This window comes from Pseudomonas sp. Irchel 3A5, from assembly GCF_900187575.1.
Taxonomy (GTDB): Bacteria; Pseudomonadota; Gammaproteobacteria; order Pseudomonadales; family Pseudomonadaceae; genus Aquipseudomonas; species Aquipseudomonas folii.
In genome coordinates, this window is the sequence record NZ_FYDU01000004.1 from 339,922 (window position 1) to 397,011 (window position 57,090).

The window sequence follows — 57,090 nt, forward strand, 5'->3', positions numbered from 1 at the left end:
GGCGAAACCCTTGAAGGCATCGTCAGCGGCGAGACCGACGGCATGCAGGCGTTCATGGGCGGCAAGCTGCGCGCTGAAGGCGACATGATGCTGGCGATGAAGCTAAGCGAATTGTTCCCGGCCTGATTGCAACGCCGTGGACATGAAAACCGAGGCCTGGGTGCTTCGGTTTTTTTTGGCTGTTTTTTTTCTGGTTTCCTATAAAAAATACGCCTGACTGATTTTAATGATTTTCTGTAGGGGCACACGAGCAACCGCGAGGCAGCGATAGCGTCCGTTCGATACACCGCTATCGCGGCCTCGCGGTGCTCGTGCGCTCCTACAGGTCACCCGTTTGCTATGCCACAGCGTGCGGTCATGGCTACAGTAACCGGGCCATCAAAACCGATGATCAACCGGCAACACGGCGGCCAATAAGACAGTTTGAACATTGTTAGCTACATTCAATTAGTCAATGATCTATGCGCACCATAATAAGCAGAAGGGATAAGCATGGCGCTAACTGACCAGTCCACAGATATCCGTGCAGGCGAAGAGCTGGATGCCGCGCTCATAGACCCGTACCTCAAAGCGCAGATTCCCGGCCTTGAAGGGACACCGCACATCAGCCAGTTCCCCGGTGGTGCATCGAACCTGACGTATCTGGTGCAGTACCCTGATCAGGAGTTTGTACTGCGACGCCCGCCCTTCGGCCAGAAAGCCCGGTCGGCCCATGACATGGGCCGCGAATTCCGCATCATCAATCAGCTCAAGGATGCGTTTCCATACTGCCCGAAAGCTTATCTGCACTGCGTGGATGGGTCAGTGATCGGTTCCGAGTTTTATGTCATGGAACGGATCAAGGGCATCATCCTGCGTTCAGACTTGCCAGCCGATCTCAGCCTCGATACCGACCAGACCAAAACCCTGTGCAAGAGCTTTGTCGACCGCCTGGTTGAATTGCACCGCGTGGATTATCAAGCCTGCGGCCTGGGCGATCTGGGCAAACCCGAGGGTTACGTGGAGCGCCAGATTCGCGGCTGGACAGATCGCTATGACAACGCCCGTACCCCGGATGCGCCCGACTGGACGCCGGTCAAGGCATGGCTCACGGACAAAATGCCTGCGGACCACCCTGTCCCCGCCATCGTCCACAACGACTATCGCTTTGATAACGTCCTGCTGGACCCCGCCAACCCGATGCAGATCATTGGCGTGCTGGACTGGGAGATGACCACCCTTGGCGATCCACTGATGGACTTGGGAAACACCCTGGCTTACTGGATACAGGCAGATGACCCTGCTCCGGTGCAACTGATGCGCCGACAGCCCAGCCATGCGCCGGGGATGCTCACCCGTCAGCAATTCGTTGACTATTACGCCGAACGTTCCGGCATCCGCATCGATAACTTCGATTTCTATTACACCTACGGCCTGTTTCGCCTGGCCGGAATCGTGCAGCAGATCTATTACCGCTTTTTCCACGGCCAGACACAGGACAAGCGCTTTGCGCAGTTCATTCAGATGAACAAGCTGCTTGAGCACATGAGCCTGCAGGTGATTGGCAAATCTACCCTCTGACTGCAACCCGACACTGCGACCCGACAAGGAAAAGAATATGTCCAGAACCGAGCTGTTCGACCTCGATGGCAAGATCGCCTTCGTCTCAGGAGCCAGCCGCGGCATTGGCGAGGCCATCGCCAGACTGCTCGCTCAGCAAGGCGCTCACGTGATTGTCAGCAGTCGCAAAATCGACGGCTGTCAGCATGTGGCGGACGCCATCATCGCCGATGGCGGTCAAGCGACTGCAATGGCGTGCCATATTGGTGAGATGGAACAGATCACCGCAGTGTTCGCGCAGATTCGCGAGCAATTCGGGCGGCTGGATATTCTGGTCAACAACGCGGCCACCAATCCGCAATTCTGCAACGTGCTGGACACGGACCTGGGCGCATTTCAGAAGACCGTGGATGTGAATATCCGCGGCTACTTCTTCATGTCGGTTGAAGCTGGCAAGTTGATGCGCGACAACGGGGGTGGCAGCATCATCAACGTGGCGTCAATCAACGGCGTTTCTCCGGGGGTTTTCCAGGGTATCTACTCAGTGACCAAAGCAGCGGTGATCAACATGACCAAGGTGTTCGCCAAGGAATGCGCGCCTTTTGGCATTCGCTGCAACGCCCTGCTGCCCGGTCTGACCGACACCAAATTCGCGTCTGCACTGGTCAAGAACGACGCGATACTCAAGACCGCCCTGCAGCAGATCCCGCTCAAGCGAGTGGCAGACCCGTCCGAAATGGCCGGTGCCGTGCTGTATCTGGCAAGCGCAGCGTCCAGCTATACGACGGGTGTGGCATTGAATGTGGATGGCGGGTTTCTGTCCTGACGGCGTATCGCGGTAGACAGACGTGGGACCGGCTTCAGCCGGGAAGGCATAATTTTCAACGCAGCAAATGTAGCGGATGTACGGCCCCCTTCCCGGCTAAAGCCGCTCCCACGTCATCGCACGACATTTCCAAAAAGTCAGCTTTCCAACTGTATACCCACCTGCAGTAACATACGCCGCTTCCGGGGCAGCCTTTTCTGCCCGATTGCCAAGTAAGCCCTTCCCATGCCTTTTGAACTGAGTGTCGAACCAGCCACCCTCGCGGTGCTGGTTGTGGTTGCCTTCGTTGCCGGTTTTATCGATGCCATTGCCGGAGGCGGTGGTTTGCTGACCACCCCGGCGCTGATGACTGCGGGACTGCCGCCTCATCTGGTACTGGGCACCAACAAACTCAGTTCGACGTTCGGCTCGGCGACTGCGGGTTTCACCTTCTACCGACGCAAGCTGTTTCATCCACGGCAATGGACTCGCGCTCTGATCGGGACCGCTGTCGGAGCGTTGATCGGTGCAGTGATCGCGCAATATCTGCCCGGTGAATGGATCAATCAGATGCTGCCGGTGATCGTCTTCGGTTGCGGCCTTTACCTGCTGTTTGGTGGCACGCCCAAGGCACCGCTGAACAGCGATGCACCGATCAAGAAAAAGTGGCAGGTGCCACAAGGCCTGGGGCTGGGCTTTTACGACGGCGTCGCGGGTCCGGGAACGGGGGCGTTCTGGACGGTCAGTTCGCTGCTGATCTACCCGCTTGATCTGGTCAAGGCCAGTGGCGTTGCACGCAGCATGAATTTCGTCAGTAACGCGGCCGCGCTTTCGGTGTTCATCTTTTCCGGTCAGGTGGACTGGATGATCGGTCTGAGCATGGGCATGGCTGTGATGCTGGGAGCTGCCCTTGGCGCCCGTAGCGCCATCAAGGGTGGGGCGAAATTCATTCGCCCGGTGTTCATTACTGTCGTGCTTTGCCTGACCGCCCGCCTAGCCTGGCAGCACTGGTTCGGGGGCGCCTGAGCGCTGCGCCAGATACAGCTCGATCAGATGCCGGGCGATGGAGCGGCTGGCCGGCAACGGCGGTAGATCATTGATATTGAACCAGCGGGCATCTTCGATTTCGTCCGGCTGGGGCACGATCTCGCCACTGTCGTATTCAGCATGGAAGCCCAGCATCATCGAATGCGGGAACGGCCAGCACTGGCTGCCCACGTACCGAATATTTTTGACCTTGACCTGTACCTCCTCCATGACTTCCCGGCGCACGCAGTCTTCGGCGGATTCACCCGGCTCAACAAACCCGGCCAGGGTGCTATACACCCCGGTCACAAAGCGTGGCGACCGCGCTAACAGCACTTCGTCGCCCCGGGTAATCAGCACGATCATGCTGGGCGAGATGCGCGGATAGAAGCGCAGGTTGTCATGCTCGCAGTACATGGCCCGCTCCCCCGCAACCTGCACGGTAGGACGTCCGCAACTGCCACAGAATCGATGCTCCCGCGCCCAGGTGCTGATCTGCGCGGCATAGCCAAGCTGCTGGAAGACGTCGTAATCACCCGACAACATGAACTGACGCAATCCTTGCCAGGTGCAGCCTTCGACTTCGACGGGGTCTTTCAGAACATATAAATACACCGGCTCGCCATCAAAATGGCCAATACCGTGCTCACTGATGAGGGGGAGCGCCTGGTGCTTGAGCCACTCACGAGGAAACATTGCCCCGTTACCATCCAGCAGGAAACCTTGCTCGCTGTGCACAACAGCCCAACCGCCCGGAGTCTGAACATCCAGTACAGCGGTGGTCCAGCGACTGGGGAATGACATAAGAACTCCCTGATGAGTTGATTGGATTCTCGCGCTGTTTTCGCTCTAGTTGTCGAAGACGGGCTTCTGCTTGCTCATCTGCGCAACCATGGCCGTTTTCAGATCCGCAGATTGCAGCATGGCTGCGTTCCAGATGGCAACGTGTTCAAGCCCGTCATCGACACGGTGATCACGCATGTAGCTGATCATTTCCTTGGTCCCGGCAATAGCAATTGGCGACTTGGCAGCAATCTGCGCGGCGATGCCCAGCACGCCCTCGAGCAGACTGGCGCTATCGGCAAATACACGATTGACCAGACCAATTTCGCGGGCTTCCGCGGCCTCCACAGTGCGTCCAGTGTAAGCCAACTCGCGCATGATACCGTCACCGATGATGCGTGGCAGGCGTTGCAAGGTGCCCACATCTGCCGCCATGCCCATATCGATTTCACGAATAGCGAACTTCGCATCCTCGGCGCAGTAACGCATGTCGCACGCCGACACGAGGTCAATGGCGCCACCGAGGCAGTAACCCTGAACGGCCGCGAGTACTGGCTTGCGACACTGATCGACCGCAGTGAACGAAGCTTGCAACTGCTGAATCTTGCGCCGCAATGTCCTGGCATTACGCCCGGCATCCTTGCCCAGCTCATTGGCAACCGAAGCGAGTAACGTCAGATCGATGCCAGAAGAAAAGTGCTTGCCCGCCCCGCTGAGCACAACGACACGCACCTCATCGGTTTCATCAATCCACTGGAAAATTTCAATGATTTCAGACCAGAATGCAGCGTCCATGGCGTTGACCTTTTCCGGTCGATTGATCTGCACGTGGGCGATGTGATCACTAAGCTCTACAACAAAGGATTGATAGTCAGACACGGAGGTTCCTCCCTTGATTTTTATTGTTCCAGCCACGATCCGATTCAGCCAGAGACTATATCAAGGCTCGGGTTTACGCGATAAGCCAGCGGTCGTGCCATACGCCGGACACATGCCCCAAAACCCTGCCCGAAGCGGGCTGCACCGTGCGAAAGTCTGAACGCTCACGGCACTGAGCGGTCCGTTAATGAGTAAGTGATAGTGAGCTGCGTCATAGGCATTGACAGCGCAGCGGCCGATTTCAAGGCTATGCCACACCCCTAAGGTCGCAAGAGGGCGATTCTTGACTACATCAAAAGCAGCAACCGGTATTGTGGGCCTCGATGACATTCTGGCGGGTGGTCTTTCCCGGCGGCATGTGTTTCTCCTCGAAGGCGAACCCGGCACAGGCAAGACGACTGTAGCTCTTCAATTTCTCCGCGCAGGCGCCCAGGAAGGCGAGCGTTGCCTGTATATCACTCTGTCGGAAACCGACATCGAGCTGCGCGATGGTGCAGCTTCCCATGGCTGGACGCTGGACGAGAACATCGTCATCTATGAGCTGACGCCACCTGAAAGTCTGCTCGACGCCGACAACCATCAAAGTTTGTTGTACTCCTCGGACCTGGAACTGGGCGAAGCAACGCGTCAGATTTTCGAAGTGGTCGAACGCGTAAGGCCTACGCGGGTCGTCATCGACAGCCTTTCGGAGATCCGCTTGCTGGCGCAAAGCTCCCTGCGCTACCGACGACAGATTCTGTCCATCAAGCATTACTTCACGCGCTATGACGCAACGGTGCTGCTTCTGGATGATCTCACCACCGAAGCCCTGGACAAGACCGTACACAGCGTCGCCCATGGCGTGATTCGTCTCGAAGAGCTGAACCCGAACTACGGCGCGGAGCGCCGTCGGCTGAGGGTCGTGAAATATCGCGGGCAGAAATACCGCGGAGGTTTTCACGATTTCACCATCAAGTCCGACGGCATCCATGTGTTTCCTCGGCTTGTGGCTGCGGAACACCGCAACCGATTCGAACGCGGAATACTGTCCAGCGGCGTGGCCGAGCTCGATGCTTTGTTGGGCGGTGGCATCGACGGTGGTTCCAGCACCTTGATTCTGGGGCCAGCAGGCACGGGTAAATCGCTGATCTCGCTGGTCTTCGCGGCGGCGGCTGTAGCACGCGGCGAACGTGTTGCACTGTTCATTTTCGATGAAGAGCTCGGCCTGCTGTTCAATCGCATGCGAAAAGTCGGCATTGATCTGGAAGCGCTGGAAAAAAGCGGCAACCTGCTGATCGAGCAGGTCGACGCTGCTGAACTGTCGCCGGGCGAGTTCGCTCACCGGGTACGGGCCAGCGTCGACGAAAAGCAGATCAAAACTGTGGTCATCGACAGTATCAACGGCTATCAGGCTGCCATGCCGGAAGAGAACGCACTGATTCTGCACATGCATGAATTGCTGCTGTACCTCAATCGTCAAGGCGCCTCGACATTTATGACCGTTGCGCAACATGGCCTTGTGGGCGACATGCGCGCTCCGGTTGACATCACGTATCTGGCCGATACCGTCATGCTGTTGCGCTACTTCGAAGCCAAAGGTGAAGTGCGCCGTGCGATTTCAATCATCAAGAAGCGTACCGGCACTCACGAATCCACCATCAGGGAGTACCGCATCAGTCATCACGGCCTGAAGATAGGCGAACCGCTCTCAGCGTTTCAGGGTGTGCTGACCGGCATACCTCAATACGCCGGCTCAAACAGCCCTTTGATGCAGGATGAAAAGGTGTGAGCACGCCCGGACTGTTATCGGAACGGGTAATCATCCTGGCCCCACGGGGCCGGGACAGCCAGATCGCATTGTTGATTCTGCAGGAGGCGGGCTTTCCCGCACTGGTCGCCCACACCCTCGCTGACCTGAGCGCCGAGCTGAACCTCGGCGCGGGCATGGCGATCATTGCCGATGAAGCGTTGCGCGGCAAAGACATCGGGGTTCTTGTGCAAACGCTGGAACGCCAGCCGCCTTGGTCGGACCTCCCTGTAGTGCTCCTTACCCATCACGGCGGTCCGGAAAAGAGCCCATCGGCCTATCTGGGCCCCATGCTGGGCAACGTGACCTTTCTTGAGCGCCCTTTCCACCCCTCGACACTGGTCAGTCTCGTCACCACCGCCATCCGCGGACGTCGGCGCCAGTACGAAGCCAGAGCGCGCATGGAAGACCTGGCGGAAGGCGAGCAACGCTTACAGAACGCACTCAAGGCCGGACGTCTGGGGTCATGGCAACTCGAAGCAGAGTTCCTGACCCTCGACTGTTCGGATATCTCCCGTTCTCATTACGGGCGCAGCGAGAGCGAGCGCTTTGACTATGAGGATTGGCTGGACGCGGTCTATGCCGAAGACCAGCCTCGCATGCAATCAGCACTGCAGCGCAGCCTGGACAGCGGCGACGATTTCATCATCGAGTACCGCAATGTGTGGCCTGACGGATCGCTGAATTGGGTAGATGTCCGGGCACGCGCCATTCTTGCCCAGAATGGCCGGGTCAGTTCGCTTGCGGGGGTGACGTCTGACATCACCGAGCGCAAGCAGGCTGAGGCGCAACTTCGACAACTCAACGAAACCCTTGAGCAGCAGGTCGAAGAACGCACCTCCCAGCTCAAGCACAACGAAGAAGTGTTGCGCCAATCGCAGAAAATGGAAGCTGTCGGTCAGTTGACCGGGGGTATTGCCCACGACTTCAACAACATGCTGACCGGGATTATCGGCAGTCTGGAGTTGCTGCGAAGGCGTCTGGCTCGCGGAAATACCGAAGACCTGAACAGCCTGATCGACCTTGGCGTAACGTCCGCCAACCGTGCCGCCGCCCTGACCCATCGCCTGCTTGCCTTCTCCCGCCGCCAGTCACTGGACTCCAAACCGGTCGAGATGAATCAGTTGATCAGCTCCATGGGAGAGCTGCTCAACCGAAGCCTCAATGAAAGCATTCGTCTGGAACTGCACCTGCACGAGCAACTCTGGACCGCGGAAGCCGACCCCAACCAACTGGAAAGCGCCCTGCTCAACCTGGTGCTCAACGCCCGGGACGCCATGCCTGATGGCGGCCTGCTGATCGTTGAGTCATCCAATCAGAGTCTGGACAGGTCCTTCACCAACGCCCACGAAAACCTGCTACCTGGGGATTACGTTGTGTTGAGCGTCAGTGACACCGGTTACGGCATGCCGGAAAGTGTGATGAGTCGAGCCTTTGACCCGTTCTTTACGACCAAACCCATTGGTCAGGGCACCGGGCTTGGCCTTTCGATGATCTATGGTTTCAGCAAACAGTCCCACGGTCACGTTGCGATCAAAAGCGAAGTAGGCAAAGGCACCACAGTGCAGCTTTACCTGCCGCGCTTCAAAGGCCAGCAGACTCAGGACGAGCTGATCATCCACAATCCGGAAAGCTTTGCCAAAGAAGGCGAGACCGTACTGATCGTTGAGGATGACGCCGCAGTCAGGGTGTTGGTCAGCGAAGTGTTGGGCGAGTTGGGTTATGCCTATGTCGAAGCGAGTTCCGGACCTGAAGCCGTGCCCATCCTCGAATCCGGTCAGCGCATTGACCTGCTGATCAGTGACGTAGGCCTGCCGGGCATGAACGGTCGGCAACTGGCCGAAATAGGCCGTCAGCTGCGGCCGGACCTCAAAGTGCTATTCATCACCGGTTACGCCGAGCATGCCGCCGTCAGGGCGGGCTTTCTCGATGATGGCATGCAGATGATCACCAAGCCGTTCGCGTTCGACAACCTGACGTCCAAGGTTCGGGAAATGATCGAGGAATGACTGTTTCGGCGCCATCAACAGATTCACTGATGGCGCGGAGAGAGGAAACGATTCAGGCCAGAAGCTTTTCGATCTGGGAATGCAGGGTTTCCATATTGAATGGCTTGGCCAGAATCGGCGCCTTTTTGGCAATGGGGCTGCCGGACTCGACGATTTCTGCGGGATATCCGCTGATGAAGATAACCTTCAGTTCCGGCCGCAATTTCACGGCAGGCTCCGCGATCATCACCCCTGATATCCCGCCAGGCAGACGGTAATCAGTGATCATTAAATCCAGATGCGGTTTGGTCGCGAGAATTTCGAACGCCTGCTCGCCGTTCTCCGCCTGCAACACTCGATAGCCCTCGCCCGACAGATAGTCGGCAAGCAACATCAGAATCAGCGGCTCGTCTTCGACGATGAGGACGACATTTTCTGCATCAGAGCTCATGGAACTGCCTTCGGTTAAATAGCTGCCATTACGACCATGACGATGGCCGTAGGTTGCGTAAATATCGGATAAATCTGACGTTGAATTCTTACGCTGCTAAACCGGCAGGCAGACCCGGAACATCGAGCCCTCTCCCTCGGCGCTTTCCACGACAATGCGCCCGCCATGAGCAGAGACAATCTGGTCAGAAATAAACAAACCGAGGCCCAGGCCATGCACCGCATGGTTGGCAGCCACCCGCTCGAATTGCTGAAAAATCCGCTGCTGGTTTTCCGCGCTGATACCAATGCCCTGATCACGCACCTCAACCCGCGCTTCACCTTCCTCGGCATATACGCGGACGTGAATGGGCTTACGGGCACCATAGCGCAGGGCGTTAGTCAGCAGATTGGCAATCACTTGCTCGATGCGGAACTCGTCCCACACACCGATGACCGGCTCAGCGGCCTTGAACGTCACGCTGGATTCAGCCGCCGCAATCTGCGCGGAGAAGCTTTCGAGCAGGTTACTGACCAATTCGGCAAGATCGAAGGCGCTGGTGCGAATCGACAGCTTGCCGGTGCGGATGCGGGAGACATCAAGCATGTCTTCGATAAGACGGATGAGACTCTGAATCTGGCGCTCATCACGGTCTACCATGGCCCGCAGCTTTTCCATGGTGAACGCTGCAGCGTTGTCTTTGGCCAGGTGCAGCTTGCGCAGCTGGGTTTCCAGAATCAGCCCGTTCAGCGGCGTGCGCACTTCATGGGAGACGATTGACATGAAATCGTCGCGCATCCGCACGGCGTGCTCCAGCTCGTTCTGAGTCACCTGCAGCTTTGCCAGCAACTGCTCCTGCTCTCGACGGCTCTGCTCCAGTGCCTCGACTTGCAGCTTCATCGCCTTGCGTTGGCGATACAGGTCGACGAATACGTTGACCTTGCTCTTGACCGCATGGATGTCCAGCGGCTTATGCAGAAAATCCACAGCGCCGCTTTCGTACCCCTTGAAGGCGTAATTGAGCTCGCGCCCTGCGGCGCTGACAAACACAATCGGAATATTTTTGGTGCGATCCGTGCCGCGCATCATTTCCGCGAGTTCGAAGCCGTTCATGCCCGGCATCTGGACATCGAGGATTGCCATAGCAAATTCGTGTTCCAGCAGCAACGACAAGGCCTCGTCGGCCGACAATGCTTTGTGCACCTCACGGTCTTCACGCTTGATCAGCGCTTCGAGCGCCAACAGGTTTTCCGGCAGATCGTCGACGATCAGCAACTTGGCTTGAATGTGACTCAGCATGCAATTCGTTCCAGCTCGACCAACAGTTGGCCTATATCGTTTAAAGGCAGGAGGTAATCAGGCTTATGCAGCGCCAGTGCGGCATCGGGCATGGTGCGCGCCTGAGCCTCCTCTGGATCCTGAACAACCGTCATGCCGCCGGAAAGCTTGATACACGACAGACCAAAGGCGCCGTCGTTATTGGCACCGGTCAACAAGAACCCCGCCAGACGCGGCCCGTAGGCATCCGCGGCTGACTGAAAAAGAATGTCGATACTGGGCCGGGAATGAAATACCCGATCCTCCTGACTCAGCGACAGGCTCAAATCATTTTCCACCGACAAGTGATAACCCGGCGGCGCGAAGTACAACGTGCCGGGAGCAACATCTTCTTTATCGTCCGCCTCTTTGACCTTGAGTGGCATCCGCGCCTGGAACACCTGGGCCAACTGGCTACGGCGATTTTCAGGTACATGCAGCACGGTCAGGATGGGCAACCGATAACCCATCCTGAGCGAGGCGAATATTTTCAGCAGCGCATCGACTCCGCCGGCTGAAGCACCTACCACGATGGCGTCGACGACCGGCAGTGGTGGGTCAATGGGGTCATTTCCAGAGAATGATCTTTTCATGTCTTGCGGTAGATCCGTTCCGGTTTCACCAAAGGCTCGAAGCGGCTGCTGTAGCCGGAAAAATCCAGGGTTTCCTTGCTGCCCAGCACCAGAAATCCGCGGTGACAGAGCGATTCATGGAAAAGCCCGAATGCGCGATCCTGCAATTTCTTGTTGAAGTAAATCAGCACATTTCGACATGACACCAACTGTGTTTCGGAGAACACACTGTCGGTTGCCAGACTATGGTCAGCGAACGTCACGTTTTCGCGCAGCGTTTTGTCGAATATCGCGTAATCGTAGGCACTGGTGTAGTAATCGGAAAACGCGCGCTGGCCACCAGCCTTCTGGTAGTTGTCCGTGTACGCGCGGACATTCTCCATCGAGAAAATCCCTTGCCGGGCCTTGTCCAGCGAGCTCGGGTTGATGTCGGTAGCGTAAATGATCGTGCGGTCCAGCAGGCCTTCTTCGCGCAGCAGAATGGCCATCGAATACACTTCTTCGCCCGTGCTGCACCCGGCAATCCAGATCTTGATTGACGGGTAGGTGCGCAGCAGTGGCACCACTTCCTCACGAATCGCCAGAAAATGCGACGGGTCGCGAAACATCTCACTGACCGGAATCGTCAGAAATTGCAGCAGTTGCATGAAGGCCTGAGGGTCGTGAATCACCCGCTCCTGCAATGCGGAAATCGTCGTGCAGTCAAACTGGCGCAGTGCGTGACTGACACGGCGCTTCACCGAAGCGCCGGAGTAATCACGAAAATCGTAGCTGTATTTGAGATAAATAGCCTCAATCAACAGACGTATTTCGATGTCCGTATTTCTGTCTTGAGACATGGCGGAACCTTTAGGTGCGGGCTGGATGCTCAGCTTGGGCTCATCCAACTCAAATACGTTCCATTTTCGGCAGCCAGACACGTATCAGCGAGAACAGTCGGTCCAGGTCGATAGGCTTGGCCAGATAATCATTTGAGCCCGCCTGCAAGCAACGCTCCTGATCGTCCTTCATGGCTTTGGCCGTCACGGCAATGATCGGCAGTTTGCGCCAGCGTGGATCCTTGCGGATCTCGATGGTCGCTTCATAGCCGTCCATTTCCGGCATCATCACGTCCATCAGCACCAGATCGATATCTTCGACTTCGTTCAGTTTGCTGATGGCCTCGAAGCCATTACGCGCCACTTCAACCAACGCGCCCTTGTGTTCCAGCGCGCTGGTCAAGGCAAAGATGTTACGCACGTCATCGTCGACAACCAGAATTCTGCGCCCTTCAAAGACCTTGTCACGACTGCGTGCAGTCTTGAGCATCTTCTGGCGCTCGTTGGACAGTTGCGATTCGACCTTGTGCAGGAACAGCGTGACTTCATCCAGCAGGCGCTCGGGTGATCGCGCGCCCTTGATGATGATCGAGCGGGAATACTTCATCAGCTCGGTTTCTTCATCACGTGTCAGGTTGCGACCGGTGTAGACGATGACCGGCGGGAACGAGCAGATTTCATCCGTGGACATACGCTTTAGCAACTCATTGCCCAGCATGTCCGGCAACTTCAGGTCGATGATCATGCAGTCGTAGACGTTGTCGCGCAGCAGGTCCAGCGCATCCTGGGCGAAACCTACCGCGGTGATTTCAATGTCGTCATCACCGATCAGCCGCGCAATGCTGTCGCGTTGCAGAGCGTCGTCTTCCACCAGCAGGATGCGTTTGACCTTTTGGGTCAGTTTCGATTCGAGCTTGGCGAAGACATCCTTGAGCTCTTCACGGGTGGTCGGCTTCACTGCATAGCCCACAGCGCCCATGTGCATGGCCGCTTCCTGGCGATCCTCAACGGAAATCACGTGAACCGGGATATGTCGCGTAGGTGCCAGCTCTTTAAGGCGCTGCAGAACCGTCAGCCCGGAATGATCCGGCAGGCGCATGTCCAGCAGAATCGCGTCCGGCGTGAATTGAGCGGCCAGGTTGAAACCGTCATCCGCGGCGTGGGCAACAAGGCAGTGGTAACCCAGCTCGTGAGCCAGGTCGAAGAGGATTTTCGCGAAAGCCACTTCGTCTTCAATCACCAGGATGCAGCGTTTGTTCGACGGCAGCTTCTCGCGATCATCAGCGAAGCTCGGCACGGGCGCTTTGGCGGGTTTCTCGGGAACGGCTACCGCAGCTTGCGGCAAAGCTGCCAAAGCATGCACCGGCACAACCGGCGCGGGGATTGGCGCAGGGACTTCGCCATATTCCAGCTGCACCGACTCGACATACTGTTCAGGCAGAACCAGGGTGAAGATACTGCCCTGCCCCGGCTCGCTGGTGACGCTGATGGAGCCACCGAGCAAACGCGCCAGATCCCGGGAAATGGACAACCCCAGGCCGGTGCCGCCATAACGGCGATTGGTGGTGCCATCAGCCTGACGGAATGCCTCGAAGATGCTCTCCTGCTGCTCAGCGGCAATGCCGATCCCGGAATCACGCACCGTGAAGACAATCCCTGCGCCCGGCTGACGCGAGACGATCATGCTGACAGTTCCGGTTTCGGTGAACTTGATTGCGTTCGACAGCAGGTTTTTCAGGATCTGTTCCAGACGCTGGCGATCGGTGTACAGCATGGTCGGCGCACCGGCCTGCAGCTCCACGTGGAAATCCAGCCTCTTGTCGAGAGCCAATGGCTGGAACATGTTGCGCAGCCCTTCGACCAGGCGAGACACGCTGCTGTTTTCAGGACGCATGTCCAGCTTGCCGGCTTCGACCTTGGAAATATCCAGAATGTCGTTGATCAGGTTGAGCAGGTCATTACCGGCTGAATAGATCGATTCGGCAAACTTCACCTGTTCGGCGGTGAGGTTTTCCGTCGGGTTTTCGGCCAGCAATTTGGCCAGAATCAGCGAGCTGTTGAGCGGCGTGCGCAGCTCGTGGGACATATTGGCAAGGAATTCGGATTTGTACTTGCTTGAGCGCTGGAGCTCGTCAGCACGATTTTCAAGCTCGACCTGAGCGATGTTCAGCTCTTCATTCTTGCGGTCAAACGCATCACGCTGCTCGGACAGCACCTGAGCCTGCTCAGCCAATTGCTCGTTGGTTTGCTCGAGTTCGGCTTGCTGGGTTTCGAGATGCGCCTGGGACTCCTTGAGAATCCTGGACTGCTCTTCCAGCTCTTCGTTGGCGGTGCGCAGCTCTTCCTGCTGGACCTGCAACTCTTCGTTGAGCTGTTGGGTTTCAGCCAATACTTCCTGCAAACGCTGACGGTAGCGCGCAGCTTCAATGGAGGTGCCCACATTGTTGGCAATCAGGTCCATGAACTCGACGTCGCTCTCGGTAACAGGACGCAGGAAGCCAAGCTCGATGACACCGTTGACCTGATCGTCGTTGCTGGTTGGCACCACAAGAATACTGCGTGGGTCGCCCTCACCCAGTCCGGAAGACACCTTGAAGTAATTACTGGGGACATCATCAAGACGGATGATCTTGTGTTGCTGGGCAGCCTGGCCTATCACGCCTTCGCCGCTATAGATCGACTGCTCGTGCTGTTCCTGTTCACGGGAGAAACCATAGGAGGCCACACGCTTGAGGCCGCCATGCTCCTGACGCACGTACACCGCGGCAACCACACTTCCCAGATACTGGGCGAAGAATTGCAGGACGTTGGTCCCCAGGTTATTCAGCGTCAATTGACCCAACACCTGTTCAGCCAGCTCACTCTGGCCATTACGCAACCAGGCGACTTTTTTCAGGCGCTCGGCGTTTTCCTCCTGGAGCTTCAGGTTGTCACCATAGGTAGTGGACAAGGCCAGCAAGTCCCGACGACCGATGTAGGCAAGAAAGCCGCTGACACTCAGGACAAAAACAAGGTAAAGGCTGACCGACAGAATGGTAGTGCGTGTAACGTCGGCGTTGCGCGCAAGACGCAGCTGTTGCTCTACTGCAATAACTTCTTCGTACTGGCTGCGAACCTCATCCGTCAGGCGCTTGCCCCGCCCAGTCCGTTGCGGGGCTATGAACTCGCCCTTTATCCGCCGCTGATTGATCATCTCCTCGGCGTACTGACCCCAATCTTCCTGCAATGCCTGAATGCGCTTGAGCCGGTCCACTTGAGGCGGGTTATCACTGACCAGTGCCTCAAGCCCCTTCAACTCAGCGACGAGCGCCGGTTTTGCCAATTCATAGGGGTCGAGATAACGCTCGTCGCCCACGAGCAAATAACCACGCATGCCGGTTTCCATATCGATGGAAAGCTTCAACGCGCGGTTGGTATTGTTGATGACTCGGTCGGTGTGCTCGACCCATTGGATGACTGACAGCAAATAACTGATCAGACCGATAAAAAAGACTGCGCTGATCACACCCACACTAAGGGGTAAAGTGACGTTGCGGCCAAGCAATTTACGAAAACGTTGCTCATCGAGAGTAGACGGACGGATCATGAGTCATCCTTGGTGATCATCAAACCATGAAGTTTGCCGTAAACTTTAGAAAAAGACTCCCATTTCTCACACAGATATCTGAATTTTCTGACATTTAGTTGCCTAAGAACGCATTATTCGCTTCATAAGTGATACAGCTTGCTCTAACACCCACTCAAACGAGTGCAAATTGTTGCCCGCTGGCACCTCCAGCGTTATTTTGCTTACTCGTACCGGTCGCATGACGTCGACCCTGCAGATTTTAAGGAAATCACCTATGTCCGTTACCGCCAGCACCATTCTAGTGGTCGAAGACGACGCCATTGTCCGCATGCTGATCGTCGACGTGCTTGAAGAGCTGGAATACACAGTGCTCGAAGCCGAAGACGGTGAAGTGGCTGTAAAGGTGCTCGAAGATGAATCGAAGGTCATTGATCTGATGATGACCGACCTGGGTCTGCCGGGCATGGATGGCAAAGAACTGGCTGCGATTGCGTGCAAACTGCGCCCGACCCTGCCCGTTCTTTTCGCCAGTGGCTATGCCGAAAGCATTGATGTCCCGGCAGGCATGCACAACATTGGCAAACCATTCTCCATTGACCAGTTGCGTGACAAGGTAAAAAGCATTCTTGGATAAGCACGATTTGCAGCACTTGCCTGACGGCCCCGTTTCGAGCGCGCCAACCCGTGTATTGATTATTGGATATGTGTGGCCCGAGCCGCGCTCTTCAGCGGCCAGCGGTCATGTGATGCAGTTGATCCAGTGCTTTCTGGAACAAGGCTGGCAAATCACGTTTGCCAGCCCGGCCACTGAGGGCGAGCATAAGGCCGACCTGGCTGAGCTGGGTATCCGAGAGGTCAGCATTGAACTTAACAACAGCAGCTTCGATGGTTTCATCAGTGAGTTGCAACCCGATATCGTGCTGTTCGACCAATTCATGATCGAGGAGCAATTTGGCTGGAGGGTTGAGAAGCACTGCCCGAATGCCCTGCGACTGCTGGAAACGTCAGACCTGCAAAGCCTGCGTCACGGGCGACATCAGCAGTTAAAAAACCACCTGAGTAGTTCTGCTCAACCTGATGATTTAAATCATTTTTTTGAAATATTAAAACGCGATACTTTTTCTGTGATGGCGACCGGTGACCTGGCGCAGCGTGAGATCGCCGCCCTGTATCGCTCCGATCTCAGCCTGATGACGTCCGACGTGGAAATGCAGTTGCTTACCCGTGATTTCCAGGTGCCTGAAGCCATTTTGCACTGGTGCCCGCTGATGGTCAGCAACGTCCCTGTGACGGCGCGTCCGTTTAGCGAGCGAGCGAATTTTCTGAGTATCGGCAACTTCCGACACGCTCCTAACTGGGATGCGGTGCTCTGGATGAAGAACGCCATCTGGCCGCTGATACGGCAGCAACTGCCCAAGGCTCAGCTGCATATCTACGGCTCCTACACGCCACCCAAAGCCACCGCCCTGCATAACGCGGCGCAGGGCTTCCATGTGATGAACTGGGCGGAGGACGCTTTGCAGGTGATGTCCGAGGCGCGTATCTGTCTGGCGCCGTTACGCTTTGGCGCGGGGGTCAAAGGCAAGATTGTCGACGCCATGCTGTGCGGCACGCCGACCATCACCACGCCCATCGGTGCCGAGGCCATGAGCGGCGACCTGCCCTGGCCCGGCAACATTGCGAGCAGCGCTGCAGATATCGCTGATGCAGCGGTACGCCTTTATGAGGATGAAGAGCGGTGGCATGAAGCGCAAACCGCTGGCTGGAAGCTGCTAGAAGCGCGCTACAGGCAGCAACAACATTGCGCCAGCCTGATTGCCCGCATCGACGAATTGCGGAAGAACCTAGAGGCCCATCGGACCGCCAACTTTACCGGCGCAATGCTGCGGCACCACCACCATAAGAGCACTCAATACATGGCGCAGTGGATCGAAGCGAAGAATCGCAACCCGGCTTCAAGCCTTTAGGCGCACCTCTATCTCGGGGCCATGCAATGTGACCAAGTGGGACCGGCTTTAGCCGGGAAGAGGCCGGTACAGCTGCTGAATATGCGGCGTCCGCCAGGCAGTTTTCCCGGCTAAAGCCGGTCCCACGTCATCATCAAGGCTAGCCCGCAATTCAGGCGCCGCAGGGCATCAGGCATATCGATTACATCTACTACATTAAACAATAAAAACAATAGCTTGAGATTTGAATCTAGAATCTACATATCATTCCGCAGCAGATACGTATCCATGATCCAGCCCTTCTCCCGCCGCGCATTCGCCCTCGCGTGCTTGATCTGCTCACAGACCTCATCCAGTGGTCCCGCAATGAGGATTTCATCCGGGGTGCCCAGGTAGGCACCCCAGTAAATATGCAGGCCCTGGTTAAGAAACCGCTCGAACGTACAGTGCGCATCGAGCATCACGACGGTGTTTTCAGGTGCTGCATTCTGCTCGAGGGCCAGTCTGCGCCCGGTGGTGATATGGATGGACTCGCCTATGCGGTTCAGGGGAATACGATGTTGTGCCGCCAGTGCCTGCACACTGCTTATTCCAGGAATTACTTGATAATCAAACAGTTGGGGTGAGTTATTCAGAATCAACTCGAAGACTCTTAAGGTACTGTCATAGAGCGTCGGCTCGCCCCATATCAGAAAGGCCGCCGTTTGCCCCGCCTCGACTTCATCAATGATTAGCCGCTGGAAAAGCGCTGCCCGCTGCTCATGCCAGCGTGCAACTCCTTGTTGGTAAGAATGGGGATCATCCTCCCGGGACGGGTCGCTGACCTGCAGCAAGCGATAGTCATCACCGGTGATGTAGCGCTCACAGATATCTTTTCTCAGGCGCAGGAGATCGTCGCTGGCGTAACCCTTGTCCAGAATGAAAAACACTTTGGCGCGGTTCAGCGCATTGATGGCCTGAAGGGTGATCTGCTCCGGGTGGCCGGAACCAATGCCGATGAGGAGGATGGTTTTCATGAGTTCACTCCAGATGGAACTGATTGGCGCAGGTGCTGCATCAAACTCAAAGCCCTGTGGAAGAGATGCCTGGTCTGGGCGGCAATCCGGCATTCCGGCATTCCGGCATTCCGGCGATAAACGATAACGCGGCGTGTCTTATGGCGGCGTCTCATGCATCGCGGGCAAGCCCTGCTCCCACATAGATGGCGCGTGCCAGTTGCCACAGGAAACTCTGGGTGCTTTCGCACACTCAGATAGTGCACATTAGCAGCCTGGCATTCTGGACATCGGCCATATGATGACAAAAACAACAAGAGTCACAGACCCCTCGTACGAATTGATGGACGACCACAACGGCCTGTCGATCATCTATCGTGAACACGGCTTCCCCTGCCCTCTGGTGCGCTGGCATTTCCACAAGGAATATGAACTGCACCTGATCGTGGCCAGTTCCGGCAAGGTCTTTGTCGGCGACTACATAGGCAACTTCTATCCCGAGAGCCTTTTCCTCACCGGCCCCAACCTGCCCCATAACTGGATCAGCCAGATTGAAGAGGATGAGGTCGTCACCAAGCGGGACATGCTGGTTAATTTCACTGATGAATTATTTGAAAGCGGCAGCCAGATATTTGCCGAGCTGAAGACTCTGGCGCCCTTGCTGGAGCGTGCGCAGTACGGTATCGAGTTCCGCTGCAAACGAACGATTCGCCAGGCCACCAGGCTGATGCAGAAGATCGCCGACTCCAAAGGCATCAGCCGCCTGGGCCATTTTCTCATCCTCCTTGAACTGCTGGCGGGCAGCGATGACTACCAGTTGCTGTCCGGCAGCAACTCGGCCCCCATAGCCGATGAGCACAGTGTTGATCGCACTAACAAGGCAGTGGATTACATCTTCGCCAACTACGCACGGGAACTGCCGCTGGAAGAAGTGGCCGATTATCTCGGCATGAAGCCCACGTACTTCTCCCGGGTCTTCAAACAAGCCACTGGCCGCTGCTACGTGGAATTCGTCAATCGCCTGCGCATTAGCAAATCCTGTGAGCTACTGGCCGACGGCGACAAGCCAGTGACAGATGTGTGTTTCGAATCGGGTTTCAACAACATTTCGAACTTCAATCGACGCTTTCAGCAGCTCAAGGGCATGACCCCATCGCACTATCGGCGACTGGCGGTCCAACGCCTCACTGAACAAAACCTGTACTGATTCACCGCGTTCTCCCAACCAACGTCTACGCTGAAACTGCGTCGCAGACTGTCGCAAACCGCTTGCGGCAGTCATGCGTTGGTTTTGCTGGCCGCAACCGAGTGCAAAAAAGTATCAGTGCAAGTGTCATGCAGGATTTGTCATCTGTGCCTGCGCCCGCTGTAATCAATCCACATCTTCCTTACCTCCGGAAGACACAAAAACAATAACCGACCTTCTGTAGCTCCAAGGGCGCGGAAGAGGAGTGATAAATGAAGACCTCTGCAAAAGTTCTGCTTGCCGGTACCTGTCTGACGCTCTGCGCCACCGCTTCTGCGGGCGAAGTCACCATCGCTACGGTCAACAACAGCGACATGATCCGCATGCAGCGGCTGTCGAAAACCTTCGAAGAACAGCATCCCGACATCAAACTCAAGTGGGTCGTCCTCGAAGAGAACGTCTTGCGCCAGCGTCTGACCACAGACATCGCCACCAAAGGCGGCCAATTCGACGTGCTGACCATCGGCATGTACGAGGCGTCGTTGTGGGGTGCCAAGGGCTGGCTGCAAGAAATGAAGGACCTGCCAGCCAGTTACGCGCTGGATGATGTGTTCCCGTCAGTACGCGATGGCTTGTCGGTGGACGGCAAACTGTTTGCACTGCCTTTCTATGCCGAAAGCTCGATTACCTATTATCGCACCGACCTGTTCAAGGCCGCGGGCCTGACCATGCCGGAACGCCCTACCTGGACGCAGATCGCCGAATTCGCTGACAAACTGACCGACAAGTCCAAAGAGCAGTACGGTATCTGCCTGCGAGGCAAAGCGGGCTGGGGCGAAAACATGGCATTGATCAGCACAGTCGCCAACTCCTTTGGCGGACGCTGGTTCGATGAGCAGTGGAAGCCGCAGTTCGATCAACCGGAATGGAAGAACGCGCTGAATTTCTACGTGAATACCATGAAGAAGTCCGGCCCTCCGGGTGCTTCGAGTAACGGCTTCAACGAAAACCTCGCGCTGTTCAACAGCGGCAAATGCGCCATCTGGGTCGATGCCAGCGTGGCCGGTTCGTTTGTCACCGACAAGAGCCAGAGTAAGGTCGCAGACAGCGTAGGCTTCACTTACGCGCCTCATGAAGTCACTGACAAAGGCTCGGCATGGCTGTATTCATGGGCTCTGGCAATCCCGACGAGCGCGAAAAACCAGACTGACGCCAAAGCCTTTACCGAATGGGCGACCTCAAAAGAGTACGCAGCATTGGTGGCCGAGAAAGACGGCGTGTCCAACGTACCGCCAGGGACCCGCGCTTCGACCTACACCGATGCATACAAGAAAGCCGCACCGTTCGCCAACATCACACTGGAATCGCTGAAGGCAGTCACGCCCAAAGCACCAACCCTCAAGCCAGTGCCTTATGTGGGCATTCAACTGGTGACCATTCCTGAGTTCCAGGCCATTGGCACTTCAGTCGGTCAGCAGTTCTCCGCTGCACTGGTGGGCACGGCAACCCCTGACGCGGCATTGAAAAACGCGCAAAGCTCCACCGAGCGGGACATGAAGCGGGCAGGTTATCCAAAGAAATAGTCGCAGCCGACTATCAGTCGGGGTGCGTGCGCCCCGACACCCTGCTCTCCTTTTGCACCCAGGATCGCCATCATGACAACCTCAACTATCAAGCCTCAGGCCGTCACGCCCGACGATAACCCGTCAATCAAAGGCAGCGTGACCAAACCCGGCTGGTTTCTGGTCAGCCCATCGGTCCTGCTGTTGCTGGTGTGGATGATCGTCCCACTGGGCATGACCATTTACTTCTCGCTGATCCGTTACAACCTGCTTAACCCCGGCGAGAACGAATTCGTCGGCCTGGAAAACTTCGAATATTTCGTCACCGACAGCGGTTTCCTTCCCGGTGCGACCAATACGCTATTGCTGGTCGGCAGCGTGCTGTTGATCAGCCTGGTGCTGGGTGTGCTGATTTCCGCACTGCTGGAAGCCAGCGAGTTTCTCGGGCGTGGCATTGTGCGAGTGCTGCTGATTTCGCCGTTCTTCATCATGCCCACCGTGGGCGCGCTGATCTGGAAGAACCTGATTTTCCATCCCGTGTCCGGCATCCTCGCCTGGGTCTGGAAGCTCTTCGGTGCCCAACCGATTGACTGGCTGGCCAACTATCCCCTGCTGTCGATCATCATCATTGTTTCGTGGCAGTGGCTACCGTTCGCCATCCTGATCCTGATGACCGCCATGCAATCGCTGGATCAGGAACAGAAAGAAGCCGCACGGCTTGACGGTGCAGGACCTATCGCTATTTTCTGGCATTTGACGCTGCCGCATCTGGCCCGGCCAATTGCTGTGGTGGTGATGATCGAAACCATCTTCCTGCTCTCGGTATTCGCGGAAATCTTCACCACGACCAATGGCGGTCCGGGTTTCGCATCGACCAACCTGGCGTACCTGATCTACAACCAGGCCTTGCTGCAATTCGACGTGGGCATGGCGTCCGCTGGCGGTTTGATTGCCGTGGTCATTGCCAACATTGCTGCAATCATCCTGATCCGGATGATCGGCAAAAACCTCACTGACAAGTCCTGAGGGCCGAATCATGATGACGCTCAAACAATCCCGACGCCTGCAAAGCGTGCTACTCGGCACCTTGTGCTGGCTGATCGCCGCGCTGATCTTCTTTCCGATTTTCTGGATGGTCCTGACCAGCTTCAAGACCGAGATCGACGCGTTTGCCACGCCGCCGCAGTTCATCTTCACGCCGACCCTGGAAAACTACCTGCACATTCAGGAGCGCAGCGACTATTTCCACTTCGCCTGGAACTCGGTGGTCATCTCCTTCAGCGCAACCATCCTGTGCATGTTGATCGCGGTGCCTGCGGCTTACTCCATGGCTTTTTTCGAGACCAAACGCACCAAAAGCACGCTGCTGTGGATGCTCTCGACGAAGATGCTGCCCCCGGTAGGCGTGCTGATGCCGATCTACCTGCTGGCCAAGACGTTCGGCCTGTTGGACAGCCGCATTGCGCTGATCGTGATCTACACGCTGATCAACCTGCCCATCGTAGTCTGGATGATCTACACCTACTTCAAGGACATCCCCGGGGAAATCCTTGAGGCCTCGCGACTGGACGGCGCCAGCACACGGCAGGAAATCTTCAAGGTGCTGATTCCGATCTGCAAAGGCGGCCTGGCATCCACTGCGCTGTTGTCGCTGATCCTGTGCTGGAACGAAGCATTCTGGTCGCTGAACCTCACCTCATCCAACGCTGCGCCACTGACCGCGCTGATCGCGTCCTACTCCAGCCCCGAAGGGTTGTTCTGGGCCAAACTTTCCGCCGTCTCGACCCTCGCCTGCGCGCCGATTCTGATCTTCGGCTGGATCAGCCAGAAGCAGCTGGTACGCGGCCTGTCGTTCGGGGCCGTGAAATGAATAACACAACGCCAGTAGGAGTCGTCCAAGTGTCCCTGAAACCACGCTGTCGCGAATCAAACACAGTTCCATGTGGGAGCGGTGCTTGCCCGCGATAAGGGCGCCGCGGCCTGGAGAGGGTGAATCGCGATAGCGGTCTGTCTGATACACCGCCATCGCGGCCTCGCGTTGCTCGTGCGCTCCTACAGGGGTGTCGCTTTTACCCATTTCTGAAATATCGAAGAACAAGAACGGAGGCCACCATGGCTAACCTCAGCATCAGAAATCTGCAAAAAGGCTTCGATGGTCACCAGATCATCAAAGGTATCGATCTGGACGTGAAAGATCGCGAGTTTGTGGTTTTCGTTGGCCCGTCGGGCTGCGGCAAATCCACCCTGCTGCGCTTGATCGCCGGGCTGGAAGATGTCACGTCCGGCACCATCGAACTGGATGGCCGGGACATTACTCAAGTGACGCCGGCCAAGCGTGACCTGGCCATGGTGTTCCAGACTTACGCCTTGTATCCCCATATGACCGTGGGCAAGAACCTGTCTTTTGCCCTGGATCTGGCCGGTGGCGACAAAGCCGTCATCAAAAAGAAAGTCGATGAGGCCGCTCGCATCCTTGAGCTGGGCCCTTTGCTGGAGCGCAAACCCAAACAGCTGTCCGGCGGTCAACGTCAGCGGGTGGCGATTGGTCGCGCCATTGTCCGTAACCCGAAAATTTTCCTGTTCGACGAGCCCTTGTCGAACCTCGACGCCGCGCTGCGTGTGCAAACCCGTCTTGAGCTATCGCGCCTGCACAAAGAACTGCAAGCGACGATGATTTACGTGACCCACGATCAGGTCGAAGCCATGACACTGGCGGACAAAGTCGTGGTGCTCAATGGCGGAAAAGTCGAGCAAGTGGGCTCCCCGCTTGAGCTGTATCACCATCCGGCCAATCTGTTTGTCGCGGGTTTTCTCGGCACACCGAAAATGGGCTTTCTCAAAGGCATCATCAGCCGCGTTGATACTAGCGGTTGCGAGGTGACGCTTGATGCGGGCGCAGTCATCAACCTACCGTTCGGCAACGCGCAACAAAGCGTCGGCGATCCAGTCACCCTCGGCATTCGCCCGGAACATCTGAACCTGGCCAAAGAAGGCGACTGCCAGATGCAGGTGATTGCCGACGTCAGTGAGCGGCTCGGCAGCGACACTTATTGTCACGTGCGGACCCGCTCCGGTGAAGCCCTGACCATGCGCATTCGTGGGGATCTGGCCAGCCAGTATGGCGACACGCTCAATCTGCATCTGGATAGCGCCCACTGCCACTTGTTCGACGCCCAAGGCCTGGTGATTGCCCAAGCCCTGCCGGTCGCCGCTTGAGAATTAGGGATCATCGCCATGAAATTGAACAAACAGAATCTGTCTCAGCTTGAGCGCAGCATCGCCCTGCCCGCCTACAGCCCGGAAAGTACCACTCAGGGCATTGCCCACATTGGCGTCGGTGGTTTCCATCGTGCGCACCAGGCGTTTTATACCGACGCATTGATGAACAGCGGCGAGGGTCTGGACTGGAGCATTTGCGGCATCGGCCTGCGCCCGGAAGATCGCGGCGTGCGTGATGCCCTCGCCAGTCAGGATTATCTCTATACGCTTTACGAACTGGGCGATACGCCTGACACCGAAACCCGGATCATCGCGTCCATCAGCGGTATGCTGCTGGCCGAGGACGATATCCAGACCGTCATCGACAAGCTGGCCAGCCCGCAGATTCGCATCGTTTCGCTGACTATCACCGAGGGCGGCTACTGCATTGATGACAGTAACGGCCAGTTCATGACCCACTTGCCGCAGATCCAGCACGATCTGGCCTACCCAGACGCGCCGCGCACCGTTTTCGGATTGCTCTGCGCCGCACTGGCAAAACGTCGCGCCGCGGGCACACCGGCTTTTACCGTGATGTCCTGCGATAACCTGCCGCACAACGGCGCAGTGGCGCGTAAAGCGCTGCTGGCGTTCGCTGCCCAGGGCAACCCGGATTTGCATGACTGGATCGCCGAACAGGTCAGCTTTCCCAACGCCATGGTCGACCGCATCACGCCAATGACCAGCACTTCCCATCGCCTGAAACTGGCCGACGAAAAAGGCATTGATGATGCCTGGCCGGTGGTCTGCGAGCCCTTTGTGCAATGGGTGCTGGAAGACAAATTTGTCGACGGTCGTCCGGCGTGGGAAAAAGTCGGGGTGCAATTCACCGACGACGTCACACCTTACGAAGAAATGAAGATCAAACTGCTCAACGGCAGCCACCTGGCGCTGACCTATCTGGGCGCACTCAAGGGCTATCGTTTCGTTCACGAGACCATGAATGATCCGCTGTTCGTTGCCTATATCCGGGCTTACATGGACCTGGACGTCACACCGCAACTGGCTTCGGTACCAGGCATTGATCTGGAAGGCTACAAGGACACGCTGATCGAGCGCTTCTCCAATCAGGCAATCGCGGATCAACTGGAGCGAGTCTGCTCGGATGGTTCGTCGAAGTTTCCCAAGTTCACGGTCCCCACCATCAATCAGTTGATTCATGATCAAGGTAGCCTGGAGCGCGCCTCGTTAGTGGTGGCCGCCTGGGCGTTGTACCTGCAAGGCACCGAAGGCGAAAACGGCGTGGCCTACAAGATCGTCGATCCTCGCGCGGAGTTCTGCAAGGCACTGGTGGCCGACGACGTTTTGATCGTTCAACGCTTGCTGGACGTCGAAGAGATCTTCGGTACTGCAATTCCACGGTCAGCTGAATTTGTAGCTGCCTTTGAAAAGAACCTGAACAGCCTCAAGCAATTGGGCGTCAGCAAAACTCTGGAAAACCTGTTGGCCAAATCTGCCTGAGGTGCCTATGTTTCTCGGAATCGATTGCGGGACCCAAGGCACCAAGGCCATCGTTCTCGACGCCCGCACCGGCCAGGTGCTGGGCCAGGGGGCTGCGCCGCACAGCATGATCAGTGGCCATAACGGTCGTCGCGAGCAGGATGTGCAGCAATGGCTGACCGCCTTCGAGCAAGCGACTGCCGGGGCGCTGCTTGAAGCGGGCATTTCCGGACAGCAGATACTCGGCATTGGCGTCTCGGGCCAGCAGCACGGCCTCGTACTACTGGATGCCGACGGTCAGGTTCTGCGCCCGGCCAAACTGTGGTGCGACACCGAAAGCACGCCGCAAAATGACCTGTTGCTGGAGTATCTGGGCGGCGAAAAAGGCTCGCTGCAACGTCTCGGCATTGCCATTGCGCCCGGCTACACCGTGTCCAAGCTGCTGTGGACCAAGGAGCAGCACCCCGAACTCTTTGCGCGCATCGACAAGGTCCTGCTGCCCCATGATTACCTCAACTACTGGCTGACCGGTCGTTGCGCCAGCGAGTATGGCGATGCATCGGGCACCGGGTATTTCAATGTGCGCACTCGGCAGTGGGATCTGGCGATCCTTGAGCACATTGATCCCAGCGGCAATCTGAGCCGGGCACTGCCTGAATTGCTGGAGGCGCATCAGTCGGTTGGCACGGTCTTGCCGGAGATTGCCCGACGCCTGGACATCAATCCCAACGCTGTGATTTCCAGTGGTGGCGGCGACAACATGATGGGCGCTATCGGCACTGGCAACATTCATCCGGGTGCGATCACCATGAGCCTCGGCTCATCGGGCACCGTTTATGCCTTTGCCGATCAGGCACGCGTGAGTGAGCAGGCTTCAGTAGCGACTTTCTGCTCATCTTCCGGCGGCTGGCTGCCTTTGATCTGCACCATGAACCTGACCAATGCCACGGGCGTGGTGCGGGAGCTACTGGGCCTGGACATCGCCGCCTTCAACGACGCCGTAAGCCAGGCCCCGATTGGTGCCGAAGGCGTATCGATGCTGCCGTTTCTCAACGGCGAACGCGTACCTGCCCTGCCCCACGCCACCGGCAGTATTCTGGGACTGGACGCCACCAATCTGACCCGGGCCAACCTGTGTCGGGCAGTGGTCGAGGGCACCACGTTCGGTTTGCGCTACGGTCTGGATCTGTTGCGCGCCAGCGGCATCAAAAGCGCTAACATTCGCCTGATCGGCGGCGGCGCCAAGAGCGCGGTATGGCGGCAGATCGTTGCCGATATCATGGATACGCCGGTGATCTGCACTGAGCAGGCCGAAGCAGCGGCCTTGGGCGCTGCGATCCAGGCTGCATGGTGTCACGCCAATCTACAGGAGGCAGGCGAGACGCTGGATATTCTGTGTGCACGCTGCGTAAGCCTCGATAACAGCAGTGAAACCCGGCCCGTCCCGCAGAACGTCGCCGACTATCAGCAGATCTATGAGCGGTATCGCAATCAGTTGCAGGCGCTCTGAATCCAACTTCTGAGCCCGACTGACGCATCTATTTCAGGAGCACCTATGTTTCTCGTTTGTGGCGAAGCACTGTTCGACTTTTTCAGCCAGCCCGACAACGGCGGGCAGCTCAACAAACTGGGCTTTCAGGCGATTGCGGGCGGTTCACCTTTCAACGTTGCGGTAGGCCTTCGCCGCCTGGGCATCGACGCGGGCCTGTTTGCCGGACTGTCCAGTGACTATCTGGGTAAGCGCCTGCGCGCCGTACTGGATAAAGAAGGCGTAAGACCTGATTACCTGATTGATTTCAATGCGCCGACGACCCTCGCCATGGTGGCAGTCGGTGCTGACGGTTCGCCACACTACAGCTTTCGCGGCGAGGGCTGCGCGGATCGACAGCTGCGCCTTGAGCACTTGCCGGAGCTGGATGAGCAGGTACGCGGGATTCATGTCGGCTCGTTCTCACTGGTGGTTCAACCCATCGCCGACACGCTGCTGGCCTTGGTGGCAAGGGAGAGCGGCAAACGGCTGATCACCCTGGACCCCAATGTACGCCTCAACCCGGCACCGGATATCAACCGGTGGCGGGAGCAGATCAGCGCCTTTGCCGAGCACGCTCACATCATCAAGGTCAGCGACGAAGACTTGAACCTGCTCTACCCCGACAAAGACCCACAGGTCGTCGCCCAGAGCTGGCTGACCAAGCGTTGCCAATTGGTGGTGCTGACTCAGGGTACTGAGGGAGCAACGGTCTTTACTCGCCAGCACGGCAGTTGGTCAGTTGCTGCGCAGAAAGTCGTGACTGCCGACACGGTTGGCGCAGGCGATACCTTCCAGGCCGCGCTGATTACCTTCCTGACCGAACACCAGCTGGATGACCCGCTCAGCCTGCCGACTCTGCGCAAGGAAACCGTGGATGAAATGCTCAGGTTCGCCGTCCAGGCCGCGGCGCTGACCTGCACCAAGGTCGGGCCGGACTTGCCGTATCGGGATCAGTTGGGGTGAAGGCCTACGCCTTTAAAAAGCGAACACCGAACCTTGTGGGAGCGGTGCTTGCCCGCGATAAGGCTGGACGCGTTCTAAAATGAACCGCATACAGCCTTATCGCGAGCAAGCTCTGCTCCCACAGAATATACGCAAATCCGTAGGCCAGCCTTAAACCAGCGCCAACCGGGCCGCCAGGATTTTGCTGTTTACGTCAGCGGTCGTCTGTTGCTGCTGCTCTTTCAGAGCGGCCTGAAGCTTGGTGTCGGCGTCCAGCTTCTGCTCAGGGGACATGGACTCATATTCTTCCTTACTGACTCCGGTCAGTTGCTCGCGCATTTTCTCCGCGGGCGTCAGGTTCATATAATCCGAGAACTCCTGCTGAGCCGAGGTGAACTTCGATGCCACTTCAGCCACATCAGCTTCGCTGGTGACCGCTGAATCGCGGGCCGCAATGCTGTTGTCGTTGCCTGCAGAGACAAACGAAGGTGCCGCGTCATTGTCAGTATTTTGCGTAGCCGTCTTCAGGCTGAGGAGCATTTTGGCAAACGCCTCGTCATATGCCTCGTTCTGCTGACTGCCACTGTTCTGCGCGACGGGATCCACGGCCGGGACCGGGCTGGTAGCACCGGTTGGGACGGAGAACGCATCGGTTGCCACATCGTCTTGAGTCTTGCGAGCCACCGCCTGAGAAACCAGGTGATGGAGCGCACTGATACTAGCGGTAATCATGCTGACCTCCTGCTGCCTGTTGTGATGCACAACCTGTACAGCAAGACTGATGCCATTTCACTCGCCGCCCTAAGGCCCACGGATTACAAGGCAGGCAGTTTTATACCTCAACCGAAATGCGGCAATTGGCAGCCAACTGTGGCCGAGGATTGCCGGTCAACTAATTGTCATTCAACAGCAGCTTGTCCTCGGGCAGCGGTACAGCGAAGAAGTAACCCTGGGCCTGACCCGCACCGATCTCCCGTAACAGATCAAGGGTGGCCTGATCTTCAACGCCCTCCGCTACCACGGTCAAATCGAGAGACTCGGCCATCCGTACGATCGCACGCACAATGGCCCGGCTGCGGGAGCTGGTGGTCAGCTCGAGGGTGAACGACTTGTCGATCTTCAAGCCGCTGAAGTGATACTGGTGGACGTAACTGAGGGACGAAAACCCCGCGCCAAAATCATCCAGTACCACTGACATGCCGTGATCAGCGAGCTGCTTCATCGATTGCCGGGCCAACTCCGGCTCGGCAACCAATGCACCTTCGGTAAGCTCCAGACATATCCGCGAAGGTGCCATTTCGTAGTTTGCCAGCAGTGTCAGTACTTCACCGGCAAACTCGGGGCGGGTAATGCTGTAGCTGGAGCAGTTCACATGCACCGTCGGCCAGTGCTCATTGCCCGGCCGCGCAAGAATCTCCACGACACAGCGCAACATGTACAAGTCGAGCCGACCGATCAGACGCAGGCCTTCCAGCGCAGGCAGGAACTGACCGGGAGCCAGAATTTTGCCGTCGGGTTGGCGCCAGCGGATCAAGGCTTCCAAAGCCAACAACTTGCCACTGTTGACATCAATGATCGGCTGGAAATACGGAATCAGCTCATCCTTGCGCTTGAGGGCATTACGCAATGCGCCCTCGCGCTCGACCTGGTCCGACACCTCGCGGCGCAACTCCTGGTTGAACACCGCATAACTGTCGCGACCACCGTTCTTGACCCGATACATGGCCATATCAGCATCGCGCAGCAAATCAGCAGGCATCTCATGAAACTGGCTGTCAGCCCCGACCACGCCAATGCTGCAGGACGAAAAGACCGCGTGACCATCAATGAAGAACGGCAAATCGAAAGCCGCAAGTATTCGCTCGGCAATGCCAATGGCCGTATCCAGCGATGCACCCGTGGCCAAGACAGCAAACTCATCGCCACCCAGACGCGCCAGTAGATCAGACTCGCGCATGCAGCCACGCAAGCGATCAGCTGCCTGCGTCAGCAGCTGATCGCCAAAGTGATGACCCAGACTGTCATTAACCAGCTTGAAGCGATCCAGATCGATGAACATCACCCCCAATTCACGACCGGTAGTGCGAAACTCCAGCCACTCCGCATGCAGGCGCTGCTGCAAATGGCTGCGGTTCGGCAGGCCGGTAAGTGAGTCATGAGAGTTCTCGTGCTGAAGCTTGGCGTTGGCGTAATCCAGCTCCCGGGTGCGGTCCTGAACACGCGCTTCGAGGCGTAGATTCGCAGTGTGCACCGCTTCAGCCGCGCTGCGCCGAGAGAGCGCGGTGTCGATGTGCCTGGAAACGAAGGTCAGCAGTTCCTGATCGCGTAACGAGTAACGTACCAGCGGCGAATAGCTTTGAACGGCAAGCACACCCCGCACATCATTGCCGTCGAACAGCGGAATCCCAAGCCATGACGAGGAACGGGCGCCCTCTCTCACCACATCAATCTCACCGCAGGCTTCAAGCCTCAGGGTTTCATCCTGATCGATCAGGCAAGCACGGCGCTGGCGTATCACATACTCCGTTAGGCCACGCTGGCCCCGCCGCGCAGCGGGACGAATAGCCTGACTTTCGTCGACATAATAAGGGAATGTCACTTCTCCCGTGGAAGTGTCAAACAACGCGATGTAAAAGTTCAGGGCGACCAATAACTCGCCCACAATCAAATGCAGGCTGTGGAACAGCTCAGCCATATCACCAGGCTGACTGGACAGTTCGGCTATCTGGAACAGCGCACTTTGCAGGTGCTCGGCACGCTCGCGCTCAGCAACTTCCTGACGCAGCGCGTTATTGAGGGCCGAAAGTTCCTGGGTGCGCAACATGACCGTTCGTTCGAGATCAGCCCGGTGCAGGATACGATCCAGCGCCATGGCCACATGGCGAACCACGACCAGAAACAAGGCTCGATCCTCGGCACTGTAAACCCGGGAAACGTCATACACCTGCATGGCCAGCATGCCAAATACTTCGTCCGAGGCATTCTTCAGCGGTGCCCCCATCCAGAACTCCGGGCGATGGCCTACGCAGTAGAAGCGCTTTTGCAGCTGGGCCCGCTCAATGGCCGCCGCATCGACAAACAGCGGTTGAGCGCTGTTCAAGACATATCCGGTCATCGATAGCCGTGACCGATCCATATATTCAGACGCCTCTGACTCCAGCGCGTCCAGATCAGTGATGTCGACGTAATACGGATAGGTGATTTTATCGGTGTCGGAATCGTAGAGCGCGAGGTAAAGATTCTCCGCATCAATCAGAGAAGCAAGCTGATGGTGCACGCCCTCCAGAAACGCGCCGCGATCTCGGGTCGAACTGGCCAGATAGGTAATTTCATAGAGCACCCTCTGGGTGATCTGGGCCCGCGCCAGGGCGTCGGTCTGAAGACGGTGCCCCAGACGTAGTGCCAATGCGGGCAAGTCTGTGTCGCAGGCTTCGTTTTGCGGCGCGACCAGCCACGCCAGCACGCCCTCGCCTTTACCGGCGGCCCAGCGCTGCAACGCGTATTCGCGACAGAAATCATCGAACCGGTCGTTGGCAACGCTCACGGACCAGCGCATCGGGCTTTCGCCATGCCCCAACAGATGCATAGGGTCGCCGACGGCATACACCGCCCACGGCACATCCCCCATCCGATCCTGGATCGCGGCAAGTACTACGTCGATAGGTTCACCACCTAAGTTCGCTACAGCAGCCGACGCGGCGTCGGCCAGGTATCGACTGGCAGGATCATCACCAACACTTGATTGAGCTCGGTCAGAGGCCAAGGGCGGAACACTCATGAAAGCTCCAAAACCAAAGACAGCAGGCGCTTATATTCGCGGCGTGTGCAAAACCGTGCAAGTGGCATATTCATATCATCTGCAAGAAAGCCGCCAGAATTATCGGCAAGCGAACTTCAGCCTTGAGCGCAACCAGGTTCAAGGTCAGAAAATATTGGAACGAGACAGTGAAATTATTAATCAGGCAGCCAAAAGACCACCGGATAATTCAGGCAATGGGGCGGGAGGTAATGGAGGTAATACCTAACAGCTGAGCCTGATCCAGTACCGATGCGGGAGGCGCGTCGGCCGTAGGCATGATCAGGCTGTTCTCTGCGTCGCCGAAGTGCAACTGCAGTAAATGTAGAGCTGCGATATGCGCGGGTAGCGACTGTTGATCCAGTTCGAGCAGGTGCTCACGCGCTTGCTCGTTGAATCGATAAGAAATGCAGTGACGATAAGTCATGCGCTTTTCAGCCTTTGTCAGTTCAACGCATGACCGTACATTTCGGATTTCTTGATGAATGCGTTCCAGCGACCAAAGGAAAGACTTTGACGCGCAGTGGCAGCGATCCACACAGGCCCCGTGGTCTGGTGGATTCCAACCATTCCCATCATCGCGGAGGTTGCGTCGTTCAGCTCAAACATCAATACGTTTGCTTGCGCGCTGAAATCAATGTGCATAGTCATAAGTTAAGCCTTTTAGCGATGGAGACCCTTGGACAAAGACCCCCTTGCAAGTCATAGGACACTGCGTCCGTTGATATAGCCGTAAGCTTCCGATGGGCGGTCATTAATAAACGTATTCTATTTTACGAGTCGCTGCCCACGCTCATTTGTAGACCATCCTGCCTGCACCTTTTGAGGGCGACGGATCTGCATTCAGGTATGGCAGACATATGTACCTACACGCTCAGGAGGAAGGCCTGCAAACTGGCCTTCATCATGCGCAGCCGCGTTCAACTGGCTGAGGGCTCTGTAGCCCTATCAAGGTCAAGCGCGAGGTTAACCCTCAAGTTTTCTGCTGCTCATACCGAAACAAGCAGGCAGGGAGGCCAAAAATGGCACCATTCCTGCTTGAGTCATTTTAATGAAGGTTTTGTGACATTATGATTACCGTATCAAACATCTTAATCACCTTCGCAATTTTGAAGTAATGCGTCCGCTCCCGATAAGGCGGCGATTACATAAGAGGTGAATACTGATGAAAGAGCGGGCAACCGTGATTTGCAAGCGTGACGGCAGGATTCTGTACGTGCGCAAGCCAAAGTCAAAATGGGCTCTGCCGGGCGGCAAGATTGAAGTCGGCGAGACGCCGGAGCAGGCAGCAGTTCGTGAGCTGAGCGAGGAGACCGGGCTGGAGAATCTCGATCTGGTTTACCTGGATGAGTACGAGAAAGATAACGTCATGCACTTTATCTTTATGGCCGTACTTTCATCCTCGGCCCAACCTGCGCCGCAGAACGAGATTGCCGCGTGCAAATGGTCGCACGTCAAAAACGTCAGCGACCTCAATGCCAGCGCGGCTACCAAATCCATCGTCAAATCGTTCGCCAGACAAGCGGTGTAACCACCCCGCTGCAATCTAACGCCCTTGATCCTGCTGAACATCTGCGACGCTTTATCAGGTCGGGACGTTTGAGCCATAAGAAAACCCCGGCATGTGCCGGGGCTTGATCAAGTGTGTATGGCTCAGGTCCTGACCAGCAGGCCCATCGTAAATCCGTCCACTGAGGCAATCTTGCCGCGCCACAACACGCCCTCTGCGCAAATAGGGCTCTGGTCGCTGGAGTAGGTTTTGCAGTCTTTCAAATGAATGAAGTGAAATGCCGTGGTTTCGTCTGCCGACTCGCCAGGCGTGAAGGACAAGATAATTTTTTTCATGGACTCGTCGACGCCGCCGTCAAATTGAGCCAGCGGAGCGGCCATATCCTCAGCAAGCTGCTTGAAGTACGTGTCGTGCGAGATCAACTGACCTGAGACGAGATTGCCGCCAACAGAGAGCGTTATGCCGATTTCTACCGGCGTGGTGACGACAAACTTGACCAGAAACTGCAATAACCAGTCGATTTGCTTGCCTTGATCCTTCAGATGCGCGATCAGCTCATCATATTTCACGTCCTGGGACGTGGCTGTGAGGCTCTGCTCTACTTCCGACATCGACTGCTCCTTGCCTTACAAAATAATGAGCTTTAGCTATAGCCCAGATTTGTGAAAAACGAAACCTGTGGTTTGACCGTTCAAGCCATAACCTCCTGATTAATGTCGACTGCCAGGAAAACCGCCACCTTTATCCTGATGGCTTCACAGCACAAATCTGCACACCGACGTCGCGCGAATTAGAATTAGTCCGTTTGTATGTAGCTTATCGCCACTGTTAAGATGCGGCATGGAATAGCAGTTAGCCTGAATAAAGAAGGATTTATGTCCGCGGTCAAAGAGATTTATCAGCAGTTTCCACATACCTTCAAACATCTTGATTCCACGCTGTTCCTGGTCAAAGCGCCCTCTGATGCCAAGCGTGATGCGCTGCGTCATCTGGTTGAAGGCAGGCGTGCTGCGGGCCTTGAGCGGGTAAGTGCTCCACTGAAAGGTGTAGAAGACGAACTTTTTGCCAAAGCCCAGCCACTCGACAGCCTCAAAGCAAAAATCCGGGTAACCCTGGGACGAGCCAAGCGAAACGGCATGTATGATTGGCCGGTGGAAGAAGTACTCAATACAGCTGAAGCTCATCGTCGCGGCGCACCGATTGCTCCTCTTGCAGGTTTCGGCTACAGCAAATCGCCACTCGGAATCACTCAGGAATATTTTATATTCACTGAGTTGCTCAGCGAGCACATCAATGGCATGACGTGGATTGAGTCGACCCCAGGGGAGATCGAAACATTCATCCAGCTTTCTTTTCGCCTCCTGCGCGTGCTGCATAACAAACAGATTACTCACATGGATTTCTGGGCCAATAATGTGATGGTCAATCTGGCGCCGCAAGATATCCCCATGGCTATAGACCTGGAAAACTGCTTCCCGACAACATCACAATACTTCAGTGAAACCCTGGCATTTCAATTCGGCTTTTTCTACCAGCGAGACATTTATCGCTTTATTACTGAAGCGCGGTACGACCAATTGGTAGCTGAAGAGCTGGAAATGTATAAAGCCATCGACAGCGAAGCTTTTGAAAGCATTTACGGGCTTAGCAAGCACGAGAGAATCGGCCGCAAGGACCGACGCGAGATATTCTGGAAAGGCAAATTCGTCACTGGCTAGCAAAGGCTACTGCACGATAATGTCGAGTCAAGTTTCTCCGCACGAACGTCGCTGGCTCTTCATGAGCCCTGCCCCCCTCCCTCTATACAGCCTCTTCTCCACGGTCATGCATCAAGCACTTGCTTAGTGCCAAGCAATCCGTAAAACCGGCGCTGAAACTCACTCGATCAATTCAACGCGGCAGCCGGAATGCAGAAGAGTACAAAACCTACCTCTCGATCCGCATGAAGCCAAGCGACAGCCCCTGTCCCACAAATCACGTCGATTGAACCCTTGCAGCGCCATCGTGACTAAACATTAACGACCAAGGGAGTGTATGACGATGGGTAACTCAGAGAGCTGGAACGTAATAGCATCAATCATGAATATGCCCGTGTTATGGATCGTATTCGCGACCATTCTGGTCGTCGTCGAGTTTCTGGTGGTGATGCGAATCGTCAAAAGCGAAGGTAGCCGTGAAAGCAAATGCCTGTGGATTCTGGCGCTGGTGTTTGTCCCCGTTCTGGGGCTTATTGCCTGGGTGTTCGCAGGACCCAAGACCAAGACAGCCCGCTCGGAATCTCGCGGTTAAGCAAATCAATACGGATAAAGGTCGCTTGCGGGTTGATCAAGCACGCGGTTAGCAGGTGCGCCTTATCGCCCCCGCACCTTTATCCGATAGACGGATACGTTTACGGCCGTTCTCCCGGCCCAATAGGCCGCTTACTGGCGTAGCGTTTGCTACACAGGTGAGTAGCCGCACTGAAAAGACTTAATGTTGACGCAGCAAACTATTTACTCAAGCTCAAGGACGCAGCGATGCGCCGGATATAACCAGGAGACGTAACGTGTCAACTCTCAGTGAAATCGCAGCGAACCACGCGAAAGCAATCAGGACACTGGATGCAGAGTCGGCTATGTTGAAGGCACTGTGCGCTCCAGCGTTGCCAACTGACGAGGCTGCTACCGATTCAACGCAGCAAATGCCGCCACATACCATTGCGGCAATCCACAACGGCATGTCAGGGCATGCGATGGGCGTTTGAGCAGATGGGAGTGATCACATCGAGCTAGCTAAATGTCATGATCAGGCCGACCGTGTTGCATACTGATGCTATGCATCACGGACTAACCCTCATCTGGACCTCACATGACACCCAACGCTGAACGCTATAACCCCTCCACCGAATACGCCGACAAACTGATTTCGCGCATCGGACAAACACCGTCCTGGATCGCAAAGCGCATCGGTGTGACGGATAAGCGCATTCGCTACATCCTTGAAGGCGAAAGAACCGTCAAAGGGGAGACCACTCCGATCCAGATGACGTACACAGAGCAGTTTGCTCTTGAGTGCCTTGCTGAAGAGGCAAGCGCAAAGAAAAAATAGATTCGCCCTGCCGTCAGGCAGCCATCAAATACCTACTACCCCCCCAAAACTGAATCACACCTACCCGTCTCAGGTGCCTGACTATAATGGACAGCGCCAAAGCTGCGCTACGGCCGCCACAGCCGCGCAGGCCGAAGCTTGCCCTCATGCTAGATTACGGTCTAACCGACATGAGGTGAACTTTGAAAGGACAGTCTGTGGCGCCTGAGATTGGAGATATCTATAGCGTTTATTCGAGCAAGCTGCGGCAGTATGTCGCCTGCCAAGTGACGGCGCTCAAGGAGAACAGCGAGCGCAAGGGCCAGCAGATGGCGGCTGTGTTGGAACTGGACTGGAGCGGCGACGCCTTGCCGCAGGCGAGCGAACTGGCGGCCATGCGCCCGCTGGTGGTCGATTTCTTTTTCCGGCGTGACAAGCATGAACACGTTTATGTCAACGCCGAGGTGCCCGCCGCTTACACTCTGGTGGGCAATATCGCGCCGCTGGTTCTTGAAGACACCACCACTTATGGCCACTGGAATACCGGCGAAACCATGTACCACCAGCGGCAATGGGAGCAGATCGATGTCGCCCGGCGCCAGCGTTTCAAGGCTGCTTCAGGCGACGTCGAGGTGACAATTGGCGGTCATGTGTTGCGCCAGGACACCAGTCGCATCGAAGACAACGTCTTGCAGTCAGTCACAGATCTTGCTGAGCTCGACCAACTGCCATGCCTGACAAAAATTCACACCGAGCATGGTTCACAGGCCCTGCTCGACTATGTGAATCAGCATCCCTTTATCACTGAGCTGCTGTGGCGTTCGCCGCAGGTGACGGAGCTTGATCTGCGCAACAGCCGCCTGAGACGCCTGAGCATTGATGTGACCGGCGTGAGCAAGGTGCACCTTAATGACGATTTGATGCATCTGATACTGCGTGGCGAGCCATCGCCACAGTTGCAACTGCACTGCGGCGACGAGGGACGCGCGTTGTATCTGACCTGTAAGGGCGACGTGAAACCCTTCGGTGGCCTCGATCATCTGGGCGGCCTCACGCTCTATGCGGCCAAGGAGATCGACCTAGAGACGGTGGTAGCGCGTTTCCCTGATCTGTGGTTTCTGGATCTGAGAGGCAAGCCGGGCATGGTGTCGAACCTGCCTGCCATCACTGCGCTGGCGCAGTTGCAAATGCTGAGTTTGCACGACCTGTTCGGTTACACGGCAGAGCAATTTCCGGCACCGCAACACCTGCCTCGCCTGTCGACCTTGTGGCTTAGCAGCGTGCCGTTTGACGTGGCGCAGGCTGTCAAGAAGGGATATAAAAAAGCCGCTGCCCTGGGCCTGGACCTTTCGGTGACCCAGCCGCGCAAAAGCCAATGGCTGGCCGAAAACCTGGACAACCCGTTTCGCGACTGGGATGGCCGCGACGAGATGCCTCCCGCCAAGGCAAAAAAAGCGGCCTCCGCCTACAAAGCGTTGCTGTCAGCCACGCGCAGCGTCAACGGCAGCATGGCGGCCGATGCCGTACAGGCCGCCCTGTCCATAATGGTCACCGCCTATGTGGCGACCTTCAACCAGATCGACCAGCGCGGCAGCGTCATAGGCACGATCGAGTGCGAAGAGATCCATGCAGCGCTGGTTGGTTGCCTGAACGCACTGGCGGTGCAAATGGGCGAGCACGGTGCGGCGCTGGTCGACATGGATGGCTTGCTGGACTTGTTCGACGAGTTGCGCGATTTTTGACTGTCAGCAGGAATAGTCTTGCGGCGATCCTGCCCTTACCTTATTCACTATTCGCCGAAAGCCCGCAAGCGAACGCAACTCGATGCAAAACCTATTGGAACGCTCAGGAGGGGTATGACGAGAAGAAAATCGAGTACGCCGAAGTGGGAGCCGAATTGGCATTCTAAGTGGGGTTTTTCAAAAATATTTCCAAAACTGCTGAATAGCAGCCAACAAAAAAGGGCCCACCTCTCGGTGGGCCCTTCTGTACCGGCAGCAGGACCGGATTTTGTTTGGTAGGCGCGACTGGACTCGAACCAGCGACCCCCACCATGTCAAGGTGGTGCTCTAACCAACTGAGCTACGCGCCTGCTGTGGGTCGGCATTCTACGGATATTCAAATGTGTGTCAACATCTTTTTTCGCGCTAACTCCATGAATATGCAAATTTTTTTGCCTTCCCTGTTTTCCTTCTTTGTTTAGTGGCTGGCTGGTGGAGATATTTGATCTCGGGTAGGATCGAGCCATTCGTAAAATATATTAAACGGAGGTTGAAGGATGGCGAACACTCCTTATCCGCAGTCCTATTACGCGGCTTCGGCGAATCCAGTTCCGGAACGCCCGCAGTTGCAGGGAGACGTGGAAACTGACGTTTGTATCATTGGTGCTGGCTATACAGGTCTGTCCAGCGCCCTGTTTCTGCTTGAACATGGCTTCAAGGTGACGGTACTGGAAGCCGCGAAGGTTGGCTTTGGCGCTTCAGGCCGTAATGGCGGGCAGATCGTCAACAGTTATAGCCGCGATATCGATGTCATCGAACGCACTGTCGACCCCCGACACGCCCAACTGCTGGGGCAAATGGCGTTTGAAGGCGGAGCGATTATCCGCGAGCGTATCGCCAGATATCAGATCCAGTGCGACCTGAAAGACGGCGGAGTATTTGCCGCCATCACCGACAAGCAGATGGGTCATCTAGAAGCCCAGAAACGGCTGTGGGAACGTTATGGCCATACCCAGCTCGAGTTGCTGGACAAGCGCCGTATGGGCGAAGTGGTTGCTTGCGATCAATACATCGGCGGCATGCTCGACATGAGCGGTGGCCATATCCACCCGCTTAATCTGGCATTGGGTGAAGCGGCTGCCGTGGAATCGCTGGGCGGCGTCATCTATGAGCAGTCTGCTGCCATACGAATTGATCGCGGTTCCAATCCGGTTGTTCACACGGAGTCAGGCAGAGTCAAAGCACGATTTGTGATCGTCGCGGGGAATGCCTACCTGGGCAATCTGGTGCCGGAGCTGGCTGCCAAGTCGATGCCTTGCGGCACGCAGGTCATTACCACCGAGCCGCTGGATGAAGAATTGGCGAGGACGCTGCTGCCCCAAGACTACTGTGTCGAGGACTGCAATTACCTGCTGGACTACTACCGACTGTCGGCAGACAAGCGCCTGATCTTCGGTGGCGGCGTGGTTTACGGGGCGCGGGACCCGGCGAACATCGAGGCGATCATTCGCCCGAAAATGCTCAAGGCGTTCCCTCAACTCAAGGACGTAAAGATCGATTACGCGTGGACGGGCAACTTTCTGCTGACCTTGTCGCGACTGCCACAGGTCGGGCGCCTGGGTGACAACATCTATTATTCTCAAGGCTGCAGCGGCCACGGAGTGACGTACACCCATCTCGCTGGCAAAGTGCTTGCCGAGGCGTTACGTGGACAGGCCGAGCGCTTTGATGCCTTTGCCGGGCTGCCGCACTACCCCTTCCCCGGCGGACAATTGCTGCGCACGCCGCTCACCGCGCTGGGTGCCTGGTATTACAGCCTCAGAGACAAATTCGGTATGTGATTGCGAGGGAAGCGCCTGATCAGGCGCTTCCCTGCAGAGTCAGCGGGCTTTGAGCGTCTTCAGAGCCTCACCAGCCGCCTGCTCTTGCCCCGCCTGAGCCAGATCATTGGCTGCCTTCGACCAGCGTTGCTCATCCAGATTGGCGGGCAGTTGGCGCGGGCTTTGAATCAGCACAGCCCAACTGCCAGTCTTTTCCCAGGCCGACGTGAAACTACTGAAACTCATCAGCAAGTGTCGATTCATGCCTGCGTGAAGCAGAACCGTCTGTTTAATGCGGTTGTAACCCACCAGCACCCCGTAACGAGGCTCGGTAAATACTGCGCCTTCAGCGAAACGCACCATCACCGGGTAGCCTGCTGACACCTGAGTCAGCAGCGATTGAAGACCCGAGTCCAGCGGATAGACCAGAAAGCCATACTGTCGAGCGACTTGCTGCATATTCTGCTCGAGTCTGGCCTCGCCGCCGGGCAACTGCAGCGATTTATCCAGCAATCCTGGAGTTATTTGCACTCGTTGATTAGACAGCATGCTCGCCAGCGCACCAGGGCCGCTTTGGTAGGCATTGCCGCGGAAGAACGGCACATTATTGAGTTCTACGCGATCCGGCAGGCGTTTGATTTCAGGCGTCAGAGCAGAAGCACAACCGCCAAGAGTCAATACAACGGCAACGAGTATTCCAAGACGCTTCAGGCCAGCGACACGGAAAAAGAGAGATACCGGCGACATTTTCACTCACTTCAACAAGCGCCGGACAACCCTCGGCCCAGCTCGGACAAGATAATAGGACGCGCCGGGGTCGGGGTATAGCCTCAATACGCAACGTATAGCCTTGCATAGATCAAATTAGTCATGAAGTTCGACCACTGGTCAACTAACGGAAACATGCTACGGACTAGACTGTCGATTATCAGGACCGTAGATGAAAAAGCAGGGTCCGTGGAGGACGTATGAGCCTGGAAATGACAATCGTGATGCTGATCTCCGCTTGGCTGGCCGTGGCCACTGCCATGCTGTGGGGTGTGATGCGGATTTCTCGTCGTCATCATCACCGCAGCGCGCCGCCCGCGCCAACAAAGCCGCTGAAGCCGATCAAGAGCCGCCCACACGCACCGGCCCATTGAGTATCCAATGAAAACGGCCGGTATGAAGAGTATTCATACCGGCCGTTTGCTTTTCAGCTTTTAAGCGGCGCCGTCAGCTATCACGCTTTGGATGTCTGAGCAGCCGCCTCCTTCTTGAGCTTGGACCTGCGGGACATCATGTTCAGGATTTCAATAAAGGCAGAGAATGCCATCGCAGCGTAGATGTAGCCTTTAGGCACGTGAGCACCGAAGCCCTCTGCGATCAGTGTCATACCGATCATGATCAGGAAGCCCAGCGCCAGCATCACGACGCTCGGGTTGTCGTTGATGAACTTGGCCAAAGGCTCGGCGGCCACCAACATGACGATTACGGCAGATACCACAGCGATGATCATGATCGGCAAGTGTTCGGTCATGCCCACGGCCGTGATGATGCTGTCGATGGAGAACACCAGGTCGAGAATCAGAATCTGACTGATCGCCGCACCCATGCTGAGGGTAATGGTGGTATCCAGCTTCTTCTCTTCTTCAGTCTTGATATCGACGCTATGGTGAATCTCGGTCGTGGCTTTCCAGACCAGGAACAGACCACCTGCGATCAGGATCATGTCTTTCCAGGAGAATACCTGCCCCAGAATCTCAATCACCGGCTCGGTCAGTTGTACGATCCACGCGACGGTGCTGAGCAAGCCCAGGCGCAGGAACAATGCCATACCGATACCCAGGCGCCGTGCCTTCAACTGCTGGTGGGCCGGTAGCTTGTTAGTCAGGATAGAGATGAAAATCAGGTTATCGATGCCCAACACGACTTCCATGACAACCAGAGTGGCCAAGGCAATCCATGCAGCGGGGCTTGAAGCGAGTTCTAACAGGTATTCCATGTGTATTGCCCTGATTCAGTCAGTGGTAAAAGTCAGATTTCTTTCTTGCTTTCGTCGTCTTTCTGCTCTGCCTTGGGCTCAGCCATGGACAAGTCCTGCTTGGCATCATCCAGAGCTTTTGTTGCGGCTTTGTGAGTATCGTCGATAGCCTGTTTGGCTGAATCAGTTGCAGTGCTCAGCAGTTGTTTGCTGGAACTTTCAATCTGGTCACAGCCCGCCAACACCAATAACGGTACAGCCAGTAATGCAGCATAGAGAGATTTAATCATCTAGAGCCTCGAAAATTTAACCGGTTTTTAACACTCCGGCGATAGGCCAGCATTCTAGAGAGATCGAACCATCAGGAAAATTCGTATTTTTAAGCGGTATACTTCGTAAATACCGAACCGAGAAGAATCAATGCTTAACTATCGACAGCTGCATTATTTCTGGGTGGTCGCCAAAACCGGCAGCATCGTGCGCGCCTGCGACCAGTTAAACCTCACGGCCCAGACTATCAGCGGCCAGATCAGTCTGCTGGAACAGTCTTTGGGCGTTGACCTGTTTCAGCGTGTCGGTCGACAGCTGGAGCTCACCGAAGCGGGTCGCCTCACCCTGCCCTACGCCGAGCAGATGTTTCAACTCGGTAACGAGCTGGAGTCCATTCTGCGAGCACAGCCGGACGAACCGCAGATATTGTTTCGCGTTGGCGTCGCGGACGTGGTGCCCAAGTCCATCGTATACAGGCTGATCGCACCGACCATGGAATTGAGCGAGCCGATGCGTATCACCTGTCGGGAAGACAAACTTGAACGGTTGTTGGCTGACCTGGCGATTCAGCGACTGGACCTGGTGATCTCCGACAGTCCGATGCCTCCTCACCTGGACATCAAAGGCTACAGCCAGAAGCTCGGCGAATGCGGGATCAGTTTTTTTGCCACTGCGGAGCTTTTCGAGCGCTATGGGCAAGACTTTCCCCTCGGCATGCAAGGTGCACCGCTGCTGATTCCAGGGCAGGAAACCGTGGTGCGCAGTCGACTCATGCGCTGGTTTGCGGAGTTGAAGGTTCAGCCGAGGATCGTCGGAGAGTTCGACGACAGTGCCCTGATGAAGGCCTTTGGCAAATCCGGCAGCGGGATATTCGTCGCGCCGAGCGTGATTGCCGATGAAGTGCAGGCGCAGTATGGCGTGCAGCTACTCGGCCAGACGGATGCCGTGACCGAGTCGTTTTATGCCATTTCGGTGGAGCGCAAGGTCAAGCACCCCGGCATCGTTGCGATTACCGAGGGCGCCCGACTGAAGCTGTTTACCGATGCAGTTTAGGGACGTAAAGGACTTAAACAGTACCCATGAAATCGCGCTTGCCGATTTCGATGCCATTGTGGCGCAGCAGGTCGTAGGCGGTGGTTACGTGGAAGAAGAACTGCGGCAGGCTGTAGCTCAACAGATAAGTCTGGCCGGTAAAGCGTTTCTCTTTAGGGGTGCCCGGGCGAAGGATGATTTCAATTTCTTCATTGCCGTCGATTTGCTCGGGCTTGATGCTACCAATGAAGTCCAGAGTCTTGGCCAGTAGCGCCTGGAGCTCAGCGAAGCTGGTTTCAGTGTCGTCATACTTCGGCATTTCGACCTGAGCCAGACGCGCCGATGCACCTTTGGCGAAGTCCACAGCGATCTGCACCTGGCGAGTGAAGTTCAGCATGTCTGGATACAGACGCGCCTGCAGCAGTGCTTCAGGCTGGATGTTTTTCTGCGTGGCGTGCGCTTCGGCTTTAGTCAGGATCTGGCTCAACGCGTTAAGCATCTGCTGGAAAACCGGGACAGAAGCTGAGTACAGGGAAATAGTCATGACAGTTCCTTCAAAGAAAGTGGCTGATTATAGGCATGTGTAGCCAAGCGCGCTGTGGCTCTTTTTAACTGACATCCTTTGGCTGACAGTTGCGCTGGAAATAATTACCCACACGCCCTAGGCTGTCTGCCCGCCATCGCCTACGGAAAGAGCCATGTCCACAGAACAGTCTTCGAACAGTCCTGCCGAACAACCCGATGCGCTGAATCTGAGCAGCACCGAGGTGCGCATTCTAGGCTGCCTCATCGAAAAACAGGCGACCAGCCCGGAAACCTATCCGCTGACCCTCAACGCACTGGTCACTGCATGCAATCAAAAGACCAGCCGCGATCCCGTGATGAACCTTAACCCCGGTCCGGTCGGGCAAAGCCTGCGCGCACTGGAAGGCCGCGGCCTGGTTCGGCTGGTCATGGGCAGCCGCGCTGATCGCTGGGAACAGCGCGTCGATAAAACGCTTGAGTTGGTCCCTGCGCAGGTGATCCTGGCGGGGCTTCTGTTGCTGCGCGGCCCGCAGACGGTCAACGAACTGCTGACCCGCAGCAACCGGATGCACGATTTCGAGGACAGCGAGCAAGTCGTCCATCAACTGGAGCGGCTGATTGCCAGAGGCCTGGCGATTCTGCTGCCACGCCAGTCAGGACAACGCGAAGACCGTTACATGCATACGCTGGGTAATGCTGAAGATCTGCAGGAAATCCTTGCAGCCCGACAAAGCCAGCCAGAGCGCGCTTCCTCAGCGAGCAACGCCAGCGCCGAGCGTCTGGATGAACTGGAAGCGCGTATTGCGGTACTCGAAGAGCGCCTGGCGAAGCTCGAATAACCCCTGCCCGTCAGCGACTACCCGGGCCGGGCATTGTCTTACCCGGCCCGGGCAAACGCGGCCGCCTGGCGAAACTGCTCGTCATCCGGACGCACGCCGGTGTACAGCACAAATTGCTCCAGCGCCTGAATCGCGGCGACTTCATCACCACTGATGACTCGCTTGTTTCTGGCGCGTGCAGCTTCCACAAGCGGCGTATTGACCGGGTTGGCGACGACGTCGAACACAGTCTCTGCCGCATCAATGGCGTCCAGGCTGAATGCAAGCTCATCGGCCTGGGGACCAATCATGCCCAACGGTGTCACGTTAACCAGTAACGGCGGCCGCTCATCACCCAGATCGGCCCGCCAACGCAGGCCGCAGGATTGCGCCAACGTCCGACCGGCTTTTTCGTTGCGGGCAATAATGGTCCCCTCAGTAAATCCCGCGTCGCGCATGGCGAACGCGACAGCCTTGGCCATGCCACCACTGCCGCGCAGGGCGAACGCAGTGCGTGGAACGGCTCGGCTGTCCATCAATTGAGCGACGGCAATGTAGTCCGTATTGTAGGCTTTCAAGTGGCCTGCGGTATTAACGATAGTGTTGACTGACGCAATAGCGGCCGCCGAAGGATCCATTTCGTCAATCAACGGGATGCTTGCTTCCTTGAACGGCATCGAGACGGCGCAGCCACGAATCCCCAGCGAGCGCATTCCCGAGAGGGCACCCGGCAGGTCCGAAGGACTGAAAGCTTTGTAATAGAAGTTCAGCCCCAGTTGTTGGTAAAGGTAGTTATGGAAACGAACGCCGAAGTTGCCGGGTCTTGCAGCGAGGGACATGCACAGAACCGTTTCCTTGTCGGGGACAACAGCCATACTTTTCTCCTGAACGGTATTAGTAAAAGCCTCATGGGAAGGCGTAATATCTGCACCGCAACATGGCGCGGTAAAAATCGGCCAACTATTTGTACAAAAGGACCTTACACAAAATTTACTCAGCGGCTTCGCAGTTTTTCCGCAAAGCGCTGTCTTAAGAGTTATCCCGTGGCAGTGCTTGAGAGTGACGCAGGCTCGCGACAACGGGTTGAAAGTGAGGAACAGTCATGATTCGTCAAATCCCCAAGGTTGCCTTGTTGTTAGCTGCTCTGGCCATGGCCGGCCAGGCGAATGCCCATGGCGGCGGCCGTGGCTGGGCGGGCCCGGCAGTTGTGGGTGCAATCGTAGGTGGCGTGGTCGGCGCTGCGGTATCGTCCGGTCGCGACAGAACGGTCTATGTCGAGCAGCAGCCGGTCTATGTTCAACAACCCGTGTATGTTCAGGCTCCGCCGCAGCCAGTCTATTATCAACCGGCCTATCAGGTTGTAGCGCCACCGCCAGTGCGCGTATACGGTCCACCGCCTGGCTATTACGGCCCACCACCCGTGTATTACGGCCCACCGCGCGGCTATTACGACCGTGGTCGCTGGTAATCATTGATAAGCAGCCCTGCCCTCACCGGCGGGGCTTTTTTTCGCAAGTTGAATGATAACGACTACATTGAGACTCAAGATTGGCGGGTCAAAGACGATAGCCTGCTAACGTCCATTCTCGACCCACGAGCCAGGGTATAACTCTCCAACAACCTCTCTGCTCAGTTCGTCATAACAATAAGGAACTCAACATGCCGACACAGAACCCACATCGAACGGTCGGACTCTGTACGTCGAACAAGGTCTACAGCGCCTTGACTGAACTCAAGAGCCTCGAAGGCCACCGTACTGCAAAGTTTATTGCGCTGATGGCGCAGAATCTGGTTGAGAAAGGCGTGCTGTCAGATGAGGAAGTGATCGCCATGCTGGACCAGGTCGTCGACTGATCCCTTTCGGCCTGAGTTGCGTCGGCCTTCTGTTCATCAATGTCCACTATCGAGCGCGTTGATTTCTGCTGAGTCCAGTGACGCCGTAGAGTAGCGCCATAGATTGTTGGAGGCACTTATGAGCACACTCAAAATCATGTCCGTGGTCGGCAGCGCAGTCCCTCAGGCGCTCAGAGCCCAAGGTCTGCTGGCCTGTTGGTATCTGGTCCATAACGGAGAGCCCGTCAGCGGCCCGTTCGAATCATTGAATGCCGCCCAGGCACGTTCTGAGCTGGTCGAAGAGCATCCGCTCAACAGCTAGATAGATGTTTAACAGCCCGGCTCAACGCCAGGCTGATACTTACCCGGTTAAGCTCCCTGAATCGTGCGTTGCTCCGCACACCCCATTGCCCGCATTGGTCCCCTGATGCGGGCTTTTTTACGTAGCTACTTCCAGGCGATGTCAGAGACGCTCAGCCATTGCCGCATTGACCTGGCAACGATGGGTCAGCTTCTGCAGACGCTTCTCCATACTCATGAACACCACCCGATCCGAACGACCACTTTCCAGCTCATCGATAAGGTCACTGGCGACCTGACGCAACTCGTAAGCGATCACCACGCGGTCATCATTGAGGTCATGCTTGTGGGATTCGAACAGACGGTGCAGATAGTTCTCCAGAACATACTTCATCCGGTGCCGGTCAGTGGCACGCAGGTGGTTCAGGCTCAGATTGATTTTGCCCAGCAACTCGCTGAGCTCTCCACACAGATACTGCATGCGTCTGGCGTAACCAATCTGCCCGTCGCGCATGGCCTTGTGTTGCACTGAGGCTTCCTGACTGCGCTGAATGCCAGGAACGGCAACGGCGACCATCATGCCAATGATCAAGCCGGTTGCCTGAACCCAGCCCGCCCAGTCTGCGGGACGCGAGAAGAAACCTGCCCCCATCAAAAGCACGGCTATTGCGCCAGCCACTATCACTAAAACAACGTAATCCTTGCTGATAAACCCTTTGGGCATCACGCGACTCCTTCGGCCTGTGTCGGCAGCTATCGATGGCATGGGATGCTAATCGGTGCGGGCGCTGGATACCATGACTATCGTTACCGTGGACGATTTTTCAACCGCCGCGGAAAAACTTAAATCTTACATATATTAGTGAATCGCCCTACAACAACCATCGACAGTGGTCAGGCCTACTCATAAAATGCCGAGCAGTTTCTCTACCCGTGTGAATACCACACTCCATTCTTAGTGAGCCTCGCTCTTGAAAATTCGTCTTCACATTTTGGGCCTTTTATTTGCACTTACAGGCCCGGCACTTTCCACCAGCGCCTCCGCGAACGACCCCGCCCCACTTAATCGTGATCCTTCTCTACTTCATCTGGCATCCGGCAGCGCGATGCTTGTTGACCTGCAGACCGATAAAGTTCTGTATTCCAGTAATCCTGATGTCATCGTCCCCATTGCCTCTGTGACCAAGCTCATGACGGCGATGGTTGTGCTGGACGCCAAGCAGTCCATGGATGAAGTCATTCCGGTCAATATCTCGCAAACGCCAGAAATGAAAGGCGTGTTCTCCCGAGTCAAACTGGGCAGCGAACTGCCCCGCCGTGAAATGCTGCTCATCACCCTGATGTCTTCCGAGAACCGCGCAGCAGCAAGCCTGGCGCACAGTTATCCGGGCGGCTATGCAGCGTTTATTCTGGCAATGAATGCCAAAGCCAAGGCACTGGGCATGAAACACACGGTGTATGTCGAGCCTACCGGTCTATCGATCTACAACGTTTCTACCGCCCGCGACCTGACCAAACTGTTGCTCGCATCGCGCAAATACCCGGCCCTCAGCGAGCTGAGCACCACCTCGGAAAAAACCGTGACGTTCCGTAAGCCAACCTACAGCCTGGGCTTCAGTAACACTGACCATCTGGTTCGTAAATCCAACTGGGATATCAAGCTGACCAAGACCGGCTTTACCAATCAGGCTGGACACTGTCTGGTGCTGCTGACCAGCATGGCCAATCGTCCTGTTGCGATGGTGATCCTTGATGCATTCGGCAAATACACTCACTTTGCAGATGCAAGCCGCATACGCCAGTGGATGGAGACAGGCAAAAGCAACCCGCCGCCAGCCGTCGCGCTGCAATACAAGAAAGAAAAGAATCTGGTGATGAAGCAACAGGGTTTGCAAGCCACTGAGTGACCTGCAGGGCTCACAGGCAACTAAAAAGGCCGCCAGCTCCTTGAGGAACTGGCGGCCTTTTCGTTGCAGCTAAGTGCTTAGAGGTTGAATTGAGTGACCAGCTTGGTATTCAAGTAAGCCTCGATCGCCTCGGTACCACCTTCGGAGCCGTAGCCGGAATCCTTGATGCCCCCGAATGGAACCTCCGGCAAGCCGATGCCTTGATGGTTGATCGAAAGCATACCGGCTTCAATCTGGGTGCTCAGCGCGTGAGCCGTCTTCATCGACGTGGTAAACGCATACGAAGCCAGACCGAATGGCACACGATTGGATTCGGCAATCGCCTCTTCCACGGTGTCGAACGGCACCACCAGGGCAACGGGGCCAAAGGGCTCTTCGTTCATGATGCGCATCTCACGGGTCAAGCCGCTGAGCACAGTCGGTTCGAAGAAATAGCCAGGACCGTCAATAGCTTTGCCGCCTGCATTCAGCGTCGCCCCCGAAGCCTTGGCATCATCAACCAGGGCAACCAGCGCTGGAATGCGGCGATCGTTGGCGACCGGCCCCATGGTTACCGTTGAATCCAGACCGTTACCGACCTTGATCTCCTTAGTCAGCCCAACGAATTTCTCGAGAAACGCGTCGAATACGCCGCGCTGCACCAGAATACGGGTCGGCGACACGCAGACCTGACCGGCGTTGCGGAATTTGGCAGTTGCCAGCACGCGCGCAGCGAGATCGACATCTGCATCGTCAAAAACCAGTGCCGGGGCATGACCGCCCAGTTCCATGGTCGCGCGCTTCATGTGCTGCCCGGCAAGTGCGGCGAGTTGCTTGCCAACCGGAGTCGAGCCGGTGAATGTCACTTTGCGAATGACCGGGTGAGCAATCAGGTACGAGGAAATTTCCGCGGGGTTACCGTATACCAGGCCAATGACACCGGCTGGGACACCGGCGTCCGCGAAGGCGCGGATCAATTCAGCAGGTGAACCCGGAGTTTCTTCCGGTGCCTTGATAATGATCGAGCAGCCTGCCGCCAGCGCCGAAGACAATTTGCGCACGATCTGGTTGATCGGGAAATTCCAAGGCGTAAACGCTGCGACTGGCCCTACAGGCTCTTTGACGACTTTCTGCTCGACGTCTGCGCCACGGGACGGAACGATGCGGCCGTAACTGCGACGCCCCTCCTCGGCCAGCCACTCGATCACGTCCGCACCCGACAATACTTCAGCGCGGGCTTCAGCCACCGGCTTACCCTGTTCCTGCGTCATGATCCGGGCAATGGAATCTGCGCGCTCGCGCAGTAAATGCGCTGCTTTTTGCATCGTTTTGTAGCGATCATAGGCCGAGGTTTTGCGCCATACAGCGAAACCGCGCTCGGTAGCCGCCAGCGCGTCATCGAGGTCAGAAATGCTGGCGTGTGCAACAGTGCCCAATTGCTGGCCGGTAGCGGGATCAATGACTGGCTGGGTGCGACCATCCTGGCCTGCACGCCATTGACCGTCGATGAAGAGCTGTACATCAGGATACATAGCGATTCTCCAGTTGCATTCGCAAGGACAGAAATGTGCTTTTCAAAAGCGCTACGAGTTCAATGGGGGCGCAATGGTGTATATCAAGGCATTTCCACCCACCGCTTTTGAGGAGCAAGCATCCATCAAGCCTTGGTTCGTTGCTGCCACGCAGCAGCCAGCCCGCTCAGGCAGATGACGGCGATGCCCAGTTGCGCAGTCAACGAGGGCGCATGGCCAAACACCAGATAACCCAGCAGCCCCGCGAACACGATCTGGCAGTAGCTGAACGGGGCCAGCATCGCAGGCGCCGCATAACGAAAGGCCTGAGTCAGCAGCAAGTGAGCAACCATTCCGCACGCGCCCAGCGCCAGCATGAACGGTAAATGCTTGAGTTCAGGCGCAGTCCAGAAAAATGGCAGGAGCGCGGTCATGACCAGGCTGTTGAAAAGCCCTGCGAAGAAGTTGCTGGTGGTCGGGCTGTCATGCGCGCTGACCATGCGGGTAAGCAGCTGATAGGAGGCAAATAACGTGGCAGACCCCAGCGGTAGCAAGCTGGCTGGAGTAAACAGCTCTCCGCCGGGATGCACAATGATCAGCACGCCAGCGAAGCCTACAAGCACCGCGGCCCATTGCTTGCGCGTGACATGCTCCCCTAATAGCGGCACCGATAAGGCGGTAATCAACAGGGGAGCAAGAAAGTTGACGGCGGTTGCTTCAGCCAACGGGATGTACATCAATCCGGTGGTGAACAACAAACTGGTCCCCAGCAGACACAGCGCGCGCATTATCTGCAGCTTCAGGCGTTTGGTGCGCAACACGCGCAGCCCTGCAGAAGGCATGAAAATACCGGCCATCAATAGCGTATGCACCACATAACGAACCCAGACGACCATGAAGATCGGGTAAAACCCGGACAGGTATTTGGAAATGGTGTCGTGACTTGAAAAAAGGAAAGTCGCCAGAACAATGAGCGCGATGCCCTTGAGTGGCTGATTGACGCCGGATAATGGCGTGCTGACGGTACTCATCTAGTTTCCTTGGCATGGCAGAAAACAGTCGCCTATTCAGATGCCGAACGCCAGCGCATCCGATCTCCCTGAATAGCGTATGGAGGAAAGAATATAGAAGCTGCCCCGGTTATCCAAACAATGCCGAGGCTAATGACGAAATTAAATGACTGGTCAGTCCAGTCGGGACACTCAGGTCCAGATTCGCAACAGAGCGCCCTTCGCCCCGGAAAGAGGATCGCTTATTGGCAAAGGGACTTCGGAAATACGCTGCCGGGAAGCAATCAACGCCGCATGATCGGCACGCTGGATGTCGTACTGGCTCCGATTGGATGGATAGGCGCCCACGACCAGAAAGTCATCACTTTGCTCCAGACAACAGTGACCGGTGCCAGCAGGCAACACCAGGACATCCCCTGACGCTACCGTGACTTCCTGCCCGTATTCGCCACCAAGCTTGACTCTCGCCGCTCCACTGGCAACGCCGAGCACTTCATGGGCAGTGGAATGATAATGGTGATAATCAAAAATCACATCACGCCATAGCGCTGGCCAATGATTACCGGTGAAGAGTCGCTCGAACTCGGCCGCCATGTCCTCGCTTTCAAACGATATTCCCCGGTACACCAACACAGGTAGTCGACTGTTAGGGACTTCCCGGTCTCCTTCGAAAAACAATTGCTCGGGTGCACGTGAAACCATGATGGCGGCTCCTTGCCTGATGGACTAATCCATGTCGACTCCTGCTGATCGCCGATATTGCCAGCGTCAGACAGGCGGACATGCTTGAGACGTAACCAACGGCACCGTAAAGCTGAACTCACTGCCATGACCCAGTTCACTGCGAACCCAAAGATCGCCGCCATGGGCTTTCACGATGCCCATCGAGATGTACAGCCCCAAGCCGGTACCACTGGGATTGCCTTGCCTGATTCGCCAATAGCGCTCAAAGACATGAGGCAGATGCTCAGGTGCAATCCCCGCCCCCGTATCAGTGACACTGAACCTGACGTAGCTACCCTCTTTCACAGCCTTGACCCCGACGCTGCCTTCCCTTGGAGTGAACTTGATGGCATTGCCGACCAGATTGGACAACACCTGGAATAATCGCTCCGGGTCGGCTGAAATCTGCAGGTCCGGCTCGGAGACAAAGCTCAACTCGACAAATTTGTTCAGTGCCAATGGCGCAAGAAGAGAATAGCCCTCTTCAAAGATCTGGCTGACATCCATGCGCTGCGATGTGATGGAGTAACGACCTGCTTCGATCTTCGACGTATCCAGCAAGTCCTCCAACAGATTAGTCATCCGCGTCGTCGCCCGCTGCATGGTGTCGATGGCGGAGTTGACACGTTTGGATGATGGGCCACTATCGGCGCCTATCAATCGCTGCATCATGCCGCACTGCATGACTATGACCGTCATTGGGCTGCGCAGGTCGTGGGAGACCACCGCTACCAGATCATCGCGCGCACGAACCGCGTCCTGCTCTCGTGACACCTGACGAGCAAGATCCGCTTCCAGCGCTGAGCGCCGCAAATCGGCTGCGGCAAACAGGTCGCCTGCGCTCCAGCGATGCGCCTTGCCATCAACCTGTTCTTTCCAGATCTCGAAAGACTTGCGAGGCTGGAGCCGGCTACCCGCTTCGGTTTCCGAAAGCTCCATAGGCTTGCTGGGATCACCACTCCAGTTGACACTCTCCTTGACCTCTGGACGAAACCACAGCACAGCATTATCCACTGGTTTAGGTAGGGTGAAACTCAGCAGCCCACTGGCGACGTCCTGATATTCATGTGCATCGGGAAAGTCTGCACTCAGGCTGGACGACTCGTAGATGCCGACAGGCTGCTGTTTAACCCAGGCATACAGCGTCTGGATCTGCTCATCGCTCGGACAGGCACCCCACGTATGCAAGCGATCCTCTACCAATACCGCAATGCCCGATGCCCCGGTCAGCACCATCAACTGCTCAGGACTTTGCGCCAACGCTTCCAACACGTCCTGCTGCGTTGCCAAGCGCATCGCCTGCACAAGCTCGGTGAGCATCACCTCTTTCTTCTGCCGCTGCCGGGCGACCTCCGCTTCCTCAAGCGCGCTGATCTGCATCGACAACACCTGACCAATGGTCTGGCAAGCCGCGCGCAAGCCGTGCGGCACCAGCAGGGGCGTGCGATTCCCACAACTGATCAAGCCCCACAGGCGATCGTCCTTGAGCAGCGAAATACTCATTGAAGACAGCACGCCCATGTTCTTCATGTATTGGCAATGAATCGGCGAAACACTGCGCAGCAACGAATGCGTCATATCCAGTGGCAGTAACGTGTCCGGGCGCAGCAAGGGGACCAGCGGCACGGGCATGTAGCGAGCGTCGGGGATGATCCGCAGCCAGTTGAGACGGTATAACTCCCGTGCCTGGCTCGGAATGTCGGACGCCGGGAAAAACAGGCCGTTGTAAGTGTCCATTCCCGGGCTGGAGGCCTCGGCAATCACCTGACCGTGTCCCTCCTCCTCAAAACGATAAATCAGCACCCGGTCATAGCCCGTCAACGCCTGAATCTCGCGGACACTTATTTCGTAGAGCTCTGGGAGGGATTTTGCGCCTTGCAGACGACGCAAGGTCCTGCCCAGGCCGCGATCCAGATGCTGCATGCTGGCCGAATTGAGTTCGCCGGGATTTTCGATCTCCAGCATCAGCATTTCATCGTGACGATGCACGGTACAGTCCACCCACTTTCCGTCATAAGCCAACGTGAGTGGATTGACCTCATCCAGCGAGCTGGCAGCCAATGCATTGCGTACCTCCTGCGCCTGCTCAGTGCCCAATACGACGTCCAGGTCCTGACCGACCAGCTCTGATGCAACACGGCCGAAAAGCACATCAGCATTGGCACTGAGTTGCTGCACAATCCAGGTACTTTCGTTGACAGCCACCAACACACCGTGAGGCTGAATAGCGCCCGGAATCTGGATAGGCTCATGATCACAGTTGGCCAGCAACCGATCAAAGACATCACCGTCGTCAACAATCATCACAAAATCTCCGCTCGCCTCACACGCAAGCAATATGAACAAAGGTAGCAAATACGGCGCTATCGGCCTGCCTGGTCGTAATCTGAACGTTGTGTAGAGGTTAACGCTTTGCTCTTAATGATCGCTGATCATCAAGCGGGCCCGATACGCCCTGCCCACCTGCACATGTCATTGGATACAGCGTTTAATTTTCAACGAATGTTTTGCCAATGGCGTGTAATTGCTGCAATACAGATCACAGTAAAATTTTTGCGAGGTCTCAACGATATACCCGCAAACCTGTGTGCTGGAGAGGAACACTTGACTGGACTGACCTTACGCTGCACCTGAAAAGCCGCGAAATGCCCGCATATGAGGGTGTTGACTGCCGTATGGAGAGATTTTCTTCGAACAAGAATCAGTGCTCGTAACCATGGCACACGAACGAGTTCGACGCACCGTTATATTTTTTAGTGCCGGCAAGCACGCTCGCTCAATCAAAACGCCGGACATTTTACAGCATCGAATTGACGCAGCGAATCATCCCAAGCGAATCTTTTTGATGTGCCAATTAAAACGCGCTCGATTTTTACTCACGATGAGCGCATCAGTCCGTGATGCATAATCAACCTGATGCGCTCACTGCAAAGCTGTCAAAAAATATAGTCAGTGGTAAGGAAGCTGGACTCGCGATTGCGGATGATGTCGCTGATCAGCGCTTTGTTAGCGTCCTGAAATCTGGTCGCAACCAGGGTACGGATCGAGAAAACCCTGAGTGCATCGTGAACCGATAATGTACCTTCCGCGGAATTCTTGCGACCGTTGAAAGGAAACTGATCCGGTCCACGCTGGCACTGTGCGTTGATATTAATGCGCCCCACCTGATTGGCGAAAGCATCTACCAACCGCCCAACCTGTGCCGAGTCATTACCAAAGAGGCTCAGTTGCTGACCGAAATCAGAGTCCAGTACGTAATCGATGACCGACTCAATATCCCGATACGGCACAACAGGCACAACCGGACCAAACTGTTCTTCGTGGTAAACCCGCATTGCCGACGTCACTGGATACAGCACGGCCGGATAGAAAAATGTTTCATCAACCTGCCCGCCCCCCTCATTGACTACCCGCGCACCCTTGGTTACAGCGTCGTCCACCAACCCTTTCAGGTAGTCAGTTTTGCCGGGCTCAGGCAATGGAGTCAGCGATACACCTGGTTCCCACGGCATGCCTGCTTTCAACTGAGCAAGTTTCTGCTGGAGTTTCTCCAGAAAGTGATCGACTACGCTCTCATGCACAAACAGAATCTTGAGCGCCGTGCAGCGCTGACCGTTGAAAGAAAGCGATCCGGTTATCGACTCATTCACAGCGTTATCCAGATCAACATCTGGCAGCACGATGCCCGGATTCTTTGCATCCAGCCCCAACACAGCGCGTAAGCGGTGTGGCTTGGGGTGCAGTTTCTTGAGGTCACTGGCCGCTTTGTTGGTCCCGATGAACGCAAACACATCTATCTTGCCACTGGCCATCAGCGCACTGACCGTTTCTCTACCGCTGCCGTAGATCACATTGATGACGCCCGCCGGAAAACTGTCCCGGAACGCTTCCAGCAATGGCCGAATCAGCAACACACCAAACTTGGCCGGTTTGAAGACCACGGTATTACCCATAATCAGAGCCGGAATGAGCGTGGTGAAGGTTTCATTCAGCGGATAATTGTAAGGCCCCATGCACAGTGTTACGCCTAAAGGAACACGGCGAATCTGACCAAGTGTGTCCTGCTCCAGCTCAAAACGACTGGAGCGGCGATCCAGCTCCTTAAGAGCATTGATGGTGTCAACGATGTAGTCGCAAGTACGGTCGAACTCCTTCTCGGAATCCTTGAGGTTCTTGCCAATCTCCCACATCAGCAGCTTGACCACCGCTTCACGCTGCTCGCGCATGCGCTTGAGAAACGCCTCGACGTGTCGGATGCGCTCGACCACCCGCATCGTCGGCCAAGCGCCCTGCCCTCGGTCATAAGCCTGAACCGCCGCCTCCAGCGCAGTCATCGCAGTGGCCGAGTCAAGCAACGGCGTACTGCCCAGAATCACCGACTGGATACCATCGACAGCGCTGAGACACACCGGACTGCGCACCGGTGCCAGCGGCCCTTGCCACAGCTGCAATGTACCGTTGACCAGGTACTCCCGCTGCTCGATGGCCTTGTCCGGACGATACTGCTCGGGGATTTGCTCAAGGGCGGGAAATAATGTTTCAAGACGATTGCTGGCAGTCACTTCTTTCACCTCTCTGGAGATCAGTCACAAGGAGCATGCCAACTACACTACGCCAAAGTCCCCCGCATTTGGAAACCAGACCCGCCAACCTGCTGAATAGTAAAAATATTTTCGGCCCACGCTTGACTAATCCAATTGAAACAGTAACATAGCGCTCATTCCGCGATAGCTCAGTTGGTAGAGCAAGTGACTGTTAATCACTGGGTCCCTGGTTCGAGTCCAGGTCGTGGAGCCACTTTCAAGAAGCTGTAGATTCAAGGGTTTGAACAGGTAGTGTAGGATTTTTTACCGCGATCACTGACTTTGTCACTGAAACGCTGAAAATCTCCAAAAAACATCCAAACCCTCTACCGCTTACCTCTAGATACACTTC

Annotated in this window: 54 protein-coding genes, 2 tRNA genes and 2 pseudogenes (1 of these 58 only partly in view); 32 read left to right on the forward strand and 26 right to left on the reverse strand. The window is 56.2% G+C overall.

The window, feature by feature from the left end; translation table 11 throughout:
• From CKW31_RS08625 to CKW31_RS08640, 4 genes are all read left to right on the forward strand, one after another.
• Positions 1-126, forward strand: the end of a protein-coding gene (locus tag CKW31_RS08625; protein WP_027899113.1) for an SCP2 sterol-binding domain-containing protein. Its footprint begins 189 nt before the window's first position; 126 of the gene's 315 nt are visible here — the last part of the coding sequence; its start codon lies beyond the left edge, outside the window; it ends in the stop codon at positions 124-126.
• Between the two features lie 366 nt (positions 127-492).
• Entirely contained in the window at positions 493-1,560 is a 1,068-nt protein-coding gene (locus CKW31_RS08630) for a phosphotransferase family protein (protein ID WP_095093930.1), read from the forward strand.
• Positions 1,561-1,597: 37 nt separating this feature from the next.
• Positions 1,598-2,365, forward strand: a complete 768-nt coding sequence (locus CKW31_RS08635; RefSeq protein WP_095093931.1) for an SDR family oxidoreductase — start codon at positions 1,598-1,600, stop codon at positions 2,363-2,365.
• A gap of 225 nt (positions 2,366-2,590) precedes the next feature.
• Positions 2,591-3,370, forward strand: a complete 780-nt coding sequence (locus tag CKW31_RS08640; RefSeq protein WP_095093932.1) for a TSUP family transporter — start codon at positions 2,591-2,593, stop codon at positions 3,368-3,370.
• Here CKW31_RS08640 and nudC read toward each other — a convergent pair.
• Positions 3,338-4,174 carry an NAD(+) diphosphatase gene (gene nudC / locus CKW31_RS08645; protein ID WP_095093933.1) on the reverse strand — a complete coding sequence of 279 codons (837 nt, stop codon included), beginning with the start codon at positions 4,172-4,174 and terminating at the stop codon, positions 3,338-3,340. The genes CKW31_RS08640 and nudC overlap by 33 nt on opposite strands.
• A 45-nt stretch (positions 4,175-4,219) precedes the next feature.
• Positions 4,220-5,032 (reverse strand): crotonase/enoyl-CoA hydratase family protein, encoded by an 813-nt coding sequence (locus tag CKW31_RS08650; RefSeq protein ID WP_095093934.1) that lies wholly within the window; start codon positions 5,030-5,032, stop codon positions 4,220-4,222.
• A 283-nt stretch (positions 5,033-5,315) separates the two neighbouring features.
• Between CKW31_RS08650 and CKW31_RS08655 the strand changes: the two genes are divergently transcribed.
• Positions 5,316-6,800 carry an ATPase domain-containing protein gene (locus CKW31_RS08655; RefSeq protein ID WP_095093935.1) on the forward strand — a complete coding sequence of 495 codons (1,485 nt, stop codon included), beginning with the start codon at positions 5,316-5,318 and terminating at the stop codon, positions 6,798-6,800.
• Positions 6,797-8,827 (forward strand): response regulator, encoded by a 2,031-nt coding sequence (locus tag CKW31_RS08660; protein WP_095093936.1) that lies wholly within the window; start codon positions 6,797-6,799, stop codon positions 8,825-8,827. Before CKW31_RS08655 ends, CKW31_RS08660 begins: the two co-directional genes overlap by 4 nt.
• A gap of 52 nt (positions 8,828-8,879) precedes the next feature.
• Here the strand turns inward: CKW31_RS08660 and CKW31_RS08665 are convergent, their stop codons facing one another.
• The 6 genes and pseudogenes from CKW31_RS08665 to CKW31_RS30300 all read right to left on the reverse strand — a co-directional run.
• Complete coding sequence (locus tag CKW31_RS08665) at positions 8,880-9,257, reverse strand: response regulator (RefSeq protein ID WP_027899105.1); 378 nt, start codon at positions 9,255-9,257, stop codon at positions 8,880-8,882.
• Positions 9,258-9,353: 96 nt separating this feature from the next.
• A complete protein-coding gene (locus CKW31_RS08670; protein WP_095093937.1) occupies positions 9,354-10,535 on the reverse strand; it encodes a hybrid sensor histidine kinase/response regulator in 1,182 nt (393 codons plus the stop codon).
• Positions 10,529-11,146, reverse strand: a complete 618-nt coding sequence (locus CKW31_RS08675) for a chemotaxis protein CheB (RefSeq protein ID WP_095093938.1) — start codon at positions 11,144-11,146, stop codon at positions 10,529-10,531. The genes CKW31_RS08670 and CKW31_RS08675 overlap by 7 nt, the downstream gene beginning before the upstream one ends.
• Positions 11,143-11,964 (reverse strand): protein-glutamate O-methyltransferase CheR, encoded by an 822-nt coding sequence (locus CKW31_RS08680; protein WP_095094019.1) that lies wholly within the window; start codon positions 11,962-11,964, stop codon positions 11,143-11,145. Before CKW31_RS08680 ends, CKW31_RS08675 begins: the two co-directional genes overlap by 4 nt.
• 49 nt (positions 11,965-12,013) lie before the next feature.
• Positions 12,014-13,237: pseudogene (locus CKW31_RS30295) on the reverse strand (response regulator); the annotation flags it as partial.
• Positions 13,238-13,363: 126 nt separating this feature from the next.
• Positions 13,364-15,529 (reverse strand): annotated as a pseudogene (locus tag CKW31_RS30300) (CHASE3 domain-containing protein); the annotation flags it as partial.
• Positions 15,530-15,785: 256 nt separating this feature from the next.
• On the opposite strand from CKW31_RS30300, the gene CKW31_RS08690 reads away from it, so the two are divergent.
• On the forward strand, positions 15,786-16,145 hold the full coding sequence (locus CKW31_RS08690; RefSeq protein WP_095093940.1) for a response regulator: 360 nt from the start codon (positions 15,786-15,788) through the stop codon (positions 16,143-16,145).
• A complete protein-coding gene (locus CKW31_RS08695; RefSeq protein ID WP_256582527.1) occupies positions 16,138-17,478 on the forward strand; it encodes a glycosyltransferase in 1,341 nt (446 codons plus the stop codon). The genes CKW31_RS08690 and CKW31_RS08695 overlap by 8 nt, the downstream gene beginning before the upstream one ends.
• Before the next feature lie 236 nt (positions 17,479-17,714).
• On the opposite strand, the gene cobF is transcribed toward CKW31_RS08695, so the two are convergent.
• Entirely contained in the window at positions 17,715-18,473 is a 759-nt protein-coding gene (gene cobF, locus CKW31_RS08700; RefSeq protein ID WP_095093941.1) for a precorrin-6A synthase (deacetylating), read from the reverse strand.
• Positions 18,474-18,753: 280 nt separating this feature from the next.
• Between cobF and CKW31_RS08705 the strand changes: the two genes are divergently transcribed.
• The 8 genes from CKW31_RS08705 (at position 18,754) to CKW31_RS08740 (ending at position 28,392) form a co-directional block, all read left to right on the forward strand.
• Positions 18,754-19,659, forward strand: a complete 906-nt coding sequence (locus tag CKW31_RS08705; protein WP_095094021.1) for an AraC family transcriptional regulator — start codon at positions 18,754-18,756, stop codon at positions 19,657-19,659.
• Positions 19,660-19,910: 251 nt separating this feature from the next.
• Entirely contained in the window at positions 19,911-21,221 is a 1,311-nt protein-coding gene (locus CKW31_RS08710) for a sugar ABC transporter substrate-binding protein (protein WP_095093942.1), read from the forward strand.
• Between the two features lie 72 nt (positions 21,222-21,293).
• Complete coding sequence (locus tag CKW31_RS08715) at positions 21,294-22,226, forward strand: carbohydrate ABC transporter permease (RefSeq protein ID WP_095093943.1); 933 nt, start codon at positions 21,294-21,296, stop codon at positions 22,224-22,226.
• Positions 22,227-22,236: 10 nt separating this feature from the next.
• A complete protein-coding gene (locus CKW31_RS08720; protein WP_095093944.1) occupies positions 22,237-23,070 on the forward strand; it encodes a carbohydrate ABC transporter permease in 834 nt (277 codons plus the stop codon).
• 242 nt (positions 23,071-23,312) lie between these two features.
• A complete protein-coding gene (locus tag CKW31_RS08725; RefSeq protein WP_095093945.1) occupies positions 23,313-24,416 on the forward strand; it encodes an ABC transporter ATP-binding protein in 1,104 nt (367 codons plus the stop codon).
• Between the two features lie 18 nt (positions 24,417-24,434).
• The gene (locus tag CKW31_RS08730) at positions 24,435-25,919 is read left to right on the forward strand and encodes a mannitol dehydrogenase family protein (protein WP_095093946.1); all 1,485 of its coding nucleotides are present in this window, start codon (positions 24,435-24,437) and stop codon (positions 25,917-25,919) included.
• 7 nt (positions 25,920-25,926) lie between these two features.
• A complete protein-coding gene (xylB, locus tag CKW31_RS08735) occupies positions 25,927-27,408 on the forward strand; it encodes a xylulokinase (protein ID WP_095093947.1) in 1,482 nt (493 codons plus the stop codon).
• A gap of 45 nt (positions 27,409-27,453) precedes the next feature.
• Complete coding sequence (locus tag CKW31_RS08740) at positions 27,454-28,392, forward strand: carbohydrate kinase (protein ID WP_095093948.1); 939 nt, start codon at positions 27,454-27,456, stop codon at positions 28,390-28,392.
• Between the two features lie 150 nt (positions 28,393-28,542).
• Here CKW31_RS08740 and CKW31_RS08745 read toward each other — a convergent pair whose 3' ends face one another.
• Both CKW31_RS08745 and CKW31_RS08750 read right to left on the reverse strand, forming a co-directional pair.
• On the reverse strand, positions 28,543-29,103 hold the full coding sequence (locus tag CKW31_RS08745; protein ID WP_095093949.1) for a hypothetical protein: 561 nt from the start codon (positions 29,101-29,103) through the stop codon (positions 28,543-28,545).
• A 160-nt stretch (positions 29,104-29,263) separates the two neighbouring features.
• Entirely contained in the window at positions 29,264-32,149 is a 2,886-nt protein-coding gene (locus CKW31_RS08750; protein WP_176469831.1) for an EAL domain-containing protein, read from the reverse strand.
• Between CKW31_RS08750 and CKW31_RS29510 the strand changes: the two genes are divergently transcribed.
• Positions 32,148-32,396, forward strand: coding sequence for a hypothetical protein (locus CKW31_RS29510; protein ID WP_141230130.1), 249 nt, complete (start codon positions 32,148-32,150; stop codon positions 32,394-32,396). The two genes, CKW31_RS08750 and CKW31_RS29510, sit on opposite strands and share 2 nt — an antisense overlap.
• Here the strand turns inward: CKW31_RS29510 and CKW31_RS08755 are convergent.
• Together CKW31_RS08755 and CKW31_RS08760 are read right to left on the reverse strand one after the other, a co-directional pair.
• Positions 32,358-32,594, reverse strand: coding sequence for a hypothetical protein (locus CKW31_RS08755; RefSeq protein ID WP_095093950.1), 237 nt, complete (start codon positions 32,592-32,594; stop codon positions 32,358-32,360). The genes CKW31_RS29510 and CKW31_RS08755 overlap by 39 nt on opposite strands.
• A 17-nt stretch (positions 32,595-32,611) precedes the next feature.
• The gene (locus tag CKW31_RS08760) at positions 32,612-32,818 is read right to left on the reverse strand and encodes a hypothetical protein (RefSeq protein WP_095093951.1); all 207 of its coding nucleotides are present in this window, start codon (positions 32,816-32,818) and stop codon (positions 32,612-32,614) included.
• Positions 32,819-33,332: 514 nt separating this feature from the next.
• On the opposite strand from CKW31_RS08760, the gene CKW31_RS08765 reads away from it, so the two are divergent.
• Positions 33,333-33,698 (forward strand): NUDIX hydrolase, encoded by a 366-nt coding sequence (locus CKW31_RS08765; RefSeq protein ID WP_095093952.1) that lies wholly within the window; start codon positions 33,333-33,335, stop codon positions 33,696-33,698.
• 122 nt (positions 33,699-33,820) lie between these two features.
• On the opposite strand, the gene gvpU is transcribed toward CKW31_RS08765, so the two are convergent.
• The gene (gene gvpU, locus CKW31_RS08770) at positions 33,821-34,288 is read right to left on the reverse strand and encodes a gas vesicle accessory protein GvpU (RefSeq protein WP_095093953.1); all 468 of its coding nucleotides are present in this window, start codon (positions 34,286-34,288) and stop codon (positions 33,821-33,823) included.
• A gap of 222 nt (positions 34,289-34,510) precedes the next feature.
• On the opposite strand from gvpU, the gene CKW31_RS08775 reads away from it, so the two are divergent.
• The 5 genes from CKW31_RS08775 (at position 34,511) to CKW31_RS08795 (ending at position 38,485) form a co-directional block, all read left to right on the forward strand.
• Positions 34,511-35,395, forward strand: coding sequence for a hypothetical protein (locus CKW31_RS08775; protein WP_256582528.1), 885 nt, complete (start codon positions 34,511-34,513; stop codon positions 35,393-35,395).
• Between the two features lie 361 nt (positions 35,396-35,756).
• Positions 35,757-35,966: a PLD nuclease N-terminal domain-containing protein gene (locus CKW31_RS08780; RefSeq protein ID WP_176469832.1), complete on the forward strand. Its 210-nt coding sequence runs from the start codon at positions 35,757-35,759 to the stop codon at positions 35,964-35,966.
• 256 nt (positions 35,967-36,222) lie between these two features.
• Positions 36,223-36,420 (forward strand): hypothetical protein, encoded by a 198-nt coding sequence (locus tag CKW31_RS08785; protein WP_095093956.1) that lies wholly within the window; start codon positions 36,223-36,225, stop codon positions 36,418-36,420.
• A gap of 104 nt (positions 36,421-36,524) precedes the next feature.
• Positions 36,525-36,764 (forward strand): hypothetical protein, encoded by a 240-nt coding sequence (locus CKW31_RS08790; protein ID WP_095093957.1) that lies wholly within the window; start codon positions 36,525-36,527, stop codon positions 36,762-36,764.
• A gap of 197 nt (positions 36,765-36,961) precedes the next feature.
• Complete coding sequence (locus CKW31_RS08795; protein WP_095093958.1) at positions 36,962-38,485, forward strand: hypothetical protein; 1,524 nt, start codon at positions 36,962-36,964, stop codon at positions 38,483-38,485.
• A gap of 273 nt (positions 38,486-38,758) precedes the next feature.
• On the opposite strand, the gene CKW31_RS08800 is transcribed toward CKW31_RS08795, so the two are convergent.
• Positions 38,759-38,835 (reverse strand) — tRNA-Val (locus CKW31_RS08800).
• Between the two features lie 186 nt (positions 38,836-39,021).
• On the opposite strand from CKW31_RS08800, the gene CKW31_RS08805 reads away from it, so the two are divergent.
• Positions 39,022-40,305, forward strand: a complete 1,284-nt coding sequence (locus CKW31_RS08805; RefSeq protein WP_095093959.1) for an FAD-binding oxidoreductase — start codon at positions 39,022-39,024, stop codon at positions 40,303-40,305.
• A 39-nt stretch (positions 40,306-40,344) separates the two neighbouring features.
• Here CKW31_RS08805 and CKW31_RS08810 read toward each other — a convergent pair whose 3' ends face one another.
• Positions 40,345-41,031, reverse strand: a complete 687-nt coding sequence (locus CKW31_RS08810) for a hypothetical protein (RefSeq protein ID WP_095093960.1) — start codon at positions 41,029-41,031, stop codon at positions 40,345-40,347.
• Positions 41,032-41,252: 221 nt separating this feature from the next.
• Between CKW31_RS08810 and CKW31_RS29805 the strand changes: the two genes are divergently transcribed.
• The gene (locus tag CKW31_RS29805) at positions 41,253-41,426 is read left to right on the forward strand and encodes a hypothetical protein (protein WP_176469833.1); all 174 of its coding nucleotides are present in this window, start codon (positions 41,253-41,255) and stop codon (positions 41,424-41,426) included.
• Between the two features lie 80 nt (positions 41,427-41,506).
• On the opposite strand, the gene CKW31_RS08815 is transcribed toward CKW31_RS29805, so the two are convergent.
• Positions 41,507-42,268, reverse strand: a complete 762-nt coding sequence (locus CKW31_RS08815) for a TerC family protein (protein ID WP_095093961.1) — start codon at positions 42,266-42,268, stop codon at positions 41,507-41,509.
• 32 nt (positions 42,269-42,300) lie between these two features.
• Positions 42,301-42,537, reverse strand: coding sequence for a hypothetical protein (locus tag CKW31_RS08820; protein WP_095093962.1), 237 nt, complete (start codon positions 42,535-42,537; stop codon positions 42,301-42,303).
• 130 nt (positions 42,538-42,667) lie between these two features.
• Here CKW31_RS08820 and nhaR point away from each other — a divergent pair, with 130 nt between their 5' ends.
• The gene (gene nhaR, locus CKW31_RS08825) at positions 42,668-43,570 is read left to right on the forward strand and encodes a transcriptional activator NhaR (RefSeq protein ID WP_095093963.1); all 903 of its coding nucleotides are present in this window, start codon (positions 42,668-42,670) and stop codon (positions 43,568-43,570) included.
• Positions 43,571-43,583: 13 nt separating this feature from the next.
• Here nhaR and CKW31_RS08830 read toward each other — a convergent pair whose 3' ends face one another.
• Positions 43,584-44,093, reverse strand: a complete 510-nt coding sequence (locus CKW31_RS08830; RefSeq protein ID WP_095093964.1) for a DUF1993 family protein — start codon at positions 44,091-44,093, stop codon at positions 43,584-43,586.
• A 154-nt stretch (positions 44,094-44,247) separates the two neighbouring features.
• Here CKW31_RS08830 and CKW31_RS08835 point away from each other — a divergent pair, with 154 nt between their 5' ends.
• Positions 44,248-44,913 (forward strand): YceH family protein, encoded by a 666-nt coding sequence (locus tag CKW31_RS08835; protein WP_095093965.1) that lies wholly within the window; start codon positions 44,248-44,250, stop codon positions 44,911-44,913.
• Between the two features lie 38 nt (positions 44,914-44,951).
• Here the strand turns inward: CKW31_RS08835 and CKW31_RS08840 are convergent, their stop codons facing one another.
• Positions 44,952-45,767, reverse strand: coding sequence for a shikimate 5-dehydrogenase (locus CKW31_RS08840; RefSeq protein WP_095093966.1), 816 nt, complete (start codon positions 45,765-45,767; stop codon positions 44,952-44,954).
• A 227-nt stretch (positions 45,768-45,994) separates the two neighbouring features.
• Between CKW31_RS08840 and CKW31_RS08845 the strand changes: the two genes are divergently transcribed.
• The 3 genes from CKW31_RS08845 (at position 45,995) to CKW31_RS08855 (ending at position 47,047) form a co-directional block, all read left to right on the forward strand.
• Positions 45,995-46,360: a hypothetical protein gene (locus CKW31_RS08845; RefSeq protein ID WP_027899069.1), complete on the forward strand. Its 366-nt coding sequence runs from the start codon at positions 45,995-45,997 to the stop codon at positions 46,358-46,360.
• A gap of 191 nt (positions 46,361-46,551) precedes the next feature.
• Positions 46,552-46,746: a hypothetical protein gene (locus tag CKW31_RS08850; protein WP_095093967.1), complete on the forward strand. Its 195-nt coding sequence runs from the start codon at positions 46,552-46,554 to the stop codon at positions 46,744-46,746.
• Positions 46,747-46,864: 118 nt separating this feature from the next.
• The gene (locus tag CKW31_RS08855) at positions 46,865-47,047 is read left to right on the forward strand and encodes a hypothetical protein (RefSeq protein ID WP_095093968.1); all 183 of its coding nucleotides are present in this window, start codon (positions 46,865-46,867) and stop codon (positions 47,045-47,047) included.
• A gap of 141 nt (positions 47,048-47,188) precedes the next feature.
• On the opposite strand, the gene CKW31_RS08860 is transcribed toward CKW31_RS08855, so the two are convergent.
• Positions 47,189-47,749, reverse strand: a complete 561-nt coding sequence (locus tag CKW31_RS08860; RefSeq protein WP_095093969.1) for a hypothetical protein — start codon at positions 47,747-47,749, stop codon at positions 47,189-47,191.
• A gap of 247 nt (positions 47,750-47,996) precedes the next feature.
• On the opposite strand from CKW31_RS08860, the gene pbpG reads away from it, so the two are divergent.
• Entirely contained in the window at positions 47,997-48,932 is a 936-nt protein-coding gene (gene pbpG, locus CKW31_RS08865; protein WP_095093970.1) for a D-alanyl-D-alanine endopeptidase, read from the forward strand.
• Positions 48,933-49,009: 77 nt separating this feature from the next.
• On the opposite strand, the gene CKW31_RS08870 is transcribed toward pbpG, so the two are convergent.
• From CKW31_RS08870 to CKW31_RS08890, 5 genes are all read right to left on the reverse strand, one after another.
• A complete protein-coding gene (locus tag CKW31_RS08870; protein ID WP_095093971.1) occupies positions 49,010-50,443 on the reverse strand; it encodes an NAD-dependent succinate-semialdehyde dehydrogenase in 1,434 nt (477 codons plus the stop codon).
• A gap of 125 nt (positions 50,444-50,568) precedes the next feature.
• Entirely contained in the window at positions 50,569-51,453 is an 885-nt protein-coding gene (locus CKW31_RS08875; protein ID WP_095093972.1) for a DMT family transporter, read from the reverse strand.
• 171 nt (positions 51,454-51,624) lie between these two features.
• Positions 51,625-52,134: a cupin domain-containing protein gene (locus CKW31_RS08880; RefSeq protein ID WP_095093973.1), complete on the reverse strand. Its 510-nt coding sequence runs from the start codon at positions 52,132-52,134 to the stop codon at positions 51,625-51,627.
• A gap of 66 nt (positions 52,135-52,200) precedes the next feature.
• Complete coding sequence (locus CKW31_RS08885; RefSeq protein WP_095093974.1) at positions 52,201-54,459, reverse strand: ATP-binding protein; 2,259 nt, start codon at positions 54,457-54,459, stop codon at positions 52,201-52,203.
• Between the two features lie 632 nt (positions 54,460-55,091).
• Entirely contained in the window at positions 55,092-56,717 is a 1,626-nt protein-coding gene (locus tag CKW31_RS08890; protein ID WP_095094023.1) for an NADP-dependent glyceraldehyde-3-phosphate dehydrogenase, read from the reverse strand.
• Positions 56,718-56,876: 159 nt separating this feature from the next.
• Between CKW31_RS08890 and CKW31_RS08895 the strand changes: the two genes are divergently transcribed.
• Positions 56,877-56,952, forward strand: a tRNA-Asn gene (locus tag CKW31_RS08895).
• Positions 56,953-57,090: the final 138 nt, after the last annotated feature.

Excerpts from the sequence above, each read along its gene's own strand:
- CKW31_RS08675 (WP_095093938.1), bottom strand. The coding sequence starts at position 11,146 with ATGAAAAGATCATTCTCTGGAAATGACCCCATTGACCCACCACTGCCG.
- CKW31_RS08820 (WP_095093962.1), bottom strand. The coding sequence starts at position 42,537 with ATGATTAAATCTCTCTATGCTGCATTACTGGCTGTACCGTTATTGGTG.
- CKW31_RS08805 (WP_095093959.1), top strand. The coding sequence starts at position 39,022 with ATGGCGAACACTCCTTATCCGCAGTCCTATTACGCGGCTTCGGCGAAT.
- CKW31_RS08640 (WP_095093932.1), top strand. The coding sequence starts at position 2,591 with ATGCCTTTTGAACTGAGTGTCGAACCAGCCACCCTCGCGGTGCTGGTT.
- CKW31_RS08860 (WP_095093969.1), bottom strand. The coding sequence starts at position 47,749 with ATGCCCAAAGGGTTTATCAGCAAGGATTACGTTGTTTTAGTGATAGTG.
- CKW31_RS08835 (WP_095093965.1), top strand. The coding sequence starts at position 44,248 with ATGTCCACAGAACAGTCTTCGAACAGTCCTGCCGAACAACCCGATGCG.
- CKW31_RS08815 (WP_095093961.1), bottom strand. The coding sequence starts at position 42,268 with ATGGAATACCTGTTAGAACTCGCTTCAAGCCCCGCTGCATGGATTGCC.
- gvpU (WP_095093953.1), bottom strand. The coding sequence starts at position 34,288 with ATGTCGGAAGTAGAGCAGAGCCTCACAGCCACGTCCCAGGACGTGAAA.
- CKW31_RS08630 (WP_095093930.1), top strand. The coding sequence starts at position 493 with ATGGCGCTAACTGACCAGTCCACAGATATCCGTGCAGGCGAAGAGCTG.
- CKW31_RS08715 (WP_095093943.1), top strand. The coding sequence starts at position 21,294 with ATGACAACCTCAACTATCAAGCCTCAGGCCGTCACGCCCGACGATAAC.
- CKW31_RS08830 (WP_095093964.1), bottom strand. The coding sequence starts at position 44,093 with ATGACTATTTCCCTGTACTCAGCTTCTGTCCCGGTTTTCCAGCAGATG.
- CKW31_RS08720 (WP_095093944.1), top strand. The coding sequence starts at position 22,237 with ATGATGACGCTCAAACAATCCCGACGCCTGCAAAGCGTGCTACTCGGC.
- xylB (WP_095093947.1), top strand. The coding sequence starts at position 25,927 with ATGTTTCTCGGAATCGATTGCGGGACCCAAGGCACCAAGGCCATCGTT.
- CKW31_RS08680 (WP_095094019.1), bottom strand. The coding sequence starts at position 11,964 with ATGTCTCAAGACAGAAATACGGACATCGAAATACGTCTGTTGATTGAG.
- CKW31_RS08705 (WP_095094021.1), top strand. The coding sequence starts at position 18,754 with ATGACAAAAACAACAAGAGTCACAGACCCCTCGTACGAATTGATGGAC.
- CKW31_RS08740 (WP_095093948.1), top strand. The coding sequence starts at position 27,454 with ATGTTTCTCGTTTGTGGCGAAGCACTGTTCGACTTTTTCAGCCAGCCC.
- CKW31_RS08665 (WP_027899105.1), bottom strand. The coding sequence starts at position 9,257 with ATGAGCTCTGATGCAGAAAATGTCGTCCTCATCGTCGAAGACGAGCCG.
- CKW31_RS08745 (WP_095093949.1), bottom strand. The coding sequence starts at position 29,103 with ATGATTACCGCTAGTATCAGTGCGCTCCATCACCTGGTTTCTCAGGCG.
- CKW31_RS08730 (WP_095093946.1), top strand. The coding sequence starts at position 24,435 with ATGAAATTGAACAAACAGAATCTGTCTCAGCTTGAGCGCAGCATCGCC.
- CKW31_RS08810 (WP_095093960.1), bottom strand. The coding sequence starts at position 41,031 with ATGTCGCCGGTATCTCTCTTTTTCCGTGTCGCTGGCCTGAAGCGTCTT.
- CKW31_RS08855 (WP_095093968.1), top strand. The coding sequence starts at position 46,865 with ATGAGCACACTCAAAATCATGTCCGTGGTCGGCAGCGCAGTCCCTCAG.
- CKW31_RS08850 (WP_095093967.1), top strand. The coding sequence starts at position 46,552 with ATGCCGACACAGAACCCACATCGAACGGTCGGACTCTGTACGTCGAAC.
- CKW31_RS08760 (WP_095093951.1), bottom strand. The coding sequence starts at position 32,818 with ATGACTATGCACATTGATTTCAGCGCGCAAGCAAACGTATTGATGTTT.
- CKW31_RS08775 (WP_256582528.1), top strand. The coding sequence starts at position 34,511 with ATGCGGCATGGAATAGCAGTTAGCCTGAATAAAGAAGGATTTATGTCC.
- CKW31_RS08780 (WP_176469832.1), top strand. The coding sequence starts at position 35,757 with ATGAATATGCCCGTGTTATGGATCGTATTCGCGACCATTCTGGTCGTC.
- CKW31_RS08690 (WP_095093940.1), top strand. The coding sequence starts at position 15,786 with ATGTCCGTTACCGCCAGCACCATTCTAGTGGTCGAAGACGACGCCATT.
- CKW31_RS29805 (WP_176469833.1), top strand. The coding sequence starts at position 41,253 with ATGAGCCTGGAAATGACAATCGTGATGCTGATCTCCGCTTGGCTGGCC.
- CKW31_RS29510 (WP_141230130.1), top strand. The coding sequence starts at position 32,148 with ATGAAAGCTCCAAAACCAAAGACAGCAGGCGCTTATATTCGCGGCGTG.
- CKW31_RS08870 (WP_095093971.1), bottom strand. The coding sequence starts at position 50,443 with ATGTATCCTGATGTACAGCTCTTCATCGACGGTCAATGGCGTGCAGGC.
- CKW31_RS08885 (WP_095093974.1), bottom strand. The coding sequence starts at position 54,459 with ATGATTGTTGACGACGGTGATGTCTTTGATCGGTTGCTGGCCAACTGT.
- CKW31_RS08635 (WP_095093931.1), top strand. The coding sequence starts at position 1,598 with ATGTCCAGAACCGAGCTGTTCGACCTCGATGGCAAGATCGCCTTCGTC.
- CKW31_RS08670 (WP_095093937.1), bottom strand. The coding sequence starts at position 10,535 with ATGCTGAGTCACATTCAAGCCAAGTTGCTGATCGTCGACGATCTGCCG.
- nudC (WP_095093933.1), bottom strand. The coding sequence starts at position 4,174 with ATGTCATTCCCCAGTCGCTGGACCACCGCTGTACTGGATGTTCAGACT.
- nhaR (WP_095093963.1), top strand. The coding sequence starts at position 42,668 with ATGCTTAACTATCGACAGCTGCATTATTTCTGGGTGGTCGCCAAAACC.
- CKW31_RS08875 (WP_095093972.1), bottom strand. The coding sequence starts at position 51,453 with ATGAGTACCGTCAGCACGCCATTATCCGGCGTCAATCAGCCACTCAAG.
- CKW31_RS08710 (WP_095093942.1), top strand. The coding sequence starts at position 19,911 with ATGAAGACCTCTGCAAAAGTTCTGCTTGCCGGTACCTGTCTGACGCTC.
- cobF (WP_095093941.1), bottom strand. The coding sequence starts at position 18,473 with ATGAAAACCATCCTCCTCATCGGCATTGGTTCCGGCCACCCGGAGCAG.
- CKW31_RS08845 (WP_027899069.1), top strand. The coding sequence starts at position 45,995 with ATGATTCGTCAAATCCCCAAGGTTGCCTTGTTGTTAGCTGCTCTGGCC.
- CKW31_RS08765 (WP_095093952.1), top strand. The coding sequence starts at position 33,333 with ATGAAAGAGCGGGCAACCGTGATTTGCAAGCGTGACGGCAGGATTCTG.
- CKW31_RS08790 (WP_095093957.1), top strand. The coding sequence starts at position 36,525 with ATGACACCCAACGCTGAACGCTATAACCCCTCCACCGAATACGCCGAC.
- CKW31_RS08725 (WP_095093945.1), top strand. The coding sequence starts at position 23,313 with ATGGCTAACCTCAGCATCAGAAATCTGCAAAAAGGCTTCGATGGTCAC.
- CKW31_RS08750 (WP_176469831.1), bottom strand. The coding sequence starts at position 32,149 with ATGAGTGTTCCGCCCTTGGCCTCTGACCGAGCTCAATCAAGTGTTGGT.
- CKW31_RS08880 (WP_095093973.1), bottom strand. The coding sequence starts at position 52,134 with ATGGTTTCACGTGCACCCGAGCAATTGTTTTTCGAAGGAGACCGGGAA.
- CKW31_RS08755 (WP_095093950.1), bottom strand. The coding sequence starts at position 32,594 with ATGACTTATCGTCACTGCATTTCTTATCGATTCAACGAGCAAGCGCGT.
- CKW31_RS08840 (WP_095093966.1), bottom strand. The coding sequence starts at position 45,767 with ATGGCTGTTGTCCCCGACAAGGAAACGGTTCTGTGCATGTCCCTCGCT.